Source organism: Enterococcus sp. HMSC072F02 (genome assembly GCF_001837725.1).
In the GTDB taxonomy this organism is placed as follows: Bacteria; Bacillota; Bacilli; order Lactobacillales; family Enterococcaceae; genus Enterococcus_B; species Enterococcus_B lactis.
Genome location: NZ_KV833949.1, coordinates 1 through 57507, shown reverse-complemented (window position 1 = coordinate 57507; position 57507 = coordinate 1). Strand labels below are relative to the sequence as shown.

50 protein-coding genes, 1 tRNA gene and 2 pseudogenes are annotated in these 57507 nt (G+C 38.5%); 14 read left to right on the top strand and 39 right to left on the bottom strand.

The genetic code is table 11. The annotated features are described in order from the left end of the window. Positions 1–36: 36 nt before the first annotated feature. The 3 genes from HMPREF2731_RS06415 to HMPREF2731_RS06405 form a co-directional block, all read right to left on the bottom strand. Entirely contained in the window at positions 37–2763 is a 2727-nt protein-coding gene (locus HMPREF2731_RS06415; RefSeq protein ID WP_083325478.1) for a Cna B-type domain-containing protein, read from the bottom strand. A 463-nt stretch (positions 2764–3226) separates the two neighbouring features. Then, positions 3227–3526: a bacteriocin immunity family protein gene (locus HMPREF2731_RS06410; protein ID WP_002291543.1), complete on the bottom strand. Its 300-nt coding sequence runs from the start codon at positions 3524–3526 to the stop codon at positions 3227–3229. A gap of 138 nt (positions 3527–3664) precedes the next feature. Further along, positions 3665–3737, bottom strand: a tRNA-Thr gene (locus HMPREF2731_RS06405). A 120-nt stretch (positions 3738–3857) separates the two neighbouring features. Here HMPREF2731_RS06405 and HMPREF2731_RS06400 point away from each other — a divergent pair. Continuing rightward, positions 3858–4100, top strand: a complete 243-nt coding sequence (locus HMPREF2731_RS06400) for a hypothetical protein (RefSeq protein WP_002291542.1) — start codon at positions 3858–3860, stop codon at positions 4098–4100. A gap of 137 nt (positions 4101–4237) precedes the next feature. Here the strand turns inward: HMPREF2731_RS06400 and upp are convergent, their stop codons facing one another. From upp to HMPREF2731_RS06365, 7 genes are all read right to left on the bottom strand, one after another. Further along, entirely contained in the window at positions 4238–4867 is a 630-nt protein-coding gene (gene upp / locus HMPREF2731_RS06395; protein WP_002291540.1) for a uracil phosphoribosyltransferase, read from the bottom strand. A 133-nt stretch (positions 4868–5000) separates the two neighbouring features. Next, positions 5001–5948, bottom strand: coding sequence for an alpha/beta hydrolase (locus HMPREF2731_RS06390; RefSeq protein WP_002328941.1), 948 nt, complete (start codon positions 5946–5948; stop codon positions 5001–5003). 154 nt (positions 5949–6102) lie between these two features. Next, the gene (gene glyA, locus HMPREF2731_RS06385; RefSeq protein ID WP_070872604.1) at positions 6103–7347 is read right to left on the bottom strand and encodes a serine hydroxymethyltransferase; all 1245 of its coding nucleotides are present in this window, start codon (positions 7345–7347) and stop codon (positions 6103–6105) included. Between the two features lie 165 nt (positions 7348–7512). Beyond that, positions 7513–8538, bottom strand: coding sequence for an L-threonylcarbamoyladenylate synthase (locus HMPREF2731_RS06380; protein WP_002291530.1), 1026 nt, complete (start codon positions 8536–8538; stop codon positions 7513–7515). 193 nt (positions 8539–8731) lie between these two features. After that, on the bottom strand, positions 8732–9571 hold the full coding sequence (prmC, locus tag HMPREF2731_RS06375; RefSeq protein WP_002291522.1) for a peptide chain release factor N(5)-glutamine methyltransferase: 840 nt from the start codon (positions 9569–9571) through the stop codon (positions 8732–8734). Next, on the bottom strand, positions 9564–10637 hold the full coding sequence (prfA, locus tag HMPREF2731_RS06370) for a peptide chain release factor 1 (RefSeq protein WP_002291519.1): 1074 nt from the start codon (positions 10635–10637) through the stop codon (positions 9564–9566). Before prfA ends, prmC begins: the two co-directional genes overlap by 8 nt. A 2-nt stretch (positions 10638–10639) precedes the next feature. Then, complete coding sequence (locus HMPREF2731_RS06365; protein WP_002291517.1) at positions 10640–11224, bottom strand: thymidine kinase; 585 nt, start codon at positions 11222–11224, stop codon at positions 10640–10642. 320 nt (positions 11225–11544) lie between these two features. Between HMPREF2731_RS06365 and HMPREF2731_RS14320 the strand changes: the two are divergent. Continuing rightward, positions 11545–12134, top strand: a pseudogene (locus HMPREF2731_RS14320) (class I SAM-dependent methyltransferase). A gap of 121 nt (positions 12135–12255) precedes the next feature. Here the strand turns inward: HMPREF2731_RS14320 and lepB are convergent. The 4 genes from lepB to HMPREF2731_RS06335 all read right to left on the bottom strand — a co-directional run bounded on the left by lepB (position 12256) and on the right by HMPREF2731_RS06335 (position 15104). Further along, positions 12256–12825, bottom strand: a complete 570-nt coding sequence (gene lepB / locus HMPREF2731_RS06350; protein WP_002291512.1) for a signal peptidase I — start codon at positions 12823–12825, stop codon at positions 12256–12258. Between the two features lie 173 nt (positions 12826–12998). Continuing rightward, positions 12999–13766, bottom strand: a complete 768-nt coding sequence (locus HMPREF2731_RS06345) for a DUF6681 family protein (protein ID WP_002291511.1) — start codon at positions 13764–13766, stop codon at positions 12999–13001. After that, positions 13763–14242: a hypothetical protein gene (locus HMPREF2731_RS06340; protein ID WP_002291510.1), complete on the bottom strand. Its 480-nt coding sequence runs from the start codon at positions 14240–14242 to the stop codon at positions 13763–13765. The genes HMPREF2731_RS06345 and HMPREF2731_RS06340 overlap by 4 nt, the downstream gene beginning before the upstream one ends. A gap of 124 nt (positions 14243–14366) precedes the next feature. Beyond that, positions 14367–15104: an epoxyqueuosine reductase QueH gene (locus HMPREF2731_RS06335; protein WP_002291509.1), complete on the bottom strand. Its 738-nt coding sequence runs from the start codon at positions 15102–15104 to the stop codon at positions 14367–14369. A gap of 160 nt (positions 15105–15264) precedes the next feature. Here HMPREF2731_RS06335 and HMPREF2731_RS06330 point away from each other — a divergent pair, with 160 nt between their 5' ends. The 3 genes from HMPREF2731_RS06330 to HMPREF2731_RS06320 all read left to right on the top strand — a co-directional run bounded on the left by HMPREF2731_RS06330 (position 15265) and on the right by HMPREF2731_RS06320 (position 18929). Then, positions 15265–16665: a TrkH family potassium uptake protein gene (locus HMPREF2731_RS06330; protein WP_002291505.1), complete on the top strand. Its 1401-nt coding sequence runs from the start codon at positions 15265–15267 to the stop codon at positions 16663–16665. A 220-nt stretch (positions 16666–16885) separates the two neighbouring features. Then, positions 16886–18238, top strand: a complete 1353-nt coding sequence (locus HMPREF2731_RS06325) for a Mur ligase family protein (protein WP_002287244.1) — start codon at positions 16886–16888, stop codon at positions 18236–18238. Further along, positions 18231–18929, top strand: coding sequence for a type 1 glutamine amidotransferase (locus tag HMPREF2731_RS06320; RefSeq protein ID WP_002291503.1), 699 nt, complete (start codon positions 18231–18233; stop codon positions 18927–18929). Before HMPREF2731_RS06325 ends, HMPREF2731_RS06320 begins: the two co-directional genes overlap by 8 nt. Positions 18930–18990: 61 nt before the next feature. Here HMPREF2731_RS06320 and HMPREF2731_RS06315 read toward each other — a convergent pair whose 3' ends face one another. Genes HMPREF2731_RS06315 through HMPREF2731_RS06305 form a run of 3 tightly spaced genes read right to left on the bottom strand, consistent with a single transcriptional unit; the run spans position 18991 to position 22373 of the window. Beyond that, positions 18991–20142, bottom strand: coding sequence for a mannitol-1-phosphate 5-dehydrogenase (locus HMPREF2731_RS06315; RefSeq protein ID WP_002291501.1), 1152 nt, complete (start codon positions 20140–20142; stop codon positions 18991–18993). Positions 20143–20154: 12 nt separating this feature from the next. Further along, positions 20155–20592 carry a PTS mannitol transporter subunit IIA gene (locus tag HMPREF2731_RS06310; protein WP_002291499.1) on the bottom strand — a complete coding sequence of 146 codons (438 nt, stop codon included), beginning with the start codon at positions 20590–20592 and terminating at the stop codon, positions 20155–20157. Between the two features lie 14 nt (positions 20593–20606). Then, the gene (locus HMPREF2731_RS06305; protein ID WP_002291496.1) at positions 20607–22373 is read right to left on the bottom strand and encodes a PTS mannitol transporter subunit IIBC; all 1767 of its coding nucleotides are present in this window, start codon (positions 22371–22373) and stop codon (positions 20607–20609) included. Positions 22374–22636: 263 nt separating this feature from the next. Between HMPREF2731_RS06305 and HMPREF2731_RS06300 the strand changes: the two genes are divergently transcribed. Both HMPREF2731_RS06300 and HMPREF2731_RS06295 read left to right on the top strand, forming a co-directional pair. Next, complete coding sequence (locus HMPREF2731_RS06300; RefSeq protein ID WP_002291495.1) at positions 22637–23314, top strand: ATP-binding cassette domain-containing protein; 678 nt, start codon at positions 22637–22639, stop codon at positions 23312–23314. Between the two features lie 2 nt (positions 23315–23316). Then, complete coding sequence (locus HMPREF2731_RS06295) at positions 23317–24444, top strand: hypothetical protein (protein ID WP_002291493.1); 1128 nt, start codon at positions 23317–23319, stop codon at positions 24442–24444. Positions 24445–24553: 109 nt separating this feature from the next. On the opposite strand, the gene HMPREF2731_RS06290 is transcribed toward HMPREF2731_RS06295, so the two are convergent. The 9 genes from HMPREF2731_RS06290 to HMPREF2731_RS06250 all read right to left on the bottom strand — a co-directional run bounded on the left by HMPREF2731_RS06290 (position 24554) and on the right by HMPREF2731_RS06250 (position 36415). Next, the gene (locus tag HMPREF2731_RS06290) at positions 24554–24994 is read right to left on the bottom strand and encodes a PTS mannitol transporter subunit IIA (protein WP_070872602.1); all 441 of its coding nucleotides are present in this window, start codon (positions 24992–24994) and stop codon (positions 24554–24556) included. Between the two features lie 10 nt (positions 24995–25004). Then, positions 25005–27038, bottom strand: coding sequence for a BglG family transcription antiterminator (locus tag HMPREF2731_RS06285; RefSeq protein ID WP_070872600.1), 2034 nt, complete (start codon positions 27036–27038; stop codon positions 25005–25007). 1 nt (position 27039) lies between these two features. Beyond that, complete coding sequence (locus HMPREF2731_RS06280) at positions 27040–28743, bottom strand: PTS transporter subunit EIIC (protein ID WP_070872598.1); 1704 nt, start codon at positions 28741–28743, stop codon at positions 27040–27042. A gap of 92 nt (positions 28744–28835) precedes the next feature. Continuing rightward, positions 28836–29786 carry a mannose-6-phosphate isomerase, class I gene (gene manA / locus HMPREF2731_RS06275; RefSeq protein WP_002291489.1) on the bottom strand — a complete coding sequence of 317 codons (951 nt, stop codon included), beginning with the start codon at positions 29784–29786 and terminating at the stop codon, positions 28836–28838. Between the two features lie 38 nt (positions 29787–29824). After that, positions 29825–30850, bottom strand: a complete 1026-nt coding sequence (locus tag HMPREF2731_RS06270; RefSeq protein ID WP_070872596.1) for a serine hydrolase domain-containing protein — start codon at positions 30848–30850, stop codon at positions 29825–29827. Between the two features lie 208 nt (positions 30851–31058). After that, positions 31059–31928, bottom strand: coding sequence for a VOC family protein (locus tag HMPREF2731_RS06265; protein ID WP_070872594.1), 870 nt, complete (start codon positions 31926–31928; stop codon positions 31059–31061). Positions 31929–32132: 204 nt separating this feature from the next. Further along, positions 32133–34025, bottom strand: coding sequence for an ABC transporter ATP-binding protein (locus HMPREF2731_RS06260; RefSeq protein ID WP_002291484.1), 1893 nt, complete (start codon positions 34023–34025; stop codon positions 32133–32135). After that, the gene (locus tag HMPREF2731_RS06255; RefSeq protein WP_002291482.1) at positions 34022–35749 is read right to left on the bottom strand and encodes an ABC transporter ATP-binding protein; all 1728 of its coding nucleotides are present in this window, start codon (positions 35747–35749) and stop codon (positions 34022–34024) included. The genes HMPREF2731_RS06260 and HMPREF2731_RS06255 overlap by 4 nt, the downstream gene beginning before the upstream one ends. 15 nt (positions 35750–35764) lie before the next feature. Next, positions 35765–36415 carry a TetR/AcrR family transcriptional regulator gene (locus tag HMPREF2731_RS06250; RefSeq protein ID WP_002291481.1) on the bottom strand — a complete coding sequence of 217 codons (651 nt, stop codon included), beginning with the start codon at positions 36413–36415 and terminating at the stop codon, positions 35765–35767. A gap of 203 nt (positions 36416–36618) precedes the next feature. Between HMPREF2731_RS06250 and HMPREF2731_RS06245 the strand changes: the two are divergent. Together HMPREF2731_RS06245 and HMPREF2731_RS06240 are read left to right on the top strand one after the other, a co-directional pair. Continuing rightward, positions 36619–36915 (top strand): annotated as a pseudogene (locus HMPREF2731_RS06245) (rhodanese-like domain-containing protein). 190 nt (positions 36916–37105) lie between these two features. After that, entirely contained in the window at positions 37106–37726 is a 621-nt protein-coding gene (locus HMPREF2731_RS06240) for an NAD(P)H-dependent oxidoreductase (protein WP_002291477.1), read from the top strand. An 88-nt stretch (positions 37727–37814) separates the two neighbouring features. Here HMPREF2731_RS06240 and HMPREF2731_RS06235 read toward each other — a convergent pair whose 3' ends face one another. Together HMPREF2731_RS06235 and HMPREF2731_RS06230 are read right to left on the bottom strand one after the other, a co-directional pair. Further along, positions 37815–38981: an AI-2E family transporter gene (locus tag HMPREF2731_RS06235; protein WP_002291475.1), complete on the bottom strand. Its 1167-nt coding sequence runs from the start codon at positions 38979–38981 to the stop codon at positions 37815–37817. A gap of 11 nt (positions 38982–38992) precedes the next feature. Next, positions 38993–39346 (bottom strand): PTS glucitol/sorbitol transporter subunit IIA, encoded by a 354-nt coding sequence (locus tag HMPREF2731_RS06230; RefSeq protein WP_002291472.1) that lies wholly within the window; start codon positions 39344–39346, stop codon positions 38993–38995. A gap of 127 nt (positions 39347–39473) precedes the next feature. On the opposite strand from HMPREF2731_RS06230, the gene HMPREF2731_RS06225 reads away from it, so the two are divergent. Both HMPREF2731_RS06225 and HMPREF2731_RS15070 read left to right on the top strand, forming a co-directional pair. Then, on the top strand, positions 39474–40496 hold the full coding sequence (locus tag HMPREF2731_RS06225) for a lactonase family protein (RefSeq protein ID WP_002335468.1): 1023 nt from the start codon (positions 39474–39476) through the stop codon (positions 40494–40496). Positions 40497–40514: 18 nt separating this feature from the next. Then, positions 40515–40676 (top strand): hypothetical protein, encoded by a 162-nt coding sequence (locus HMPREF2731_RS15070; protein ID WP_002310079.1) that lies wholly within the window; start codon positions 40515–40517, stop codon positions 40674–40676. Between the two features lie 256 nt (positions 40677–40932). Here the strand turns inward: HMPREF2731_RS15070 and HMPREF2731_RS06215 are convergent, their stop codons facing one another. Together HMPREF2731_RS06215 and HMPREF2731_RS06210 are read right to left on the bottom strand one after the other, a co-directional pair. Further along, positions 40933–41367, bottom strand: coding sequence for a hypothetical protein (locus HMPREF2731_RS06215; protein ID WP_002291466.1), 435 nt, complete (start codon positions 41365–41367; stop codon positions 40933–40935). Positions 41368–41476: 109 nt separating this feature from the next. After that, positions 41477–43336, bottom strand: a complete 1860-nt coding sequence (locus tag HMPREF2731_RS06210) for an LTA synthase family protein (RefSeq protein ID WP_002291465.1) — start codon at positions 43334–43336, stop codon at positions 41477–41479. Here HMPREF2731_RS06210 and HMPREF2731_RS15305 point away from each other — a divergent pair, their 5' ends adjacent. Continuing rightward, positions 43337–43459, top strand: coding sequence for a hypothetical protein (locus HMPREF2731_RS15305; protein ID WP_002291464.1), 123 nt, complete (start codon positions 43337–43339; stop codon positions 43457–43459). On the opposite strand, the gene HMPREF2731_RS06205 is transcribed toward HMPREF2731_RS15305, so the two are convergent. From HMPREF2731_RS06205 to HMPREF2731_RS06190, 4 genes are all read right to left on the bottom strand, one after another. Continuing rightward, positions 43454–44614, bottom strand: a complete 1161-nt coding sequence (locus HMPREF2731_RS06205) for an NAD(P)-dependent oxidoreductase (RefSeq protein WP_002291463.1) — start codon at positions 44612–44614, stop codon at positions 43454–43456. The two genes, HMPREF2731_RS15305 and HMPREF2731_RS06205, sit on opposite strands and share 6 nt — an antisense overlap. 307 nt (positions 44615–44921) lie before the next feature. After that, positions 44922–46346 carry an L-arabinose isomerase gene (gene araA / locus HMPREF2731_RS06200; protein WP_002291462.1) on the bottom strand — a complete coding sequence of 475 codons (1425 nt, stop codon included), beginning with the start codon at positions 46344–46346 and terminating at the stop codon, positions 44922–44924. 15 nt (positions 46347–46361) lie between these two features. After that, positions 46362–47060, bottom strand: coding sequence for an L-ribulose-5-phosphate 4-epimerase (locus HMPREF2731_RS06195; protein ID WP_002291461.1), 699 nt, complete (start codon positions 47058–47060; stop codon positions 46362–46364). Beyond that, positions 47017–48678, bottom strand: a complete 1662-nt coding sequence (locus HMPREF2731_RS06190; RefSeq protein ID WP_002291460.1) for a xylulokinase — start codon at positions 48676–48678, stop codon at positions 47017–47019. The genes HMPREF2731_RS06195 and HMPREF2731_RS06190 overlap by 44 nt, the downstream gene beginning before the upstream one ends. Before the next feature lie 218 nt (positions 48679–48896). On the opposite strand from HMPREF2731_RS06190, the gene HMPREF2731_RS06185 reads away from it, so the two are divergent. Then, a complete protein-coding gene (locus HMPREF2731_RS06185) occupies positions 48897–50297 on the top strand; it encodes a sugar porter family MFS transporter (RefSeq protein WP_002291459.1) in 1401 nt (466 codons plus the stop codon). Between the two features lie 157 nt (positions 50298–50454). Here the strand turns inward: HMPREF2731_RS06185 and HMPREF2731_RS06180 are convergent, their stop codons facing one another. The 3 genes from HMPREF2731_RS06180 to HMPREF2731_RS06170 all read right to left on the bottom strand — a co-directional run bounded on the left by HMPREF2731_RS06180 (position 50455) and on the right by HMPREF2731_RS06170 (position 53909). Further along, entirely contained in the window at positions 50455–51534 is a 1080-nt protein-coding gene (locus HMPREF2731_RS06180) for a GntR family transcriptional regulator (protein ID WP_070872592.1), read from the bottom strand. Between the two features lie 117 nt (positions 51535–51651). Then, complete coding sequence (locus HMPREF2731_RS06175; RefSeq protein ID WP_070872590.1) at positions 51652–52890, bottom strand: oligosaccharide MFS transporter; 1239 nt, start codon at positions 52888–52890, stop codon at positions 51652–51654. 17 nt (positions 52891–52907) lie between these two features. Beyond that, positions 52908–53909 carry a glycoside hydrolase family 43 protein gene (locus HMPREF2731_RS06170; protein WP_083325477.1) on the bottom strand — a complete coding sequence of 334 codons (1002 nt, stop codon included), beginning with the start codon at positions 53907–53909 and terminating at the stop codon, positions 52908–52910. Between the two features lie 201 nt (positions 53910–54110). Here HMPREF2731_RS06170 and HMPREF2731_RS06165 point away from each other — a divergent pair, with 201 nt between their 5' ends. After that, the gene (locus HMPREF2731_RS06165) at positions 54111–55001 is read left to right on the top strand and encodes an ArsR/SmtB family transcription factor (protein ID WP_070872588.1); all 891 of its coding nucleotides are present in this window, start codon (positions 54111–54113) and stop codon (positions 54999–55001) included. A 74-nt stretch (positions 55002–55075) separates the two neighbouring features. Here HMPREF2731_RS06165 and nadE read toward each other — a convergent pair whose 3' ends face one another. Continuing rightward, positions 55076–55900, bottom strand: coding sequence for an ammonia-dependent NAD(+) synthetase (nadE, locus tag HMPREF2731_RS06160; RefSeq protein WP_002291454.1), 825 nt, complete (start codon positions 55898–55900; stop codon positions 55076–55078). 11 nt (positions 55901–55911) lie between these two features. Beyond that, positions 55912–57384, bottom strand: a complete 1473-nt coding sequence (locus HMPREF2731_RS06155) for a nicotinate phosphoribosyltransferase (RefSeq protein ID WP_070872585.1) — start codon at positions 57382–57384, stop codon at positions 55912–55914. Positions 57385–57507 lie beyond the last annotated feature (123 nt).

The following is a 57507-nucleotide window of genomic DNA, read 5'->3' as shown; positions in this document are numbered from 1 at the left end:
CTAGGAAAAAATTAACTAGCACCACGGGTATTCTATCTAAACTTTTTTATATTTTTGTAAGAATATCCCTGTACAGATAGTTACTATCAATAAACCAATGATTACAGCAAAACTAGATTTTTTACTACTTGTTTTAGGAAGAATGCTTTTTGATTTATTTGTTATCTGTTTAGGTACAGCTCTCTTACTAATATAATTGGTTCTTTGTTCGCTAGATTCCCCTGTATGAGCAAATATTTGCAATTTTTGAGAGAATAGATTTCTAATTTTCTCTCTCTCTGTCTTCTCTGGAAAATTTTTCCACGGTTTTATGTGGTTACCTGGTATAGCTATATTTGTTTTGCCCGGTATATAACTGTTTTTGATGTTATACCCGTCAATTGTCGTACTGTATTCTGGCACGTTGTCTTCCGTTACTGTATAGATGATTTCTTGCCCGTCTTTGTATTTTGGCAGATTTGTGAAACGATAGCGCCAATCATCTTTTTCACTTACTTCTTTGTGTTGGATCGGTTGACCGTCGGCTAATAGATTCACTGTGATCGTTGTCGGTCGTTTGCCGTCTTGATTCTCATTGTCTTCCCATGTTTTTTGTCCTGAGACCTCTTTGGTTTCTGGCACATGGGTATTGGTAATAATGTTGTTTCCATCCTTTGTTTGTTTAACTTCACTGGTATAGCCAGCTACTTTGGTCAACTCTTCCACTCGATAAGTGACAGCTTGACCTTTCGCCTTTTCTGCCAATTCGTTCCATGTGGTCGTCCAGTGATTCTCCTCGCTCAGTTCTACTGCTTCGCCTATTTTTTGGTTATTAGCATACAGCTGGACTTGGATACTTTGAGGTCGTACCCCGTCTTGGTTATTTCCATCATCCCATACTTTAGTAGCACTTAGGCTAGTTTTGCCCGGTGTATAACTGTTTTTGATGTTATACCCTTCAATCGTCGTACTGTATTCTGGTACGTTGTCTTCCGTTACTGTATAAATGATTTCTTGGCCGTCTTTGTATTTTGGCAGATTTGTGAAACGATAGCGCCAATCATCTTTTTCACTTACTTCTTTGTGTTGGATCGGTTGACCGTCGGCTAATAGATTCACTGTGATCGTTGTCGGTCGTTTGCCGTCTTGATTCTCATTGTCTTCCCATGTTTTTTGTCCTGAGACTGAAATGACTTCTTTATTCTCATTGGTAACGACTAGCCCGTTTTCAATTTTTTGATAACCTGAAGGGACGTAATCATTTCCGTTTTGGTCTACTTCTTGCACTTTAAACGTATATTCGTTTCCGCTATCATCATACTGTTGGATATCTTCCCAAGTCACTGAAGTTATTCCATTATCTAATCGTTTTGTTTCTGCATCAGGAACTGGTTCCCAATTGTTTGTACTTGCTCTGAATAATTTGAAATAAATACTTGGTCTGGGAGTGGTTCCACCGTTCCAAATTTTAGTTGCTGTGATGTTCGTAACCTTTTTCTTGTTATAAATAGGTAAACTGACTCCCTCTGTATCATTTTCGTTTATGGAGAATTTGAGTTCATTTGAACTTAGTGGATCAAAATCAATCCAATTGGGTGCTTCTTTTTCTTTTACAACATAATCTCCTACTTGCAGACCTTTGATACTAACTTCTCCCTGTTCATTCGAAGTCAATAGGATACTAGACTGTCCTTGAATAGGCTGTTCATCTGCTCGTCTTAATTCGAAAGTCACATTTGGGATACCAATCTCTGTGCCATTGATATATTTGAAAATCTTCAATTCGCCTCTAACTGTACCGTTGACTCCACCAGAAGCTGAAATATTTTTAACTGTATGATTGAAACTTTCTCCATCAACAGCAGGTTTATTAACTTCTTTAAACCAAGCTTTCGAATGATTCTCAAAACTTGTTTGTTCTGGTTCTTCTATGATCGTCTTATAACTCACCATTATTATTCTAAGATTGACAAAGTTTTTTGGTATAGTTATTTCAATGTAATTATCATTTACTGAAAAATCAAATGTAGCACCGGGGAAATCTTGTAAAAATTGTTGGATTCCCTCTTCTCCTCTGTAAACTTTCTGTTCACCTAAGTGTATTTGATTAATTTCAAACGCACTTGGATCTAATCTTTGTCCACTTTGGATTTCATCGCTGATTTTAACTGGTTGTTCAACGTAAGTGCCGTTATTGTTAATATTCAAAAACCATCGAATGTGCTCAGTATCTTCAGGAAGCATGTCTCCTGTTTTATAATAAAAAACGCTAGAAGAAGAACCAGAAGCTGGCTTTGTCACATTTACAGTAGCCGTTTTGTCACCGCTCGTCACGGTGAATGGCCCCGTATTTTCTTCACCAGTATCGGTTACGTTTCTGGCCTGTATCTCAAATTGCCCCCAACCTTCTACTGAGTCTATGTTTTTAATATTTTCATTAAATACAACCTGTGCAGAATCTTTTCTGACCGTTAAAGTTCCAACATTTTTATTTTCAATCATTAATGGGATTTCTTTTTGAAATCCTTCACCGCGAATATTTCCTTCACTTGGCCAATTGATCCAAAGATAATCACCTGGCTGGATGTCTTTTTTTTTTTCGTCAAACGAGAATTTTACTTTTATGTTTCCTCCATCTGTAATATTCGTTGGATCCACGGTCAACGAAGTGACATTACTGCTGATATCTCTGCCTGAATCCGCATAGACATGAACAGGAATCAGTGATGTTATATTAGTAATAATAAATAACATTGATAAAATAATATTTCTACACTTTTTCATTTTTTCTATCTCCCCTATTTTAACTAAAAATAAAACCTACCATATCATCTCTCAAAAATCCTTTCTTCAATTCCTCCCCACTCATTTCCAATCTTTTAACTAAAAAATTGATAGTTATTTTACAAATATTTATAAAAAATAAATATGCCAAAAAACTGTTTTTACAAGGTTTTTCCTAATGCAAATTATTTTTTCGCATATATTCATTTTATTTTACTTATTGCTTTCATTTTTTCAATCTATATTTCCAATTTTTAACTTACAAAAATGCAACGTGCATAAATAACTATAGTTGCATAAAATATTCTTTTAATTAGCATTATTATTTTATAACAGCTGTTTTTATGTTAAATAAAGAATAAAACACAATATAAAAAATACAGACTTTGTTCAAATAAACGAACTTAGCCTGTATTCTGTGATTGACGCTACTTTTTAATTCATTGAGATGAATAATCCATTTTTATAAATGCCCAAAAGTAATCGGTGCCGAAGCCATTCCTCGACCTAATTCTTTTTCAAATTTTCCTATTGTTGATATCTCCATATAAAACGGTGAGACTGGTTTAGACAATTCTCCCTTGATTGCTAACGGACGTAAACTACGTTCCAAATTATTCATGACTTTAGGATAATACTGACCTTTTTCTAAGCCTGTTTTTGCTTCTATCAGAAGTATACGTTCCTTTTCATTGATCTCTGGATTTAAAACGAGATCATATAATTTTAGTACCATGTTTTCTATTTCTTCACTTTTAGACATCACGATTTCCTCCCAGAAATATTTTTCTCCCCACTACATTCTATACACAAATTATACGCCATTTTTAGTGGTTTTTAAATCACACAGACATAAAGAAAAAAGACAGATACCCAACCAGGGTATCTGTCTTTTGCTTTATGCCAGCTATAGGGATCGAACCTACGACCTACGCGTTACGAGTGCGTTGCTCTACCAACTGAGCTAAGCTGGCCTTATCCAAAAGAAATTATATACTCTATTTGGCTGATTGTAAAGAGTTCGATGGAAAATTAGTTTAATTTCATGATATTTTTCATAAAACGTGGTATAATTGATGTGAAAGGCAGGTTTTATGAAAATGGCAACTTTTGGAAAATTTGATACAACTATCGTACCATCGGAAATTGGTGAAAAATTCAAGATCAATACTCACGTAATGTTCACGATTCACGGCAAGCCGCAAACTGGAACGATTTCAAAACAATTGAAAAATTCCGCTGTTGTTGAGATTGATGAAACTGCAGAAAATGCGAACTTGATGACGCAAAGCAAGGGTGTAGTAATCGTTAACTACAAAGAACTTAAAAAGATTTGAATTTGACCATCTCTGCATTTTTGGGATGGTTTTTTTATATACAAACGAAAGCTGTGAAAAAGCTGCTCTGCCTCAAACATTAAAAATGACCAAAAAGGATGTGACAAAAGTTGTGTCACATCCTTTTTCATTTTCACTTATTTTGTACCAAACAAACGGTCACCCGCATCCCCTAGTCCAGGAACGATATAACCATGTTCATTCAATTTTTCATCTAGAGAAGCTGTATAGATATCAATATCAGGATGCGCTTCTTGCAAAGCTTTTACTCCCTCAGGTGCTGCTACCAAACAAACGAATTTGATGTTCGACGCGCCACGTTCTTTCAATGCATCGATTGCCATGATTGCTGATCCGCCTGTTGCCAACATTGGATCTACTACAAACAACTGACGTGCATCAATGTCTTCTGGAAGTTTGACGAAATATTCATGTGGCTCAAATGTTTCTTCATCTCGATAAAGACCGATATGGCCCACTTTAGCAGCTGGAATCAATTCCAAGATACCATCAACCATTCCGATACCTGCACGCAAGATTGGAATAATCGCTACTTTTTTACCGGACAACGTTTTTTGTGTTGTTTCAGTGATCGGTGTTTCGATCACGATGTCTTCCAACGGCATATCCCGTGATACTTCATATGCCATCAACATAGCGATTTCATCGACTACTTCACGAAAAACCTTTGTTCCGCAGTTTTTGTCCCGAATAATAGTTAGTTTGTGTTGAATCAATGGATGATCGATCACTTGAAATTTGCCCATTTTTTAAGCTCTCCTTTGTTCTGTCGTTTCTTTTTAATTGTAAAACAAAATCAAGTGATTGACTAGTCAAACTCGCCATTTTTCCTAAGAAAATCCTTTTTTGAAAAGAAGTTTTCCTGCTGACAAGCAAAGCTTATTCTTTTTCCATGATCCAAGAAGTAGATAATGCCATTGCTGCACGCGCTGCCTTTGTCTGATCCATAGCATTTACCATGACGAAATCATGGATGATTCCTTGGAAGCGTACTTGTGTAACAGGAACCCCTGCATCACGAAGTTTGCGTGCATAAGCCTCGCCTTCCTCTCTTAATACATCCGCTTCTCCTGTCAAAATCATTGCTGGAGGTAGATCTTTTAGTTCATTCAGGTCTGCTCTCAAAGGCGAAGCTGTGATTTCAGCACGTTCTTCTTCATTCGTCGTATATTGATCCCAAAACCATCTCATTCCATCTCTCGTCAAAAAATAGTTTTCTCCGAATTCATGATAGGTATCTGTATCAAAATCAGCGTTGGTAACTGGATAATACAGCAATTGTTTAGATATTGGGAGCCCTTTTCGTTCTTTTGTTAAGATCGTCATGACTGTAGCCATGTTACCACCTACTGAATCTCCTGCAACAATTAGATTCTCGAGATCCAGATTTTTTGACTTGGCTAATTTATTCAGCTGTTGCAACACAGCATAATTTTGTTCAATTGCTGTTGGATATTTCGCTTCAGGTGATCGACTATATTCTGGAAAGACAACGACAGAATTCGTGCGGACCGAAAGTTCTCTGATCAATTTATCATGGGTTTGAGCACTGCCAAAGACCCAACCAGCTCCATGGATATAAAAAATAACTGGTAATTTATCTATATTTCCTTCTGGTCGTACAAAACGAATATTGATTTTTCCCCATTCGCCAGTATCTACCATCAAGTCTTCAATATCAACGGAATATTTGTTCACAGGTGATCCTTGTACTTCTTCCAGTAATGCTCTTCCTTCTTCCGGTGCTAGTTCATAGATTCGCGGATGAGGTGCATTTGCATCACTGAATGCTATGGCTTCCTTTTCTAACGAGATACGATCAGTCATGACTTTTCCTCCCTGAGATTTAATGTGAAGACTAAAATTACACCTCATATACTAGAGAGCATCATCGATATTGTCAAAGAATCCGTTTTCTCCAAAAAAAATAAACAGAAAAGTCCAGCATTGAACTTTTCTGTTTTATATGGAATTTAAATTTTTATTTTTTGTGCAATGGAAATTTTTCAGTTAATTCGCGTACACCTGTTTTGACTTCGTCTAGTTGAGCATTGTCGCCTTTTGCTTGTAATGCTTTGACAACTAATTCAGCCACTTTTACAGCATCTTCTTCTTTGAATCCGCGAGTAGTGATTGCTGGTGTACCGATTCGGATGCCGCTTGTTTTGAATGGACTTAGTGTTTCAAAAGGAATCGAGTTTTTATTTACCGTGATATTCACACTGTCCAAAATACTCTCTGCTTCTTTTCCATTTATACCTAACTCACGAACATCGATCAGCATCAGATGATTATCTGTCGCTCCTGAAATGACTCTTGTTCCGATTGCTTGATTGAATACTTTGACCATTGCTTTTGCATTGGCAATGATTTGTTCACTATATTCTTTAAATGCAGGATCTAGTGCTTCTTTGAATGCCGCTGCCTTCCCAGCAATCACATGCTCTAGAGGTCCGCCTTGAATACCTGGGAAGACCGCACTATTGATTTTTTTCGCTAATGCTTCATCGTTTGTCAAAATCATGCCGCCTCGAGGTCCGCGCAATGTTTTGTGAGTGGTAGTCGTTGTGATATCTGCATAAGGAACTGGATTAGGATGAAGTCCTGCTGCTACTAATCCTGCGATATGTGCCATATCTACCATCAGTTTTGCGCCTACTTCATCTGCGATTTCTCTGAATTTCGCAAAATCGATCGTTCGTCCATAAGCACTGGCACCTGCTACAATCAATTTTGGTTGATGTTTTCTAGCTAAAATACGTACCACATTATAATCAATAACTTCTGTTGTCGGATCAACACCGTAAGCAACAAAGTGATAGGTTTTGCCACTGAAGTTGACTGGTGATCCATGTGTTAGATGTCCGCCTGCGTAAAGATCCATTCCTAAGATCGTGTCCCCTGGTTCTACCAAAGCGAGATAAGCAGCCGTGTTGGCTTGAGAGCCGGAGTGAGGTTGGACGTTCGCAAATTTTGCTCCGAATAATTCTTTTGCACGGTCAATCGCTAAATTTTCAACGATGTCGACAAATTCACATCCACCATAATAGCGATGCCCTGGATAACCTTCTGCGTATTTATTTGTCAAAATACTTCCTTGCGCAGCCATCACTGCTTCGGAGACAAAGTTTTCAGAGGCAATCAGCTCCAAATTATGTTCTTGTCTTTCTTCTTCTTTGGCGATCGCAGCCCAAAGATCAGGGTCAAACGTTTTGTAATCTACCACAAACAACAGCTCCTTTTTATTTTCCTACAATTTTATTTTTCCCATCAAAAACAAATTGCCAAATATTCGTATCTCTTCTATTTACACTTCGTTTTTCGTTCACTGATAGAAGATTTACTTGATAGCATTGTATCATACTAAAAGAATGCGGCAATAACCAATTGATCATTTTTCAAAATAATTTTGCCCAGCTGCTTTTTTCAAGCGATTCATATAAGCATTCCCCAATCCAGTTTCTGGATATACTTGTACAAAAATCAAATCTAATCCAAGTGTTGGTTCATCTAATCCTCTTAGACCTGCAAACAATCCTTTAGCCGCCGCTTCTACTGAGTTGTCGTTATACATATAAACAGCTGCAGTATCTGTCCGCACTTGATCCGCAATTTCGGGGCTTGCTATGACACCTGCACGGATCTTCTTATTTTTTGCCCATTGAACTGCAATTGACCAATCGCTATCTCTGACCATCAGAACACGTGTATCGGGTGAGTAGTGTTTGTATTTCATCCCAGGCGCTTTTGGTGTTTCATTTTCTTTTACAAGATGCTGATCAACAGCAACAGGAGATCCGATGACTGCTTCGATTTGTTCTTTCGTTACTGCACCTGGTCGTAAGATCATAGGCATGGCTGTTGGATTACTTAAATCAAGAACAGTGGATTCTACACCAATTCGCGTAGCTCCATCCTCAATGATCCCGGTAATTTTTCCTTGTAGATCATGGAATACATGATCTGCAGTTGTCGGACTTGGTTTTCCCGACGTATTTGCACTTGGACCGACAAGCGGAACCCCTGAAAGTTCGATTACTTCTAGTGTTTTTTTGTTATCCGGCATACGAAATGCAGCTGTGGATAATCCTCCTGTTACAACTGAGGGCAAGGTGTCTTTTTTGATTTTAAATATCAAAGTTAGTGGTCCAGGCCAGAAGTTCTTCACAATCTTCTCTGTTTCTGGATGAAAGTTGTCCACATACTCTTTTACTTGTTCAAAAGAGGCGACATGGACGATCAATGGATTGTCTTGAGGTCTTCCTTTTACAGAAAACACTTTCTTGACAGTATTGGGCAATAGAGCATTGGCGCCCAATCCATACACTGTTTCAGTAGGAAAAGCAACAAGTTCTCCTGCTTTCAGTGCTTTGGCTGCCTCTTTTAATTCAGTTTCATCATAACGTTTCGTTTCCACAGTTTATCCACAACCCCTTTTTCATACATTCTTGTTTTATCCAACTTTATCCTCAAGTTTTCCACTGTCTGTGGATAATCCATTTGTCAATAGTGGACAAACTTGTTGATAAGCCAAAAAGTCGTTTACATCCTTGTCAAATTAGTGTTTTTTTATAATAAAAAAACAAATAAAAATTTTTTCATCCACAACTTCAACTGTAGACTTGGATCATTCGTTCATTACCAAAAAGATCCTTTTTTATCGCTACTTTTTTATCTGGAAATGCTTGCTGGAATATTTTTTTTACTGCTTCACCTTGGCGAAATCCGATTTCTAAAAAAATCGTTCCATTTGGTTTTAGTACGCTTGGTGCTTCAACTGCTATTTTTTCATAAACAGCTAATCCATCGTTCTCCGCAAAAAGGGCCATCTTAGGTTCGAATGACCGGACACTTTCATCCATCAGTTCCCATTCATTCCGACTGATGTACGGCGGATTAGAAATAATCACATCAAATCGCCGATCCTGTACTGGTTCCAATGTATTCCCATGGTAAAAACTGATTTTCGTTCCTTCGTGCTGAGCATTTTCTTTCGCGACTTCTAACGCTTCTTCAGAAAGATCTACGGCAGATACATGCCAATTTTTTCTTGCTGCTTTCAAACTAATAGCAATCGCCCCAGTACCTGTCCCAATATCTATCACTTCCAATGGTACATCAGGCGTCTCGTCTAAACACCACTCCACTAACTCTTCTGTTTCTGGTCGAGGAATCAGTGTTGCTTCGGTTACCTTCAACCGATGATCATAAAAATCTGCATATCCTAGCAAATACTGAGGCGGATGATCTGCAAGCAGAAGTCGCAGATCTGTTTCGATCAACTGTTGTTCTTCTTCTGAAATCTCTTCGTTCATATGAAGGAGCCAATCAAGTTTTTTCCATTGTTTCCGTTCCAAAAATAAAAATTGGATACTGTATGCTTCTTTTCCATGATCCTCTAAAAAAGAAGAAGCCCGTGACAGGACTTCTCGATAGGTCATTTTACCCATTTTGCATAGCTTCCAGTTTTGATGTTTGATCATACATGATCAATGCATCAACGATTTCATCTAATTTCCCTGCTAAAATCTGATCTAATTTTTGGATAGTTAATCCGATACGGTGATCAGTCACGCGATTTTGCGGGAAATTATATGTCCGAATCCGTTCTGAACGATCCCCAGTTCCGACTGCTGATTTTCGATTGGCATCATATTCACTTTGTGCTTCTTGTTGGATCTTATCATACACACGAGCACGCAAGATTTTCATTGCTTTTTCACGGTTCTTGATCTGAGAACGTTCATCCTGCATAGCAACGACGATCCCTGTTGGTAAGTGAGTCAAACGTACAGCAGATGCTGTTTTATTGACGTGCTGTCCGCCAGCACCTGAAGCATGATAGATATCTGTGCGGATATCTTTGTCTTCAATATCGATCTCTACTTCTTCAGCTTCTGGCATCACGACAACTGTTGCTGTGGAAGTATGGATACGCCCTTGCGATTCAGTTGAAGGAACACGTTGGACACGGTGTGCACCACTTTCATATTTTAATTTCGAATAAACATTCTCTCCGGTAATCATCATGATCACTTCTTTGTATCCACCGATTCCGGTAACGTTCGCTTCCATCACTTCTGTTTTCCAACCTTGCGCTTCAGCATACTTTTGGTACATATTGAAAAGATCACCCGCGAATAAGGCTGCTTCGTCTCCACCTGCTGCTCCACGGATTTCCATGATGATATTTTTATCGTCATTTGGATCTTTTGGTAAAAGCAGGATCTTGATTTTTTCTTCTAAGACTTCTTTTTCTTTTTTTAACTCAGATAATTCTTCTTTTGCTAATTCAGCCATTTCATCATCCAGTTTTTCACCAAGCAGTTCTTCTGTATCGGTGATTCCTTGTACTACTTCTTTATAACGACGATAAACTTCGACTGTTTCGCGCGTGTTTGCTTCTTCTTTTGAAAGCTGCATAAAGCGCTTTGTATCAGAAATCACTTCTGGGTCGCTTAAAAGTTCTCCAAGCTCTTCATAACGGTCTTCAATTGATTGTAATTGATCGTACATGCTTATTCTCCTTCTGTAATCATTGATGGATGAAAGTAATGTTTTCGACAAACGGGGTAATAAGCTTCATTTCCGCCAATTTGCACTTGATCGCCTTCATAAACAGGTTTCCCATCAATATAATGTAAATTCATGATTGCTTTTTTGTGGCAGAACCAACAGATCGTTTTCATTTCTTCAATCTTGTCTGCGTAAAGCAATAAATATTTTGATCCTTCAAATAACTCGTTTCGAAAATCATTTTTCAAACCAAACGCCATAACCGGAATATCCAATTCATCCACGATTCTCGTAAAAGCAATGACATGTTTCTTTTTTAAGAACTGCGCTTCATCGATCAGCACACAATAGGGTTTGCTTTCCATGTTCTGAATCACGTCAAATACGTCTGTTTCTTCAAATATCGGCATTGCTTCACGTTTCAGTCCGATTCGGCTTGAAACAACGCCTAAACCATCTCTCGTATCAATACCGCTTGTCATCAAGACAACTGGTTTGTTTTGTTCTTCATAATTATGAGCGACTTTTAGGATCTCGATCGTCTTGCCGCTATTCATTGCGCCATACTTAAAAAATAGTTGTGCCATGCTCTTTTTCACCTTCCAGTTTGTTCCTATGGTATTATACTTGATTTTCAACATTTTTTACAGTGAGAATTTTCATCAAGCACAGATTATCGTTCAAATCCCTTGCTTACTTTTGTTCCAACTTTTTGACAGGAACTAAATAAGGCGATCCATTTCTCTCATCTTTCTGGAAAAATTACTGTCCTTGAAAATTCTTAGGAGTTATAAAAATAAGTACATCCGCTAAATACTTTCTTTTTGAATTGAGTATAGCATGTTTTCTTTCTTTTCACGTGCTATAATAAGTTAAAATTCCAAAGTTTTATGTAAGGAGCTATTTGATGACAAAAAATATTTTTGATTCCATCGCTAACCATTATGATTCCCCTGACCGTCAAGCATTAGCCAAAATTATTCGCGAAGAACTAACTACTTATCTACCGCGCGACAGCCACCAAAAAGTCCTGCTGGATTATGGAGGCGGAACTGGGCTTGTGAGTTTACCGCTTGCGGAAAGATTCAAAGAACTGATCATTGCCGATGCTTCAGAAACTATGTTGAAAATGGCAGAAGAAAAGATCCAAGCAGCAGATCTGAAAAATGTCCGCACGATCCACGCTGATGCCTCTGTCGAATTTCCTGCTGTCCCCTTCTATCACTCGTACTTTTGCACATTCCCGATACAGAGACTATTCTCATGAAACTTTACGAACTTTTAGCTCCTGGCGGTCAACTGATTATTGTAGATTTTGACAAGAATGAACAAATCAGTCATCCGAAAGTCCATAATGGTTTTACCCAAGAAGAATTGAACGATCGATTGAAAAAAACTGGCTTTGTCTCTACTGCTAGTCATACTTTTCATCGTGGAGAAAAGCTATTCATGAATAAACATGCGTCGCTTTTCTTATCCATCAGCCAAAAAGATTAAAAAGAAGCTGTGACAAAAATATGTCACAGCTTCTTTTTTCGTTTAAACGGTGTTCCAAAAGCAGCTTCTTATTTCTTGAAGCTGACCACTTCTGTCACAACCTCTTCTTTTTATTTTTTCATCAAATGATTTTGATTTCTGAAAGAGGCCAGTAGCGGAAAACAACTTTGCCTTGGATCATATCTTTGTCGACTAACCCAAACATTCGGCTGTCTTTTGAAATCAAACGGTTATCCCCCAGAACAAGATACTTTCCTTTCGGCACAGTATATTCAAAATCGCTCGTAAAGGTAGAGGCACTTTCTGCTTGTGCTTGGAACCCTGAACTATAAGCATACTCTCCTTGTAACTTATCTTTTGAAAATTCTTTTTTGAACTTATCTAGATAAGGCTCATCATACTTTTTGCCATTAATGGTCAACTGGTCATTTTCCATCTTGACTGTGTCCCCAGGCATACCAATGATTCGTTTAACGATCATTCGTTCTTCATCCCCTGGTTCCTTCGTAGTAATAATGTCCATTCGTTCATAGTTCGAGATTTTAGATGAAATCAGTCGTTGTCCATCACTTAATGTAGGGTCCATCGAATGTCCGTTTACAGTGACTGGTGTAAACACGTACACTCTAGCTAATAAAATAGCCGCTAATACAAGGATCAGAATCCCCCAATTTTTCAAAAATTCTTTCACAGCTTACCTCCTACTTATATTTCCTCGTTATTTATTACATTTTTTTACGATATTTCGTTGTACTCTCTTTATTCTACAATGTTTATAAATGAAAGGAAAGAATAAGTGACGTGTTCGTTCTATTTTTCTCGTTATATAAAAAAGGGGCATGACAAAAGTCATGTCACATCCCCTTATGAATGTCTTCTTCTTTGGCTCCGACTATAAACAACTTGTTCTTCTTGTGATTGTGCTTTTTTTGCAATTAATTTCAGGCGATAAGGCTCATGATAACGCAACCCGTCTTTGACAAAATCACCGCCAACGATGAACAATCCGACAGGTTCCAATGTGTCTTCTGTTGAGCTCAGTCGAATGGTCCCTACTTTTTCCATGTCCGAGTAGCTTCGTCCAATATTTAGAACATACTCTTTCTCACCTGTTTTCTTGACATAGTAATAAGGATACAATGTATTTCTGTCGACCAAAAATCCATCCATGCGACCGAGTTCATTTGTTTTGATCTCACCATTTCCAATCAAATACCGCATATTCTCGGCTAATTTCAATTGGTAATCTTCGTCATACGAAACCATGACCTCTTGTGTATTCACTTTATCGATCGAATTTCCATTATTGATCGTTTCTTCTGTCTGGATGTTGAACGCTTCATCAGGCAAATACTTCACAAAAAGCTGCGTGACATCGGCTTTCGTGTTTTTATCTAAAAAGTAATAAAATACATTTAAAACAGTAAAATAAACAAGCACTAGAAATGCAAGTCCATATAAGAAAAATTGAAGATAGTTTTGGTTTTGCCAAAGTCCATAAACAATTCTCAATAAATAAAGCGTGGGAATCACACTTAAAATCGTATATCCACGGTTAAGATATTTAGGACTGATGTCTAAATAGCCAAGGAATTTATGCACCCCGTTGATAAGGTCTAGTAAAAATGTCATTGAGAATCACCTGCTTGCTGGTTATACGCTTGGGTATTTCCTGAATCTTGGTTTTGCTGTGCTGTACGTGCTGCATCATCATTTTGCGTGTTATCATCTACAGTCGTACTGCTTGGTATCGTTTCGGAGCTAGCACTTGTATCCGGACTTGTACTTGGATTGGTTGAATCCGATGGAGTGCCATCTGGTACCGTATTACTTGTTTCGCTTGAGCTGTCAGTTGTATATGTCTCATCATACGACGAACTAGTTGTTGTATCGTCCCATGTACTTGTCGTAGTGGTTTCATTCAAACTTTCCGTTGTTGTTGGTTCAGATGTCGAGACTGAAGTAGTTGGTGTTGTTTCTTCTACAGTACTAGAACTTGAACTTGGTGCACGGTAGCTGGAACTATTCACAATACCTGTAGTAGTCGCGACAATCGTCGAGATTGTTAATACAGCGATTGGCTTCAAAATAGGTGCTACTTTTCGCATCTTATCTCTTCCTTCATTGAAATTTATTCTTGTTTCCTTACTTTACTACGGACAAATTATACAGTCTACCTTATTTCTATCATAAATTCTTTATTTTTTTCTTACGTTTTTCCGAAAGATTTCTTTAATTTTCATCCAAAACTACGGTCGATGTTTTTAAGTAAGCTTTTGCTTCCCGATTGATTTTTTTCAGATCACATCCTTGCTGCTTGGCAGCGAACACGCAACCACAATAACATTGGCGATAGATATCATACTCTTTGCACATTTGCAAAGAGCGTTCATAGCCTTTGTTTTTCTTGAAATCACTTGGCAAATATCGTGTCCCGTAAATCTTTTGGATATCCATTCCGATTTGATTGATCAAGGCTGCATTTTTCTTTGGTGAGATCGTCAGGGCACTTCCAAAATAATCGTATCCTAGTTCTTGCGCTTTTTGCGCAACAAGATCTAATCGCGTATTGAAGCATGCACTACAGCGAGCACCACCTTCTTTTTCGTCTTCAAGATGGTTGGTTAAAACCATTTTGGTGAATTCACTTGGACGGTATTCATCAACAATCAGCGCTACATGATGGTCAGTTTTCTCATTAAATTGGTCTACAAATCGTTTTTGTTCATGTAATCTCCGCAAATACTCACTTTTAGGATGGATATTCGAATTTGAAAAAAATAACGTGATATCTGCATACTGAGACATGAATTCCAATGTGTGCGTACTGCAAGGAGCACAGCATGTATGTATTAATATCTTAGGCTTTACTTCTTCTTTCTCCCATTGCATGATCATTTTTTTCAGAACTGTATCATAATTTATTTTTTGATTTTTCATTTTTTCTACGATTTGTTGGGCATTGATCAATTTGTTATTCCTCCTCCTTCTTTTTTCTAGGATTTGCTTTATTATAAGCCATTTCTATTTTAATCGAAAGCTGTATTGTTATCTGTTCAATAATTTCTTTGAGTATTCCTGATTCCCCTTGTATACTGGTAGAAACGACTATTGTCAGGAGGATAGTACTGTGCATGTTGATTTATTCTTTCAAAGGCTGCAGCGGCGAGGACAAAAGTTTGCTGCCAATCATTTCTCATCGATCCAAATCATCGTTTTTTATTATATATTGATGACGGTCTTATCACTCGTTCTATTTTATCTGCCGATTTTTCGCGAACCAGATAGCCATGTTTCTTTTGTGGACATGCTGTTCATGGCAATCAGTACAGTGAGTGTGACTGGACTATCGACTTTTGATATCAATTCTGTGTTCAATGATAACGGCATTATACTGCTGGAAATATTATTTCAAGTTGGTGGTTTGGGGATCATGATGATTTCTACTGCTTTTGTCATTTTTTCTAAACGACGAATCACATTGAAACAGCGGCAGCTGATCATGACGGATATGAATCAACCGCGTTTGTCTGGTATCGTCCGACTGATTCGGATCACTTTTGCTATTTTAATCTGGTTTCAATTACTTTTTGGGACATTCTTTTCTATTTATTTTTATTACAGAGGCTATTTTGATCGTTGGCGTGATGCCGTTTTTTATGGTTTTTATCAGGCGGTATCGGCTGTCACGAACTCTGGATTTGACGTCACTGGGGATTCCATCAAGCCCTTTGCACATGACTATTTTTTCTTGATTCTGATCATGTTTTTGATTTTTGTCGGCGGAATTGGTTTTCCTGTATTGATGGAGTGCCGGGAGTGGCTGTTATATAAACGTTCCAGTGCAAAGCTTCCATTTCGTTTTTCCTTGTTTACCAAATTAGCTGTGTTGGCTTTTGTCATCTTGTTCGTTTCGGGAACTATCTTAATTTATCTATTGGAAAAGGACCATTTATTCCAAGATTCCAGTATGAGTGTCAAATGGATCAATTCGATGTTTTATTCGATCACGACTCGTAATGCCGGTCTCCAGATTCACGATTTGAGTGATTTTCAGATTACGACACTGATTATTTTTTCTTTACTGATGTTTATCGGATGCAGTCCTAGTTCTGTAGGAGGCGGGATTCGAACAACTACTGTAGCGATCATCGGTTTGTATCTATACTCCTTCCTCAAGAGTGAGGATAATATCAATATTTTTGGACGAAGAATCGAACAAGATGATGTGCGAAAGTCAGTCGTTGTCTTTATGCTTTCTCTTGGTATGTGTTTCTTTTGTATCGTTTTTTTATCTGCTACAGAGGAACAAACACTGATCTCGATCATCGTCGAAGTAACTTCTGCTTTTGGAACAACTGGTTTGTCCTTAGGAATTACCGGCGACTTGTCTGTTGTAGGGAAAATTACGATTGCTGCCCTGATGTTTATTGGGCGGATTGGAATGCTGTATACATTGATGCTGTTCGTACCAAAAGAAACCCGAGATCTGGGCTATGAATATCCAAGTGAGAAAATCATTATTGGTTAATAATGAAAAGACCGATGAGGAGTAATAAAATCACAGCAGCTTGAAACAATCATTTTGTTTCAAGCTGTTTTTTTGTTAAATCATGCGGTTTTGTCCGATTTCATGCACTTTCAGCCGTAACCTTTTCTTAAGAATAAGAAAAGCAATTTAACCTTTTTTTCAACATATGGTATGATTAGTTGAATTTATTCGTCAGCAAATCGTTTTTGGAGGTTACATAATGGGAATACGCAGTCATTTTGCGATTGCAGTTGGGAAAACGTCGCAATGGGCATTAAAAACTTTTTTTAAAGGCGGATCAAGTTTACCAGGTAAACTAGCGCTGAAAGTCGATCCACATATACTAGATAGCTTGGCAAAAGACTACCAAGTCGTCGTTGTTACCGGAACAAACGGTAAAACATTGACTACCGCTTTAACAGTCAATATTTTGCGCCAGCAATTCGATGAAGTTCTAACCAACCCTACTGGTGCGAATATGGTACAGGGAATTGTATCGACTTTCTTGCAGGCAAAACCAAAAAAAGGACAGAAAAAATTTGCTGTCCTAGAAATAGATGAAGCAAGTTTGAGCAAAGTCACAGAATATATGAAACCAGAACTATTTTTATTTACAAATATTTTCCGTGATCAAATGGATCGGTATGGAGAAATTTATACGACCTATAAAATGATTGTAGACGGTGCTGCAAAGTCACCAAATGCAACGATTATCAGTAACGGTGATTCACCGATCTTCAATTCGATCGAAACAGTTAATCCTAGAAAATATTATGGCTTTGACCATGAAGAAGATCGTGAACAAATGGCGCATTACAATACAGACGGTGTCTTGTGTCCAAATTGTCATCACATCCTGCATTATAAAATGATCACTTATGCAAACTTAGGAAAATATTACTGTCCAAATTGTGACTTCAAACGACCTGAACTGGATTACCGATTGACTGATATGGTACGGATGGACAATGTTTCAGCAGATTTTGTGATCGATGGTCATGAATATGGAATCGAAGTTGGTGGTATGTATAACGTCTACAACGCTTTAGCAGCTACTGCAGTGGCGGAGTACTTCAATGTCGATCCTGATAAAATCAAACAAGGGTTAGGATATGACGAGAAAGTGTTCGGCCGACAAGAAGTCATCAATATCAATGGAAAAAAATGTACATTAGTACTTGTCAAAAATCCTGTAGGTATCAATCAAGTAATCGATATGATTGGTCTAGCTCCTTATCCATTTTCTTTAGTGGCTTTATTGAATGCCAATTACGCAGACGGAATCGATGTCAGCTGGATTTGGGATGGTAATTTTGAAAACTTTGCCGATATGGATATCCCAGCCGTTATTTCTGGAGGAGACCGTCATACAGATATGACTTTACGTCTGAAAGTTGCCGGGATTCCAGAAAATAAATTGACAGAAACAAAAGAATTACCAGAAGTAATCGAAAAAATCAAAGAATTGCCAACTGAACATGTCTATATCTTAGCTACTTACACTGCTGTATTGCAGCTGCGTAAAGAACTAGCGGCTCAAGGATTTATCAAAGGAGGAATGAATCGTGGCTAATTATGAACTCAATATCGCCCACCTTTATGGAAATTTGATGAACACATATGGCGATAACGGAAACCTTTTGATGTTGAAATATGTAGCAGAAAAAATGGAGGTTTCTTGCCATACGGAGATCGTTAGTATACATGAACCTTTTGATGCTGATAAATATGACCTGGTTTTCTTTGGCGGTGGTCAAGACTTTGAGCAACTGATCATTTCAAAAGACATCCAGAAAAAGAAAGATTCTTTGATCAACTATATCGAAAATGATGGTGTCATGTTAGCCATTTGCGGTGGTTATCAATTGCTAGGTCACTACTACATGGGAGCCAACGGAGAAAAGATCCAAGGTATCAGTGCACTGGATCACTACACATTAAGTCAGGAAAATAACCGGTTTATCGGTGACATTGTCATCCATAATGAAGAATTCAATGAAACTTATTATGGATTTGAAAACCACAATGGTCGGACTTTCTTAGGTGAAGGTGAACGGCCTTTGGGTAAAGTGGTACAAGGTCAAGGAAACAATGGGGAAGATCAATCCGAAGGTGTCATTTACCGAAATGTCTTCGGTTCTTATTTCCACGGACCTATCCTTGCAAGAAATGAGAAATTAGCAGCTCGCTTGATCCGCCTAGCTTTAGAACAACGTTACGGTAAAGAGTTGGACCTGCCCTATCTTGAAGGACAAACAGCCTAGTTATTCGAAAAAGGGGAATGTGACAAAAGTTGCGTCACATTTCCCTTTTTCGTATCCTATTTTAAGCGACTTGCTTGGCATAACGGTTCACGTTTTGCTTGATATTCCCAATTGTTTTCGGATCATTGATTCCTGTGACTTCTTGGATCAATTGTTCCAAGTTTTCATGGATCTTCATTTCATGCAGTTGACGGCTTTGTTCATCTTCAGGATCATAGTAATTAAAAATAATACCCATTGTTGCCGTCAAATGTGGACAAGTCAAGTTATGTTCTTGCAGTTCTCTCACTGGCCGTGTAAACCGTTCTTGATAACCTAGCTTACGTAATGGTGTCCGAGCGACACGTGTGATCGCATCAGAGATATATTTGTTTTGGAAGCGATGGATGATTTTTTCAATATACGCATGATGCTGCTCTGCATCAAACCCCCATTTGGCAATCAGCAAACTTCCTGTTTCCTGCAGAACTGATTTTAATTGTGCCACAACTAACGCATCTTGCATTGCTTCATCAATGGTCTGGTAACCTAACAAGGCACCTGTATAAGCGACAGTCGCATGACCAGTATTGACACTAAATAATTTGCGTTCGATATATGGTTCTAGATCATCTACATATAAAACCCCTTTTAATTGGATTTCTTTATTTTTTCTTTGGCTATCGTCAATGACCCATTCCTTGAAAGGTTCTACTTGGACGAATAAAGGATCTTCATGGTGTTGTAATGGGACGATTCGATCGACTGCTGCATTTGGAAAGCCGATATATTTGTCAGTAAATGATGTTTCTGGAAGATATTTATACACTTCTTTTTCTAGAAATGCTGAACCGCCAATCATGTTTTCACAGGCAATGATATCTAAAGGTGTTGTGTTTCCTTCCATTTCTCTTTCTTGGATCCCTTTTGCAATCAACTCGGCAATAAAAGGTAAGATATTCGGGCCAATGGCGGTAGTAACTAAATCTGCTTCAGCGATTTCTTGGATTACTTTTTCTGGATTTGTTTGATTGTTGATTCCTTTGACATTTTTTACAGTGATTCTTTCTTTTGATTCATCTGCTAATTCGATTTCGTATTCTTTTCTTTCATTTAAAGCATCAACGATCGTGTGATTCACATCTACGAAAGTAATCTCAAATCCATTAGCTGCCAAAATTTCTCCAATAAATCCTCGACCGATATTTCCTGCACCAAAATGTACTGCTCTCATTTTTCTCTCTCCTTAAGCAATTGCTAGATTTTCCGTTACTTCTTCTTTGCTGAGCGCGTCTGCTAGTTGGACAACATTGTCCATATCACTGCAATAAAGTGCGATTTGCTGTACAAGTTGCAGATGCTCATCGCCGACTCCTGCTATACCGAACAAAACAGTCGCAATCTTTTCTTCTTCTTCCGTACCAAAATTGACACCGTCTGGCACCTGTACGACACAAATGCCGGATTTTTTCACATATTTTTTTGCTTCATCTGTTCCATGAGGAATCGCGATAAAATTCCCCATGTAAACAGATAACATGTTGTCTCTTTCTACCATGGCATCGATATATTCCTCATCAACGCATCCTGCTTCTACAAGCTTTTGACCGCAATAGCGGATCGCTTCTTCTTTGGTTTTAAATGATCGATTGAGTTCGATCATGTCGAATGGCAAACTTTGCATGCTGTTTTCCTCCCTTAAGCTGTCTGTTTCAAATATTGTGCAATTGATTCAAATTTTTGTGGGTTGACCATGCTATTAACCGATAAATGAATGGATTGCGGTGCAGCCATCCGTGCTTTTTCTGCTAAACTCTCTTTGGCTACGATCAGTGAATCAGGTTCCCCTTTTAACTCCTGGATGTTGACTTTTCGTAACGGGATAGTTAAATGGTTCTTGTCTAATATATCTTTGAGCACGGTCATCCCCATTGTTGCTGATCCCGAACGATCATCGTGAACAAGTAGGATCTCTTTGATTTGTTTGATGTTTGCTGAAAGAAACTCTTCTGTTGGCTCGTTCTTAGTTTCAGAAGCTGATGGTTCCTGTTTGCTGCTCAATTCTTGAATGATTTCATCATATCGAGGTGAATTCAAAAAGTTTTCTACTGAGACAAAACGCGCGTTCGGTGCTTTTTGTTTTGCTCTTTCTTGTAGTTCGACCTGAGTAACGATCAATGTATTCGAGTCATCTGTCAGTTGGCTGATTGCTTGGTTAGTCACCGTTTGAGGCAAGTCTGCTTCCTGTACTTTTTTTCTCAAGATCGAAGCGCCCATCGCACTTGATCCCATCCCTGCATCACAAGCAAAAATGATTTTTTGTACGCCAGATAGCGCAGTTCCTTGAGGAATACCTTGGGCACCTTTAGATGCTTGTTTAGCTGCTTTTGTCTCTTGCACAGACTTTTCAAAGTCTTCATTTGTATCTTTCGCGTCCGCTTTCAAAATCACTGCAGAAATACCGAATGAAACAGCTGCGGCAACAATCACGCCCAAAATAACAGGAAGGTAAGAATTGAACGGTGTCATTGCTAGAATCGCAATGATCGACCCTGGAGAAGCTGGCGCTCTTAGTCCAGCATCCATCAATTGGAAAATGAAACTTCCTGACATTCCTCCGCCTATAACTGATAAGAATAATAACGGTTTCATCATGACGTAAGGAAAATAGATTTCATGAATCCCACCTAAAAAGTGGATAATCATGGCACCTGGTGCTGAAGATTTTGCTGCTCCTTTGCCAAACAAAGTAAAAGCAAGTAATACGCCAAGTCCTGGACCAGGATTTGCTTCAAGCAAGAATAGAATAGATTTTCCTGCATCTGCTACTTGTTCAGTTCCCAATGGTGTCAAAATCCCATGGTTGATTGCATTATTCAAAAATAAGATTTTTGCTGGTTCAATAAAAATACTTGTCAATGGAATCAAATGGGCAGATAAAATGATCTCTACACCTTTTGCCATTGCTTGAGTCAATGCATCGACAACTGGACCAATCGCAGAAAAACCTAATAACGCTAATCCAAAACCGATAAGACCTGCTGAAAAATTATTGACCAACATTTCAAAACCGGATTTGATCCGTTTTTGGAACAGCTGATCAAATTTCTTGATGGCATATCCACCAAGAGGTCCCATGATCATCGCACCTAGCATCATTGGAATATCTGTTCCGACAATCACACCCATCGTTGCAATTGCTCCCACAACTGATCCGCGGTCACCAGCAATTACTTTTCCGCCAGTATAGCCGATCAATAAAGGAATCAGATAAGTTAGCATCGGGCTTACCATGGTAGCGAAAGCTTCATTTGGCAAATAACCATCTGGGATAAATAAAGCCGTTAACACACCCCAAGCAATCAGTGCTCCAATGTTTGGCATGACCATGCTTGATAAGGTACTGCCTAATTTTTGTACCCTCGCTTTTAGCGAAATGTTGTTTTTGGGAATCGTCCGTTCCATTTTGTCTCTTCCTCTCTCCTTTTGATACTCTAATTGTATCCGCTTACTAAAAAGAGAAATAGTCGTACTTTGGCACGAAATTTTGTGCCCAAGGTTTGAGGATATCAGCAAAATAAAAAAATTTCGGGATCAGCAAACTTTACTTTTAAATAAACATGTTATTTTAGCTTTTTTATAATATGTAAATAATAACTTTTGTCAGCATTTTATTTGGATATTTTTTGTTTTATTATGATATTAAAATTTATATTGGAGGCCTATCTATGACATTACTGATCAAAAACATGAACATGAAACGTGGTAAAAAACGTGTGATTCGACAATTGGATCTTTTAGTAGAATCAGGAGAAGTAGCTGCTTTGATTGCCCCGAACGGATTTGGCAAAACAACTTTGCTGAATGGCATTGCCCAACTGCTGCCAACAACTTATGATCAATTGTCCCTTCACAACATCTCTCCTACTGCTTATACAGATTATCGCCGGTCTTTCTTTTTTCTAGAATCAACGAATCAGTTATCCGACTATCTAACGGCTGTTGATTATTTGACTTTGATCAAATACTATTGGCAGAGCAAAGTAGAATACCAAACTGTTTTCCAACGATTGAAGATGACTGAGTACCTTACTTTGCCGATTGGAAAAATGTCTCTAGGAATGAAACAACATGTCTTGCTTGCTGCTTACTTGATCAGTGATTCATCTGTCATGTTATTCGATGAACCGTTGAACGGGTTAGACCCAGGAAGTATTGATATCTTGAATAGGCTGATCAGACAATGGCAGAAAGAGGGGAAGACGATTCTTCTTTCTTCCCACGCTATCGCGAATATCCAATCGATTTGTTCTAAAGCATGTTTTCTAAAAAATGGAGAAATCGTCACAGAATCCTCAAATATGGAAGAGATTTTAGCTATTTATCGTAAATTGTATGAGGTGTAACTATGACTTTATTTACATTTGAACGCAATCTCTTACTAAAAAACAAAGTAAACTTTTTATTTCCTCTATTGTTGATCGTGCTCTTTGCATTCCCACTTTTTTTTGATTATGAACTTGCTTATACAGAATTCGATGAACTAAATCATAACTATGAAGAGACGCAAACTTTGATTGAAACGTTGAAAGAAGATGAGAATGAGAAAGAATTTGTGGAAAGTTTAGAGAAAAGCAACAAACTGATCGAAGCAATCTTACATGCAAAAAACACAGGGAACGTCCAGGAAATGGTCGAAGCAACTTATCATTATGAAAAAGATATACTGGATCGACTGATTTCTGGTCAAAGACAAGGAATTCCAATCATTGAACAACAAAAACGTGTCGAGTTGCTCCGTTATATGAAAGAACATCAGATCCAAAGATATTCTATTTTTGACTTGCCAGCGCATCTCCCTTTAGCGAATTACTACGAAAATATTTTTTCAGGAATAATTTCTAGTTTTTTGATTTTATGTATAACCGCCTTGTTTCTTTCCTCGATCATCTCTTATGAAAAAAGAAAGCAGGTAATCTCTCTAGTCAATCTATTACCGGATAGTATGGTAAAGAAACATAGCATCCGTTTCACCGTTTATTATGGTGCAGCTATGCTAAGTCTCGTGATTCCATTTTTGTTCGTCTCTATACTAGTAGTAATCAAAAATGGTTTGGGCGACTTCCGTTATCCTGTAGGAACGATCATTGGTCAGGAGATACGAATCCTTCCGATGTATGCGTATCTTTTCCAGAGTTTTCTGTTCCTGTTGTTGTGGGTACTCTTTTTAAGTACAATCAGTTTTCTTCTATCTGCTTTATTTGAACATTCTCTAGTCAATCTTTTAGGTACACTTCTTTGTCTTTTCTTAGCAGAGTATCGCTTGTTTTCTTCGATTGAATGGATAGAATCAATCAGTCATTACTTGCCAACTTCTTATGTTGATTTTCAAAATGTGATCGTAGGAGGAGATATGTTCTCGCCACTAGCTTCAGAACAGGTTACTTTCATGAATGGTATCTTGACACTTGGTACATGGAGTATCGTTCTATTATTCATAGGTATGGGCGCTATCTATATAAAAAAGAGCTATTAAAACACAAAAATAATAGGAGCGGTGACAAAAATCTTGTCACCGTCTCCTATTTTTCACTTGGTTGAAGTTATTACTTGATGCAAGGCATCTTTTTTACTGAGAACATTGGTTATATATGTCCATGTTCAAAAATCATTTGGACTTCTTCAATGGTTTCCGCATCACTGAGTGCCATTACTTGGTCGATGTCTGAACAAAAAAAGGCTAAATCTTGGAGCACAGCTAACTGATGTTCTCTTTTTAAAGCCACTACAAATAAGAGTGTAGCGATTTTTGGTTCCTCTTTTGTTCCAAAGTCCACACCATCAGGCACTTGGACTAAATAGATCCCTTCTTCTATTACTTCTTCATCTTTGTCAGTCCCATGTGGCAAGGCTACGAAATTCCCGATATAGACACTCGATTTTTCTTGTCTTTCGATCATTGATTGGATATATGCCGCTTTGATTCCCCCTTGTTGGGTCATCCACTGGCCGATCTCGGTCAACGCTTCTTTCCAATTTTGATAGGATTGATCGAGCAATATTTTTTCTGCTGGTAGCTGGATCATCTTTTCACCCTCATTTCTTTATTTCTTCAATCAGGATTTTCGCTAACAATTGATAAACGATTTCTCTATTTCCTGAACGGAAGATCTCGGTGTTCAAATCGTTCATGATGATTGCTCCACTGATCTTTCCTAAAAGAATCCCGTCTTTTTCTTGGATTGGCGAAGGCGCCAGCATAACTAACATACGGGACAAATCGACTGGCTGTCTATCCATCCCGTCAATTGTCAACGGTTGTTTCAAATTGAAAATACAAAAGATCGGTTTAGAAACCAATGAGCTGGATGTATGGAATAACCCCATATTTGTATGAGGAATTCCGATAGGTGCTTGTTCATATCGCTTAAGCAGTCGGCGATGAACCACCTCTTCATCCGTTACTAGTCCTTCAGGAAAATAAGGAAATAAACTGCGAATCGTTTCAGAGACCGTATTAGGATTATCTAGTTCTTGAATAAAGAAACGATCAAGTAATTGATTGATTTGCTCCATGAAATGCATCGTTTCCTCATAAGTATCTTCTAGCATCCACTCGTTATTGCTGTTATACGTATTTTTTTGCCTTTTTTTCTTCTCAATATGCGAAAAAGCTTCTTTTAGCTGCTTGACTTCCTCTTCTAGCAGTAGCGGGGAGACTAAAATATATGTTCCATCATATCCTGGTAGAATAGATGTAGAAATAACAATATCATATTCTTCTTGTAAATCAATTTTTTTCAAATCAGCGATCCGATAGAAATGAATCTGTTGAATGAAAGGAAAATACCGTTTCAAACGCAGTTCCAACATGCTAGTAGAAGCTAAGCCGCTTGGTGAAAATCCTGCAATACTGATATTGCTTTCTTTCGGACTTTTTTCCAATGAATTTGCAAAATGAAGGACCATATATGCGATCTCTTCTTCTGATAATTTCTTTTCTTGAAAAATCCGCTCTACTGCTTGGCGGATTGCATTGGCAATTTCTTCATATTGAACCATGATTTTTTCTAAAATCGGATTAGTCAGTGTCTCTTCTTGTAAAACGGCTCTTGAAAACACACCAGACAAATGGGTCAAAAGCATTTTGTACAAGGTTTCATCTTCATAAAAATGGACATTCGTCTCTTCACTTACTTCTTGAATCAGTTGTTTTACTAAATAAGCAAGCTGTGTATCGAACGTTTCTTCAAAGAAATTCTGATCAAATGAGTTCGTGAAGTCATTTAATAATCCTGCAAAAAAGACGATCTCATTTACTGGGTAAAGTTGTTTTGTCTCAGAAGCAATCCGTGAGAATAATCGTTTAGCGGTCTGAAGCAATTCTTTGTTTGCCAGACCATTATACGTCTCATTTGTCAGTAAATGATTTTTCGTTACACGATCCATCGTCAATGTCAGCATCAAAACCAAATGTTCAAGTTTTCTATCACTTAGATTGGTCTTTTTTTGGATCAATTCTTCCCCGACTACTTGGCGTGCAAGAGACAGATGTTGCGGATCAACGAATCGAAAAAAGTAATTCAGCGATGAATCAAAAGAAATACTATGAAAAAGTTCATATTCATTGATTTCTAATTCTAATACATTCGCTGTTAGAAGCCAACGGTATTTTTCCGGTCCTACGATCTCATATCCTTGGTTCCGAATGATTTCCAAAGGCAGTTGGCGGGTACTTTCTTCCAACTGTTTGATATCTGCATAAAAAGTAGTATTACTGATGCGGTATAATTCCATAAAATGGGCAAGACTCAACGGTTCTGTCGTTAGTAACAGCTCGGCTAAAATTGCGTGCTGTCGTTTAGCAGTAGGCAAATCCTCGCTTTTCCCATCTGTATTTTCTTTTAATTGCTCCATTACTTCTTCCGATGCCTCAATGACAAACGAACCTCTTGCTACTTTTTTCAAAGAAGCATTTACCGATTTCAATGAGACTTCAAGATTATCTAATTCGCGGTAAACGGTCCGCTTGCTGACTTTCAATAAATTCATCATTTTTTGGATAGTCACAGGTGAGGGACTGCTGAGAAATTCTGCTAATAATTGTTTTTCTCTGGGCGATAAGTACATCTTATTTTTCTCCCTTCACGAGTTTTTCGTATTCATTCGTAGCTACCCAATGTTCCACTAGGACTAGCTGAGGGATCGTTTCTTTTAGCTGTTCATTTACAGCTAGTTCTCTTTGCGCGATATAAATCGTTTCTTCTTGGATTTTGAGCTGTTCGATTGGTTCCTTTAAGATAACAAACTGTTTTTTCTCTTTTTTTGCTAATTGACTTAAAATCGCCATGCCCATGGTTTGTGAACCACGTCTATTATTTTTATACAAAAACACAACGTTGACGGGCGATTTTTTCTGTTCTACTACTTCTACTCCCTCTTTTTTTTCTTTCCAATTTGGTTCGTGGATCGCTTCTTTTATTCGTGACAGCAAGATATCTGTTTCCAAAAAGTGATCCAGTACGAAAATTTGACTTTGAGGTACTTTTTCTCTTGCAAGATCCGCTAATTCATGTTGGACGATAACAAGCTGATTTACTTGATTGTTCAATTCATAGACAGAGCTGTATCCAACAGCGAGATCAATTTTTTCCGCTGCTAATTTTTTCTTCAGCAAGGCGGCTCCCATAGCGCTTGATCCCATGCCTGAGTCACACGCAAAAACGACAGAATGAATGGTAGATAGTTCCAAGATTTCTCCCCTTTCTTTGACCGTGTTGTCTCCTTTTTCTTTTTTCGGTAATTTCAATAGCAGCGTTGCACAAATGAAGGTTACAAATGTACTGATTGCTATCCCTATACTTACCCCAGCTAGTTGCGGATAAGGCGTATTGGCAAAAATCACGAGTAGTGACCCGGGCGATACAGGAGTAGCTAATCCCGCATCTAACCATTGGAATATCAACGTGCCGCTTGCTCCACCAACCATTACAGCTAAAAACAGAGATGGACGCAACAAGACAAACGGAAAATAAATTTCGTGAATCCCACCAATCGCATGGATCATCAACGCTCCACTTGCGTTTACTTTTTCCTGTTTTTTTGCAAAACAAAGGATAGCAAGTAAGATCCCTAAACCAGGTCCCGGATTTGCCTCCATCAAAAACAGGTAAGAGTGTCCGACTGCTTGTGAGAATTCGATTCCTAAAGGTGTCAACACACCATGGTTGATTGCATTATTAAAAAATAATACTTTTAGAGGTTCTAGGATCAAACTGACAAGCGGCAACAGATTCATTTTGACTAGCCAAGACACGACGGAGACAAGCAACAGGTGGAAACTATTTAAAGCTGGCTCAATAAAAACGATTCCAATTATACAAATAATACTACCAATCAGCCCTACTAGTAAGTTGCTGACAAGCATTTCATACCCAGCTTTGAATTTCTCATGAAATCTAGAAACAAATTGTTCATACAAGATGCCGGCAAGCGGCCCTATAATCATCGCTCCTACGATTTGCGGGGCATCGGAACGAGCAATCAACCCTAAAGAAGCGATTGCGCCCGCGACTGCCCCTTTTTGTCCCCCTACCGATTTTCCGCCTGAATAGCTGATCAAGATTGGTAAAAGCAGTTGAATCATCCAGTGGCATACCTCTTCCAACGTGGCGTGCAAATCGCCAGACACACCTTTTATTACTAATGATAAGATTCCCCAAGCAATAAACAGACTTAGGTTGGGCATGATCATCTCATTCAAGTGGTGTCCGGCTTTTCTCAGTTGTTTCGTAAACACTCGACTGCTGCCGTTTGCTTTCCATTTGTATTCCATCTTTTTCACCATACTTCTATTTATTGATAGACGGATTTTATGTAGAAAAAGCAGCAAACGAAAACCGTCTGCCGCTTTCAGCTATCTGGGAACTATTTGCCTGGTTCAGACGCAATGATTGCTAGTTCACCTTGGACCGTCCACTCAGAAACGCCACTTGGAATGATACAGCTTGTTCCTTTTTCTAATGGATATGTTTTTCCGTCAACAACAAGGTCTCCTGCTCCTTCAATCACTGTCATCAACGTATAAGGGGCTTGTTTTTTGAAAGATGTGATTCCTTTAATATCCCACTCATATACATTGAAAAACTCAGTTTCTAAATAAGTGACGATCGATGAATTCCCTTTTCGGACTTCTTTGATTTGTAATTCTGGTGTTTTGGCAGGGACAGTTGTTACATCAATCGATTGTTGGATATGCAGCTCTCTTGTTTGTCCTTGCGCATCTTTTCTGTCATAGTCATACACGCGATAAGTCGTATCGGAGCTTTGTTGTGTTTCTAAAATCATGATCCCTTTACCAATAGCATGGATCGTTCCGCTTGGTACATAAAAGAAATCACCTTTTTTAACTGGTACTTTCTTCAAAAGGTCATCCCAGCGCCCCTCTTTGATCATCTCAGCTAGTTCTTCTCTTGTCTTTGCATGATGACCGTAGATAATTTCTGCACCAGGTTCAGCATCGATGATATACCAGCATTCAGTTTTTCCTAATTCACCTTCATGTTTCATCCCATAGGCATCATCTGGATGTACTTGTACAGATAGATCATCTTCTGCATCTAAGATCTTGATCAACAATGGAAACACTGGTTCTGAAGGATGGCCAAACAATTCCTTGTGTTCTGACCATAGTTCATCTAATCTTTTCCCTTTGAATTCGCCATTTTCTACTACACTGACACCATGAGGATGCGCACTGATCGCCCAATCTTCTCCGATTTTATCGTTAGGGATATCAAAACCGAAGACTGAACGTAAGCGGCTTCCTCCCCAAATTTTTTCTTGAAAAACTGGTTTTAAAAACATAGGTTCTTGCATAATTCAAACTCCTCTCATTTTTCATAGCTATTATAGCATTATTTCTGTAATACCGCTTTCTCTTTCAAAAAATTTTCAACAATTTCATCTCGACATATGAGATACTCCGCACGATGATCGACAGGATGTACGCGATTAGACAAAAATATCAACGCTTCTTGTGTTTTTATATCAATCAAGAAAAACGTACCTGTATAACCAGTATGAAAAAGAATCGCATGACCGTCTCCTACATCTTTTTTTAAATCCCACCCTAGAGAACGATAGCCATTTCTTTCTGGAGTTTGATCTTGTAGCAAAGAATCAATCGTTTCTTCTTCTAAAAACCGACCATTACTGATTTTTCCCTTGTTCAAATACATTTGGACAAAAGTAATGCTGTCGTTCAAATCGATAAAGAGCCCAGCATTTCCTGCATGTTCAGCTAAAACTCTTGCTTTCGGATCATGAGTTTGTCCACGCAAAACCTCACCCGAAGGCAGTTGTTCTGTGGGAACGATTTTTTTGGAAGGAAAAGGAAGAAATAAGCTGTTCATCATTTCTAATGGTTCCAATACTTGTTCTTGAAAGACTTCCACTGCAGTTTCTTGGTAAATTTTTTCCAGCATCAATCCAAGAAGAATCGTTCCGGCATCTGTATATTTTACTTCTTTTCCTAGTTGCTCACCTGGTTCTAGCTTCAAATAAGCGGCAATCAATTCTTCCTGAGATAGCTCATCTCTGTTTGGTATCCATGTTTTGATATCAGAAGTATGTGTCAGTAAATGACGCAAAGTGATTGTCTGATTTTCGAATTCAGAAAGATATTTATGCAGTGGTTGATCGAGTTCTATTTTTCCATCTTCTAATAGACGCAAAACTAATGAAGTGGTTGCAACGACTTTCGTCAGTGATGCTGCATCAAACAACAGATCTTCTGTCATCGGCTGTTTTTCAGGAACGACTTGGGCAAAGCCAGCTGTAAATGATTCTACTTGATTTTCTTTGATGAAGGCGGCTGCTACACCTGGATAAAATCCTTCTTCCATTTTTTTCAAAATAAGCTGTTTCGTTTGTGGGTACATCTTCTTCTCCTGCTTTTCTGTCAAATTCTTACAGTCCAAGCTTAAAGCTTAATCTATGAGGAATCAACCTTTTTACACAAAAAAAACTGCGCGGAAAACCACGCAGTTTCATTCGGTATACCGTTTGCTCTTTCTATCTCTAGAACAAGTAATAGTATGACCGTTCATAAAATGACGAGACATGCGACAATCGTTAAGAAAGAAAAAGTTAAGCGTCGCATCGAATGTCAGTTTTATTCTTTTCTTTTGGCTCACTGACGAACCACCATTCGATTCCTATGGCATCATAGATTGTGAGTACTGTATGCTTTTTGTCCAAGAAGAAATTGACTGATAATTGCTGCAAGTGAGCAATCAGTCCTTCCATGCTTTCAGTATCAATCATGAATTTCAGAAAATCAAGGCCAATCACTTCATCTGTAGGCAAATCGATGGCACCACCACTTGCTTCTGTCAATCCAACATGGAAGTCTCCTTCATTCAATACATGGATGCCCTCTTCTTCATTATGTATCTTCAAACCAAGGACACGATTAAGAAATTGGCGTTCTTTTGCTAAATCAGTAACATTTAAATGGATTTTCTCAAAAAAAGATCCTGCTGATAGTTTACTGAATTTTTCTTCAGATTTTCTTAACAACGCTTCTTGATCCATCGTCTCTGGAACTTCTCTTTGGTCACTCTTATTCTCTTCATGGTAAATTTCTAATTCATTCTCTTCTGGGTCTACGAGTAAAATCCCCATACGACCATGATCTTCTAAAGCTTCTTTGATTGGATAATTCATTTTACGAATACGGCAAAGAATATCTGCCATTTCTTCTGTGCTAGGGATAATCAATGAGAAACGGTTCAGCTTTTTGATCTCCCCCATGTGATCATTCGCTCTAGGACTTTCTTCCAGCAGCAACATTTCACTTCCAGCTTCTTCTGTTCCTAAAATGGCTAATTCGTTTTCTTCTCTTTTCAAATCAAAGCCAACAACGTTCTTGTAAAAATCAATCATTTTATCTCGGTCTTTCACCCGAATGGCTACACTTTTTAAATAGGTGGCAGCCCCCAATTGAAAATCTCTCATATTTCTTGCTCCCCTCTACGTCAAGCTTTATTTTAACGATGGATTCTTCTTCTTTCAAGCAATAACTTTGATTTTGTTAAAAAAAGTGTGAGAAACTTCGCATTTTACTTGTTTTTTATAAATAAATGAGTAAAAAACCACATGAAACTCATTTTCTTGAAATGTGCTTCATGCGGTAAAGAAAAATAATAAATTTGTACGTTTCTATGAAGCTTCTTCTTCAGAAAACTGACTGTTATAAAGATCTGCATAGAATCCGTCTTTTTCCATCAATGTATCGTGGTTTCCAGTTTCTACGATCGAACCATGATTCATCACAATAATGTTGTCTGCATCGCGTATTGTAGACAAGCGGTGAGCGACAACAAAACTTGTTCGGTTTTCCAATAGGCGATTCATCGCTTTTTGAATCAGTATTTCTGTTCGTGTATCTACACTAGATGTTGCTTCATCAAGGATCAGGACATCCGGATTTGCTAAGAATGCCCGCGCAATAGTGATCAGCTGACGTTGCCCTTGCGAAATATTGCTTGCATCCTCGTTTAATACAGTGTTATATCCTTCTGGCAATTTACGAACAAAATCATCTACGTGAGCGGCTTTAGCAGCTTCAATGACTTGTTCATCTGTTGCATCGTCGTTCCCATATTTGATATTGTCATAGATACTTCCTGTAAACAGCCAAGTATCTTGCAGTACCATTGAAAACTGTGCGCGCAATTCATCACGTGAAAGGTCACGGGTATCTACACCATCGTAACGAATACTGCCTCCAGAAACATCGTAAAACCGTTCAAGAAGGTTGATCAGTGTCGTCTTTCCTGCACCGGTTGGCCCTACAATAGCGACCATCTCACCAGGTTTGACATCCAAGTTGAAATCAGTCATTAGCAAGTTATCTGGTGTGTAGCCGAATTGAACATTTTCAAAACGAACTTTGTATGGTGTATCTTTTTCTTCTGGAAGGCCAGATTTTTCATTGGACATCTCTTCTTCATCCAACACTTCAAATACCCGTTCGGCTGAAGCAACTGTTGATTGGATAGTGTTCATCAAACTTGCAAGTTGAGTGATTGGTTGAGAGAACTGTGTCGTATATTGTAAGAATGCTTGAACATCCCCTAATGTCATGTTCCCATTTGCAACTTTTACTCCGCCTAGTACAGCGACGAACACATAGCCTAGATTTTTAACGAAATTCATCAACGGCATGATGATTGCCGAAATAAATTGAGCTTTCCAACCAGCGGCATACAGATTCTGATTTTCTTTTTCAAATACTTCCTGATCTTTTTCAGTATGATTGAATGTTTTAACAATCGTATGACCACCATATGTTTCTTCTACTTGGTTATTCAATAAACCTAAACTTTTTTGCTGATCTGCGAAAAACACTTGTGATTTTGGCGCAACGACCATAACGATGATCAAGCTTAAAGGAATCATCAATAACGCGACTAACGTTAATTGCCAGCTGATTGAAAGCATCATCACGATGACCCCGATCAATGTGACTGCACTAGTTACAAATTGAGTCAAATTTTGTTGCAGCGTGCTTGCGATGTTATCCATATCATTGATTGCTCGAGACATGATATCGCCATTTGTATGTGTATCATAATAGGAAATCGGTACACGATTCATTTTGGCTTCCAAGTCATGACGCAACTCATAAACTGTCCGCTGTGAAACACGTGTCATAATAAACTGCTGTAAAAAGTTGAATACAGCTGAGATCAAATACATCACGATTACTGTTGCAATGATTTGCGCAATTTTATCAAAATCTATCGGAAATTTTGTTACTTGTTGCCCTTGTTGCATCTGTTGCGCGCCAGCCATTACACCTTTGAATATTTCTGTAGTTGCTTTCCCCAAAACTTTTGGTGTTTGGATTTGGAAAATCACGGCTGCTATTGCTAGTACAAATACAGCGATGATTGCAACCATACGTTTAGACATATAGCCAAACAATCGGCGTACTGTTCCCCAGAAATTTTTAGGCTTTTCCCCTTTTACACCGAGATTCCTGCCAGGTCCGCCGTGTCCTGGACCGCCTGCTGGTCCGTGAGAGGGACGTGTGTTTGTTTTACTCATGCTAAGTCCTCCTCTCTTAGTTGTGAATGAACGATTTCTTGATAAGTTTCATTTGTTGCCAATAGTTCTTCATGTGTTCCTTTGCCAACTAGTTTTCCTTCATCTAGTACAAGGATCATATCTGCATCCATTACTGTACTTACTCGTTGAGCAACTAAAACCGTGATACTTTCTTTCATATTCGTTTTCAACGCTTGGCGAAGATTGGCATCCGTTTTGAAATCCAATGCTGAGAAGGAATCATCAAACACATAAATGTCTGCTGTTTTGACTAATGCCCGTGCAATTGCTAGACGCTGTCTTTGTCCGCCGGAGAAGTTTCCTCCTCCTTGTTCCACATGGCTGTCTAAGCCATCTTCCATCTCTGAAACAAAATCTTTAGCTTGTGCGATTTCTAATGCTTCCCAAATCATTTCATCTGTTGCATCCGGCTTACCATACTGCATATTGTCTCGGATCGTTCCAGAGAAAAGAACTGCTTTTTGAGGAACAAAGCCCATTAGCTCCCGCAAATTATATTGAGTCATTTCACTGACGTCCGTTCCGTTTATTTGGATCGAACCAGATTCGATGTCATATAATCGGGGGATCAAATTGACTAAGGTCGTTTTACCTGAACCAGTTCCTCCTATGATTGCGACAATCTCGCCCGACTTAGCTTGAAAATCAATATCTTCCAATGCAAGTTTTTCTGCTCCATGATATCGATAATTGACATGATTGAAGGCCAATGTTGCTTCTTTTCCAGCAAAAGAAACGGTTTTAGGATTTTCAGGGTCATGGATACCGATTTTTTCATCCAACACCTCATTGATACGGTCAGCTGAAGCTTGTGCACGAGGTACCATGATGAAAATAGCGGAAAGCATCATAAAGCTGATCAAGATCTGCATCGCATAAGTCATAAATGCAATCAGATTACCGACTTCTAAGGTCATATCTGCTATGTAGTGTCCACCAAACCAAGTGATTGCTACGTTTGTACCGCTCATGATCAATGTCATCATCGGCATCATCAATGCGACGATCGTATTCACTTTGATTGCCGTATTTGTATAGTCTTTATTCACTAAATCAAAACGATTTTCTTCAAAGCGCGTCTTATCGAATGCGCGGATGACTCTGACACCTGTCAACCCTTCTCGAAATACCAGGTTCAAACGGTCAGTTTTCTTTTGCATGCTTTTGAATAATGGAACAGCAAAATACATGATTCCGCCAATCAAAATAATCATTACTGGGATGACGACTAAGAAGATTTTTGTCAACTGATGATCTTTTTGATAAGCAAGTATACTCGCGCCAATCAACGTGATTGGTGCATTGATCATCATACGTAAAAACATTTGTGTGACCATTTGGATTTGAGTCACATCATTGGTTGTTCTTGTGATCAAAGAGGCCGTTCCGTATTTGTCAAACGCATCTTTTGTCAGGCTCTCTGATTTTTTATAGACATCCGTACGCAATTGCTTACCCAGTTTCTGTGATTCTCGAGTAGCAAAAAATGTATTTGCAATAGCGGCTAAGATACTGATCAAAGAAAAACCGATCATCACAAAACCTGTATGCCAAATATAATCGACATCTCCTTGCGCTACCCCTTTATCAATGATATTGGAGGTAAGTGTCGGCAAATATAAATCTGCCAGTACTTGGATCACCATGAAAACTGCAGCTGCAATTGCTGAAGTCAAGGAGATCCGTTTTACGATTTTTAGCATCTAGTTCCCTTCTTTCTATTTATATACTCCGTTTTTCAGCCAAGAAAGTTTCAAATTGAATTCACTGATTGCTTGCTCTGCTGAGTAATCTTCGGATGTTGAAAATAAGCGATACGAATGCGCAATTGTTGTAAATACAGTATTCATGACTAATTGGATCAGTAACTCCAATTCATGATCATTTTTTACTTTCAACTTCGTCCGATCAATCAATTCAAGCAACTCTTTTGCATCTTGTTTGTGTTCTTTATGTGGATCATGAGGCGTTTTTTGGCGACTCGTATGAGGAGCGACTTTTCTTGAGGCACGGTAATCCATGTTCATAAACAAGTTACGATAAAAAGAAGCATTCTCACCTTCCAAAATCTCATAAATCATTTTAGAAAAATAGGATTCGAATCCTTTGAATAGATCACCATCGGATTCTTTTATTAGTTGCAACATATCTTTAGAGCTGTCACGTCTCATTGTCTCAAAGTAATAAAAATAAAGATCCTCTTTATCTTCAAAATACTGATAGAAACTGCCTCTAGGGATATCCGCTAATTTGACGATATTAGCAATCGAGGCTTCTTTCAAAGGTACTCTAGAAAACTCGATTCTCGCCGCTTCAATTAACCTTTTTTGTTTTTCTTTCGGCAAATGGAAAAATGTCTGTGTCGGCATATGGTTCCTCCTTTCTTCTAAGATGACACATTGTCATATGACGCTATGTCATTATAACACCTCCCACCTGTTTTGCAAGACATTTGCATAGTTTTTTTCATTATTATCCGATACATAAAAAAAATGATAAGAGGAATCCTTCCATTTGAATTAATGAGAGCTGCCCATTAAAATAGCCACATACTAAACAAAGGATGAGATAAATGGCCCAATCAATTAGTGTCCAAGACTTCAATAAATTGCCTCTCGATGCTGACAGCATCGTTTTAGATACAAGAAATACTTTAGATTACACAAAAAAACACTTAAGCCACTCGCTTTCTATCCCCGCTGCTATCTTGCCAAGACAATTAAAAAATCTAGATCCAAAAAAACTTTATTATATTCTAAGCTACACAGGCAGATGATCAGAAGCATTAGCCGATCAACTTACTGCTAGCGGATTTCGTGCTGTTTATATCATTGGTGGGATGGAAGCTCTTCAGTCAAGCGTTGCTTGAACATTGCTTGTTAGATTCAAAGGGGGCTGTGACAAAAATCGTGTCACAGCTTCTTTTATATCCTGTCTTTTTTTAGTTATTTATTTTTCAACCTTATCAATATGACTTGATAGCCTTTTCTTTTTCGAGTAAACTGATTTTGTTAGTCATAGTTATAACAATCATAGCAAAAAAAGGAGAAGGTAAGCATATGGCATCTGTTTTAGTAGTCAAAGGTCATCCCCTAACTGCAGAAGAATCACGTACAGTTAAGGCATTGACGTCTTTTTTAACAAGTTATAAAGAAAATCATCCAGATGATGAAGTGACTGTTTTGGAACTTTATCGCGATGATATTCCAGAAATCGATGAAGAATTATTATCAGGTTGGGAGGCATTACGTGCTGGTGCAGAATTCACTTCCTTATCAGAAAGTCAACAACAAAAAATCGCTCGTTTCAATGAATTGACTGAGCAGTTCCTTGCTGCTGATAAAATCGTTATCGCAAACGCCTTATGGAATCTAAATATCCCAACAAAATTAAAAGCTTGGTTCGATACTGTCAATGTAGCTGGAAAAACGTTCCGCTATACAGAAAACGGGCCAGAAGGATTAGTGACAGGTAAAAAAGCACTGCACATCCAATCTAATGGCGGTGTATACAACGGACAAGACTTTGCCTCTCAATATGTAAAAGGTATTTTGAACTTTGTAGGCATCGATCAAGTAGAACAGCTATTCATCGAAGGAATCGATTATGACCCTGACCGTGCAGATGAGTTGATGCAAAATGCATTAGATAAAGCTACTGCTTTAGGTAAATCATTTTAAAATTGAGGTAAATGTATATAAAAGAGACAGAGGGAAAAATCTTCAAAGTAACATTTGTGCTTTGGATATTTTCCTCTGTCTCTTTTTGTTATTCTTTCTGCTTTTTCAACGGATTTTCTTCATAAAGAGAAGAAATCGTTGTATACCATTCAAAAACATGAGTGATCACTACTTTAGCTGCTGCATAAACAGGAATCCCCAAGATCACACCAACGATCCCGAACAATTTCCCTGACGTCAGCAGCACTAATAAGATCGTTACTGGATGAATTGCTAACTGATTTCCCAATACTAACGGAGAGATCAAGCGTCCTTCTATTGTCTGTTCTACTGCAAAAACGATCAGTACCTTGATGATCATGAATGGACCTGCCACAATAGCTAAAAAGATGGCTGGAATCATTGCTAAAAATGAGCCTAAGTATGGGATCAGATTCAAGAACCCTGCAATGATTCCCAACGTGACAGCATATTCTAAACCAATGATTGCAAAACCAATCATAAACATGATTGCCACAGCAAAAGCCACAGTTAATTGCCCTCTTATATATGAGGAAACTTGACTATTCATTTCACTCAGCACATTCAACGTCGGTTTTTGCATGCGTGTTGGTAAAAACTTGACGAAATAAGGGGCTAATCGCTTACCATCTTTCAATAAATAAAATAAGATAAACGGCATCGTCAGCAAAGCTACTAAAATAGTCGCTACCGCACCAACAAAACTCCCAAGACTCTGAACTGTACTCTTAGATATGTCTTGGATCATATCACCTGCTGAATTCATGAACTTATCACCTGCTGTTTCCAACTGTTCTCGAAATTGGTTGAACAGCGGGTCTCTCAAGATCTCGGTCAATTTATTATCGATCGTATCAACGTATTGAGGAAAGTTACTGATAAAGCTGACTGTTTGTTCCTGGATCTTAGGTATGATCACTACGCTTCCCCATACGATTAATGCAACGACCAAAACAAACAGCCCAATGATACTATAGAGCCTTGGTACTTTTCGCTTCTCAAAGTAATCAACTACTGGATTCATCAAGTAATACAAGATGCCTGCTAGAATGATAGGTAGTCCTACGATTGCTAAAAATTGCCAGATCGGTGCAAACAAATAAGAAACTTTTGTAAATAAAAAGACGATCAGCAATATTAACAATACAACAAGTAAAGCTGTGACCACTTGATTATTTAAAAACCAGCGCCAAAACCAAGACACCGGTCTGTTCTTCTTATTTTTCCCTTCCATAAGTCCTCCCGTTAGTTATAAATAATTTGGCTTCCCAAACCAATAGCAGGCAGTTCATGCGGATGGAGATAGATTCCGTTTGCAATTTGTCCTTCTTCTGGACAGGTATCAAAAATCAATGATACGTGAGCTACCGTCTCTAAATTTCCATTGGCCATCGGACCGACATAATCGATCGTATACGACTGATCATCAAAAGTAATCGTTCCGCCTGCTTTCAAAGAAAAAGGTTCATCTTTCGACACCTCTTGAATCACCGAATATTTTCGCAAGGCAGCTGTTGCTGTTTTATCGAACAAAATCAGCATCGGTTCTTCCTTGTTTATTGCTTCTGTTCCAATTTCTGTAATCGTTGCCTGAATCATCGCACTCTCTCCTTTACTTGCTTTCAAAAACAGTATAACACATTCTCATTCTTTAGACGTGGGGAATAATTATGTGATAGAATAAAAACGAAAACTATTTCATTACCATTAGGAGGAATCAGCTCATATGATCGAAAAGATAATTTTAGGAACCTATACGCGTCGCGAAAGCAAAGGAATCTATACGATCGATCTTGATACAGAAAAAGAAGAATTATCCAGTCTTTCATTGGCTGTTGAAGAGAACAGCCCTACCTACCTAGCAAAAAGCAAAGCTGGCAATCTTTACACGGTTACCAGTGTAGACGGATTAGGTGGTGCCGGTGCGTACGATAAGGATTTTCATTTTTTGAATGCGGTAACAGAGTCTGGGGCTCCTTTATGTTATGTAGCGGTTGATGAAACACGGCAATTGCTCTATGGGGCCAACTACCATAAAGGCGAAGTAAATGTCTATCACATATTAGGAGATGGCGAGCTGAAAGCAGCGGATTCAGTATTCCATCAAGAAGCGACAGGCCCTCATAAAAACCAAGATCATGCGCATGTCCATTATACGGATCTGACTCCTGACCAACGATTAGTCGTATGTGATCTTGGTACAGATCGTGTGTATACTTATGATGTGTCCGAAAACGGCAAATTGAATCTTGTAACTACCTTCACTGCAGAGCCAGGAACAGGCCCTCGCCATCTCGTCTTTCATCCGAATGGACAATTCGCCTATTTATTTGGTGAATTAGACAGCACAGTCCGAGTGCTTTCTTATGATAAAGAAACAGGTGATTTTGAAGAATTACAGAAAATATCGACCTTGCCAGAAGAATTCGACGGTGAAAATGGAGGGGCTGCTATTCGCATTTCCAATGATGGCAAGTTCCTTTACGCTTCTAATCGGGGACACAACTCGATTGCCGTATTCGCAGTTTCCGAAGATGGTTCTCACATCCAAAATAAACAAATCATCTCAACAGAAGGCGATTTTCCTCGCGATTTCGCACTAGATCCAAGCAATGATTTTGTCGTATGTGCTAATCAGAATACCGATAATCTGACATTATACCGCCGTCATCCTGAAACAGGATTACTGGAATTATTGCAAAAAGATGTCTATGCACCAGAATGTGTCTGTGTTTATTTTGATCGTTAGCAAGAAAAGGAGAATAAAATGAATCAGCAAGACGTATTAGACAGGCTGCGGGAAGAACTGAATATTCCTTTCTTTGATGGAAAAATCGAAGATAAAGAGTATAGCGAAGAGGAATATCAGAAACTCAAAGCCGATTTACAGAACTACTTTGAACAATATGTACGGAATGTAGAAAACTAATCAACCTTCCATACTATCTGAAAAGGACATCAGCGCAAGACTTTTTCATCTGTTCTGATGTCCTTTTCTATAAATAAAAAAACCGCCGAGTTGGTTAGACTCTGCGGAAAAGGAGTATTTACTCAATTTTGAGTAAGTACAAGGTTGTTGGTTATAGGTATGTTCTTATCATAAAGGATTTTGTTCACTCTATCATAAAGACAATATTACATTTATATTAGATAACTCTAGTTTTTATTATCATCAAATTTTTCTTTTATTTTTTCAATAACAAATTAGTCATTTTTTGGATGGCAGCTGTCAATTGGTCAGTCGCTTGGTCTTGTTTTGCTTCAGATGTATTGAATAAATCTTTATCTACTCCTGACTCAAGATCAATACTTTGAATCATTTCTTCACAGCCTGCTACATATGAAAGATAAGCTTTTTCAAAATTTTTATGAATGCCCATTGCTTTTGCTGGTGGGCGCAATGTACTGACTTTCTTAAGCATTGCCCGATATTTTTTTGTTCCTTCTTCAAATAACTGGACGGTCTCTTCAAGGATCGATCTGTCCAGTTCACTTGTTTTTCCTTCATCGATTGCGTTTCTGATCACTTCATATTTCGGATGCATTCCTTCTCCGATTGCTTCGGTTTCCTTGACGATTTGATCGATGGACTGCACATAATAGCCAATATTCGGTAACATGTTTGTTTTCCTACTTTCTCCATTATTGTTATTATTTATTCTACTTGTTTTTATCCTCAAATGACAAGTACTTGAAAAAATTTAATGGTTTCTATACAGCTCGCCATTTTTATTCGTGCTCAAAGAAACCATCTGCTAAACTATATTGTTTCCCTGCGACAATGTCATATTGAATCAATTGATATTCGTCGTAAATCTCTTGTTGCGAGCGATTGAATTGCGCTTCTTTATACCACTGTCCGTTTTGATAGTACAGTTCTCGTTCAAACGCCGGAAGTTCTTGTTCTAATGATAAAAGCAGCTGATAAAAACCATTCGTTGTCTGATTCGTCTGTTCCATTAGATTCGCTGCAAAATAAAAAGGACTGGTGATTGCATCTTGAGTCGTTTGCTTTTCTAATTTCCCTTTACTGTCGAACATCAAGAATTGTGTTTCATGTAATGTTTGTTTATCATTTTTGGCTTGGATGGTATCTGAATAGATTCCTGGCAGATGATCCCCCCAAAAAACAACTAGAGTCCTTCTAGAAAGATTCTTCAATTCTTCCGTGAACTGCTTCAGTGCCGCGCTGCTATAGGAAATATCTTGCAGATAATTCTCTAAGTCAAGCGTCCCACTTCCATCTGAAATTTCTGCAGAATAGCCCAGTCTATCATACTTTCCATTGTAAGGCATATGTGTCTGCATCGTGACTAAATGAATGAACTGAGGTGCTTTTTCTTCCTTGAGAAGTGTCATTACTTCTTTGTAAGCTGACTCATCAGAAATATATGGATTATTCTCTATCGTATCCGTATAGGTCATCGTACGCTCGCTGATGAACTGGTCAAATCCTAATGTCTGATAAACATCCTCTCTTTTATACATCGAAGTATTGTATGGATGGATCGCTGTCGTCTGGTATGATTGTGCGTTTAACGCTGAAACGATAGAAGGAAGCTGATCCATTTTTGGTACAAGCATCGTGTAAGGGGTGGTGAGTTGCGCATTAAATAACGCCATAGAAAAACCAGTCAATGCTTCGAATTCGATATTTGCTGTTCCACCGCCATAGTTTTGAGAAAGCATATTGCCACTATATGTTTGATCAGCTACTTCATAATAATCTGCCAATGGCTCACCAGATACTTCTACGCCGTTTAATCGACTAGGATCTGAGAAACTTTCACTCATCACGAACACGATGTTCGGCGACTCTTCCTCTACAGCTTTATTTTTTTCATCTGCTAGCTTCTGGTATTTTTCAGTGATTTCTTTGATCTTTGCTTTCGAATATCCTTCAGGTTCATCCATTGGTTCTACCTTCAGATTGTACAAAAACCCACCGATAAAACCAGTGTTATAGTAGTTCATTTTCTGACTGTAAGGTATCCATAGTGCCGTTTTATTATATGCTTTTCGCAACAAATTATCGGGATTGTTGAAATTACTGATATATCCTAGTAGTCCAATTGCCACAAGCAGTGTCGTTAATCGGATCAATTGGAATCGCCTTCCTTTTTTCAGGCTTCGAAACATGTACCAGCAAAACAATCCTAGCACTGTTCCTGCGGCAGCTAAGATCACTGTAAACAGCATAGTGCCGGTCATATCTTTCAGCAATCCGATTTCAGTGATCATCTTCAAATCGTCTGGATAAATCGGTTCTTGCCGATAACTCATTTTCATATAATTTGCAAAACCTAACACACCGATGGTTACGACATACGTAAGGGAACCTAAAGGGACAGATCCTGCTAGTGCAATCAGAAAAATAAGAATGATCAGCAAGACGAGACAGGCTAAGAAGAATTTTTCCGTATGCCAAGAAAAAGCAAATTTCAACGCAAGGTCTACGGATAGATCATTTTGACACCATTGCAAAAACAAATTACTAAAAACAACAAGAAAAAAGATACTGATGATCGTTGCTGTTCCTTTTAAAATCTTTTTCTGTTTGGTTGAAAGTCTGCTTATATATCTTTTCAAATGCTTGCTCCTTCATTTCTATCAACAAAAGAATGTTGTTTCTCTTATTTTAGTTGTACGAAATTCGAAAGTAAAGAACGGAAAGAAGAATTAATGAAATCCAAATATTCTCTTGCTTTATGACCTTTCTGGTTTCTTTAATAAGCGGACTTTTCGTACTCCAGAAATTTTTTCTAGCTGTTGTTTCACTTGATTGAGCTGTTCAAAATCAGTACTGTCTATGTCAATCAATATGTAGACATGCTCATTCTTATGGTTACGCGATATATCTGCGATCGCTAGCTCGTTCTCATTCAGCAGAGAAAATATCTCTGCTAATATATTGGTTTTCTTTTGATAAAATATAGTGAATCGAAACGGCGCTTGGAAAAACATTCGTGCGGATGGATAATTGACCGCTTCTCTAACCGTACCGAACAAAAGATAATCTTTTAAGGCTTCAACTGCCAAACGTCCGCTGTCTGCCAAAGCTTCCTGAGTCGATCCCCCTAGATGAGGCAACATAAGTATACGGTCATTTTCTAAGAACTCTTCTTCTGGGAAATCAGTCACGTATTTGGCCAGATGTTGTTTTTCCAATGCTTGCATAACAGCATATTTATCAACGATTTCACTTCTTCCTACATTGATAAGTACAGCATCTTTTTTCATTTTTTCTATATTCACCTGATCGATCAATCCTTTTGTATCTTCTGTCAATGGCAGCATGACTACGATGTAATCCGAGGCAGAAAGAACTGTTTCTAAATCTGCTTGCCGAACATAATCCAACTGGGCATCGCGGATAGAATAACCCAAGACATCCATCCCTAAGCCATAGCAACTTAGCGCTACTTTTGTACCTACCGCGCCAAGACCAAGAAGGCCAATGGTTTTGCCTTGCAACTCTCGTCCCACATAAGCACTTCTTTTGTTTTCTGCCTGTTCTAAAATATTAGGACCTGTTAGTGTTTGTACCATACGACTTGCTTCGATTATCGGACGGGAAGATAAGAGCAAACAGCACAAAACAAGCTCTTTTACTGCATTAGCATTTACACCTGGTGTATTCATGACGATCGTTCCGTTTTCAGAAGCTTTTTCAACGTTGATCGTGTTCACCCCAACACCAGCTCTTGAAATTGCTAGCAAATCTGGTGTAAGCCATTCGTCTTTCACTTTCGTACTACGAATGACTATTCCTTCGGCTGGCAAATCATCTATTATTTTGAAATATTCCCCTTGTAACTTTTCTATCTCTTGTTCTGGAATAGCATCAATCAAATGAACGTGATACATAAAACCCCCTCCTTACTAACAAGTATCTCGAAATTTTTGCAATTAGACAACTGTTTACCATTTGACTTCCTAGAAGCAAAAATAGCAGTTAGAGCAGAGTAGGCTTAGTGATAAAAATAAGGCCATGACAAGTTACTGCCATAAGCCTTATTTTTGAGAGCAAAATATTGTGGGTGAGATTTCTTGATAAATGGTGTTCAGTTAGCTGACATTGATGATAAGCCAAAATTTCAAAAATAGTTGAAAAGCAAATTTCGTCAATCTCTACTTATTTCTTAAAACTAAGTGGCTTTTTCACAACCTCTTTTTATCTAATAACAACTGTTTCCAACTCAACTAATTTTGCCCATGTTTCAATTTGATCTGTTGTTAGATTTAGCGAGACAACGGTATGATGACCGCCACCTGCCTGAATCCATGAATGGACACCTTCATGGAAATTCGGTTTAGTTTTCCATAACACACGTGCAACAGGCAAATTAGGTGCTTCAGTCGTTGGTTCAAAGGCTTCTACTTCATTGATCAGCAGTTTATAATGCGTACCGAAATCTGCCATTGATACGACTACCCCTTCTCCTGCTTTCCCATCAAATACAAGACGCGCCGGATCTTCTCTATCTCCCATTGATAAAGGAGAAACAACGATTCTTGGTTTCGTCGCAGCAAGCGTCGGATCTACTTCCATCATATGGGATTCCAAGATTGCTTCTTGGCCACTAGCTAGCTCGTAAGTATAATCTTCCATGAATCCTGTATCTTTTCCTCGAGCCATGATTTTCAGCAACCGATCAATCGCTGCAGTTTTCCAGTCGCCTTCCCCAGCAAAACCGTATCCTTCTGCCATCAAACGTTGTACAGCTAGTCCAGGCAGTTGTTTCATTCCATAAAGGTCTTCAAAATTAGTCGTAAAAGCGTTATAGCCTCCTTCTTCTAAGAAACGGCGAATACCGATTTCCTGCTGAGCTTGTACTTTTACATGTTCTTCCCATGTCTTTTCTTCATAATCACCATAGTCGAAGGTATACAATTCCTTGTACTCTTCAAATAATTGTTCGACTTCTTCGTCTGACACGCGATCGATTACTTGTACAAGATCTCCGATACCAAAATAATCAACAGTCCAACCAAATTGAATCTGTGCTTCCACTTTGTCTCCTTCTGTGACACCCACGTTTCTCATGTTGTCACCAAAACGAGCCACTTTTATTCCAAAACTTTCATTATAGGCTACTGCAACATCCATCCAATCAGCAATCTCTTTTTGGATCTCAGGTCGTTTCCAGTAGCCAACGACGATTTTATTTTGTTTATTTAATCGAGCATTGATGAACCCATATTCGCGGTCGCCATGAGCGGATTGATTTAAATTCATGAAATCCATATCGATCGTTTTCCAAGGAATGCTTTCGTTATATTGCGTAGCTAAATGAAGCAATGGTTTTTGTAGAAGCTTTGTCCCACGGATCCACATTTTTGCTGGTGAGAAAGTATGCATCCAAGTGATCACACCTGCTACTTCTTCTCGATAATTGACCTCTTTCATGATTTTTGTGATCGTATCAGCAGTAACTGCTAATTCTTGAAGGCGGATAGGATAAGGCAATTGGCCATTTTCATTCAGTTCATCGACCATTTCTTGTGCATGTTTCTTTACTTCTCGCAGTGCTTCTTCCCCATATAAATGCTGTGATCCTACAACAAACCAAAATTCTTTTTCTCCAATATTCAACATAATTAGCCACTCCTTTTATTTGTTTTGTCCGTAATACGCATTTTTTCCGTGTTTTCGTAAATAATGTTTATCTAAAATCCGTTGAGGCAGCTCTTCTGAAAATGAATTGAGCTGTCTGGTAAATAAATTCATCTTGCATACTTCATCTAGTACGACTGCGTTCATTACCGCACTTTGCGCATCTTTCCCCCAAGTAAATGGACCGTGTCCGTGTAAAAGTACCCCTGGAATTGCTAAGGGATCAATTTTGCGTTCTTTGAATGTTTCTATGATAACTTTTCCTGTTTCATATTCGTATCCGCTGTCGATTTCCTGTTGTGTCAAAAATCGAGCACAAGGTACCGATCCATAAAAAGTATCTGCATGCGTCGTCCCCATCGCAGGAACATCCAATCCTGCTTGTGCCCAGATCGTCGCCCATGTCGAGTGAGTATGGACGATTCCTCCGATTTGAGGAAATGAACGATATAAAACAGCATGAGTAGGCGTATCCGAAGAGGGATTGAGTTTGCCTTCAATGATATGATTGTCCAAGTCCACAACGACCATGTCGTCTGCTGTCATCTCTTCATAGCTGACCCCGCTAGGTTTGATAACGAAATATTGTGTATCAGGATCAAAAGCGCTCACATTTCCCCATGTATATTTGACAAGTCCGTGTTTAGGCAAGTCAAGATTTGCTTGATACACTTCTTCTTTCAGTTGTTCCAGCATTTTCTATCACTCCTTTTTCTTGCAATTGATGAATCGCTGTTTTTTCAATGTCGATCCCCTCACGGTAACGACTCATAAATATCTGATAGCCTGCTATTTCTTCTGCTGAAGGTGTGATGGTGATTCCTTGGTCTTGTCCAAACACGTCTTCTGCCAAGAAGTTTTCTAAAGATTTCCCATGTCGATCCATCATATAGGCTGCTAATAACGCGATCCCCCACGCTCCACCTTCTCCGGCTGTGTCCATCACTGTAACTGGCGCCTCCATAGCAGATGCTAGAATCCGCTGGCCAACTTCTGGTGTTTTAAAAATCCCCCCATGCCCCACTAAACGATCAATTTGGACATCCTCAGATTTCAATATATCCATTCCGATTCTCATTGCGCCAAAAGCACTGGCTAAATGGATCCGCATGAAATTCGCTAAATCAAAACGGCTACCTGGTGTACGTACAAATAATGGCCTTCCTTCATTTACTCCTGTAATGTTTTCACCGGAAAAATAACCATAAGAAAGTAATCCCCCGCAATCCGTATCGCCTTCTAGCGCTTTGTTGAATAATACCGTGAATAATTTATCTCTGCTTATCTCCATACCCAAAGAATTGGTAAATTCTTCAAAAATATTGACCCAAGCATTGATATCCGAAGAGCAGTTATTCGTATGAACCATACCTACTAGTTCTCCTGAAGGTGTAGTGACCATGTCGATTTCCGGATGGACATTTTCTAGTTCTTTTTCTAATACGATCATAGCGAAGGCGGAAGTACCAGCCGAAATGTTCCCTGTCCGTTTGGCTACACTGTTCGTAGCGACCATACCGGTTCCTGCATCTCCTTCTGGCGGACAAATCGGGATTCCTGGCTTCAGGTTTCCCGTAGGGTCGATCAGATAAGCCCCTGATTCGCTCAACTTGCCAGCTTCTTCTCCTGCTACTAGAACTTTAGGCAAAATGTGATCCAAATCAATCGCTATACGCTCTTTTTCGATTAATTGACCAAAAATATTTTTCATTTCTTGATGGTAGGTTTTCGTTGAAGGATCGATAGGAAACATGCCTGATGCATCTCCTACGCCTAGTACTTTCTCACCAGTAAGCTGCCAATGAACATACCCTGCAAGCGTTGTCAAAAAATCAATTTCTCTCACATGTTCTTCTTTATTCAAGATAGCTTGATACAAATGAGCGATACTCCATCTCTGCGGAATATTGTATTGAAATTTTTCCGTTAATATTCGTTCTGCTTCTTCAGTGATTGTATTTCGCCAAGTACGAAATGGTACTAGTAACTGTTCCTTGCTATCAAATGCTAGATAACCGTGCATCATTGCACTGAACCCAATCGACCCGATCGTTGTAAGATTCTCGCCATAGATTTCGAATACTTCTGCTGCCATTTTTCGGTAACTGACGCGCAGTCCTTTCCAAATATCTTCTAATGAATAGGTCCAGATACCATTTTCTAGTTTGTTTTCCCACTCATAACTACCAGCGGCAATAGGAGTAAAAGATGAATCAATCAATACAGCTTTGATCCTAGTTGATCCAAACTCAATTCCTAAAGATGTACGACCATCTATGACATCTAACATACTTTGCGCATTTACTTCCTTCATAATGATCTAACTCCCTCCTTCTCGTCAAACCTGATCAAACCGTCTTTTTTAGTAGCGCTTACAATGATTATTGTATGCTTTTGTACGTACATGTCAAGTGGTTATTTTCAAGAATATAATAAAAAACACTTGTTTTGTACGTACATAAGTTATAGAATGAAATTGCTTACAAAATCTGATCAACCGCCTTCTCGAAATTCTAGAAGGAGAGAATACTTATGAAAAAAGAAAAAAAAGTTTCCTCATCGTTTATTTATTTTTTTGGCGCATTTGGCGGCATTCTATTTGGATATGATATTGGTGTTATGACCGGCGCTTTACCTTTTTTACAACATGATTGGGGTTTGGCAGGTAAGGCTTCTTTGATAGGATGGATCACGTCTTCGGTCATGTTAGGTGCGATCCTTGGTGGCTCTTTATCTGGTCTTCTTTCTGATAAGCTTGGACGACGAAAAATGATTCTTCTTTCTGCACTTATTTTTATGGCTGGTTCTGTCCTTTCTGCATCTGCCCCTCACAATGGTTCTTATTTTCTGATTGCAGCAAGGATTCTTCTAGGTTTAGCTGTTGGCGCTGCATCTGCCCTAGTTCCTGCTTATATGTCTGAAATGGCTCCTGCTAGACTAAGGGGAAGATTGTCAGGGATCAATCAAGTGATGATTGCTTCTGGCATGCTCCTTTCCTATGTTGCAGATTATTTGCTAAAAGGGTTACCTGAAACGATGGCTTGGCGCGTGATGTTAGGACTCGCTGCTGTCCCTGCACTGATTTTATTTTTCGGCGTTTTAGCTCTACCAGAGTCACCGCGTTTTCTTGTGCAATCTGGTCGCTTGGAAGAGGCAAAAAGAGTATTGAACTATATTCGGACACCAAACGAAGCTGAACAGGAATTTGAACAAATCCAGCTGAATGTCAAACAAGAAAAGACAACCGTAACTTCTTGGCATACTTTATTTTTAGAAAAGTATCGTTCGTTAGTTATTGCTGGTATTGGTGTAGCAGTATTCCAGCAATTTCAAGGAGCTAATGCTATTTTTTACTATATTCCACTGATCGTAGAAAAAGCGACTGGGCATGCAGCGAGCGATGCATTGATGTGGCCGATCATCCAAGGAATCATTTTAGTTGCTGGTTCTTTGCTCTTTTTGGTTATTGCAGACAAGTTCAATCGGCGAACTTTATTGAAAATAGGCGGTAGCGTGATGGGACTTTCTTTCATCCTACCAGCTGTTTTAGGAACTGTACTGGATGCTCATACAAATTCGTTGTTGATTCTCTTGTTTTTATGTATTTATGTCGCATTTTATTCTTGCACATGGGCTCCACTGACATGGGTAATCGTAGGCGAAATATTCCCACTAGCTGTCCGCGGGCGAGCATCTGGCCTGGCCTCTTCTTTCAATTGGATTGGTTCTTTCCTAGTCGGCTTGCTTTTTCCTGTGATGACTGCTTCTATGTCTCAAGAAATCGTTTTCGGTATTTTTGGGATCATCTGCTTTTTAGGGGTTTTATTTATTCAAGAGATCGTACCAGAGACTCGTGGGAAATCTTTAGAGGAAATCGAACAAAGTGCATCTAAAAAAACTTATCCTAAACGTATTTCTATCCATCATTCTTAAAGAGGTTGTGACAGAAGTAGGCAACTTCAAGAAACAAGAGGAGCCGCTTAGTTCCGAGTCACAAGGAACAAGTTCAAAACACAGTTTCTCATGTTTGATGATTTTTGCCACAGTCTCAAATTGATATAAAAAATAAGAGGCGGTAAAAACCCGTCTCTTATTTTTCGTTTTCTTTTACTGTTTCCCGTTCAACTAGTACAGGCTCATAAAGAATATTCGGCTGTGCCTGTCCTTTTTCAATCGTTGTGACGATCCACCGTGCGGCATCTTGTCCCAACTTTTCTTTTGGATGCGTCAATGTTGTCAATTTTTTATTTCCTAAATGGCTTAAAGAAGAATCGTCTGTTCCTACGATCGATAGGTCATCTGGAATTTGATAGCCATTTTCTGTCAGCTTATCTAGCAATAAACTAGCTATTTGATCGTTATAGCAAATGATGCCATCTAAAGCTTGTTCTTCTTTCAACCGTTGTACTGTTTTTTCAGCAATCGTTTCTCGTGTTTCCGTGGTGAAAGTAATGATATCTTCTGTCAAAAATCGCACATTATACTGTTCACACGCGCTGATAAAACCTTTCATCCTGTATTTTCCTTGAAGATCGTCGATTTTTGTAATGAACAACAGACGCTGATGTCCTTTTTTTATCAAATATTCTGCTGCCACAAAACCGACTTTCACATCATCTAAACAAATATAAGAGGCATTTAACTCTTCATAAGCAGCATTGATCATCACCATCGGAATACCTTGTTCTCTTAAAGCAACATAAAGTGCTAAGTTTGGATTATACTGATTACTTTTCGTAGGCTCAACGATCAAACCATCTACCCCATAAGCAATCATTTTCTTCAAACACTCTTTCTCCAATTCGTGATCGTTATTCGTACTGGCTAAAAGCAATGAATACCCAGATTTTCGTAATTCATTTTCGATTCCTCGGATAATCGACGGAAAAATATAATCAGAGAGATATGTGGTGATGACACCGATCGTTTTTGTTCTGTTCAATGGTGCTTTTTCTGTCTTATAGCTGTCATCTACATATGTGCCCGATCCTTTTTCTTTACGCAGATAGCCCTCATTTACCAACACAGCGATTGCTTGCCGAATCGTATGTCTGCTGACGTCATATATTTCTTGCAGCTTGAATTCTGAGGGAATGGTTGTATTTACTTCGTATTCCTCATGAAGGATCTTTTGTTTTATCTCTTCTGCAATATCTTGATATTTTGCCATTTACCTTGCCCCTTTTTATTTGTACGTACATATGTATCCATTATACACAAGAAAGAGACAACTTGGAAATATCCAGTTGTCTCTTTCTAATTATTTCTTTCTCCTGTTTTTAGGAAACTATATTCCTTTTTCTAAACCAACTGGTGTTATTCTTTTATCTGGATTCTTTAGTCCAATCGCACCAACAACCGTCACTACGAGCACCAATACTGCTAGAAAAATATATGTTTCTTTAAATTCTATGCTATCATACATTTTTCCAGCAATAGTAGAGAATGCAAAAACTGAGATTTGCTTGGAGAAATTAAACCCTAGAAGATAAACAGTTGCTGACAATCGCCAATCGAATGCGCCAGAAATATATTTCATAACGGAAACAAGAAGCAGTGGCATTTCTACGGCTGCAATCAATCGGGCACCTGACAATACGATCCAGTTGGGAGCCAATGCACTAAGCATCACTCTTATAAAAATCAAACAGCCAAACAGGATCATCCCTTTTTTCGCACCGATTTTATTGATAAGGCTCGGCATTGGGATCATGATCATCGCCTCCAATGCTACTTGGATTGAAAGCAATCGACTGTAGATGATTGTTCCCTGAGATACCTCATGGAAAAAAGTCCGATAGTAGATAGCAAATTGCTGATCTACTACATCATAGATAGCGGCTGTCCCAACAAAGAATAGACACAAGAGCCAAAAGTTTTTATTTTTAAACAAAGTGAAAATCTCTTTTCTGGTCACTTCATTTTTTTCCTCTACTGGTACTTCACTGCTTTTAAGATTTACTTTATCTCCAAAAATCACTAATCCAGTTAAGATCGTCGCCATAAATGAGCAAAGCCAAAAAATAGAATTAGGATTTTGCGTAAAGATAATTCCGCCTACGAATGCCGCAACAGCGCCAGCAATCGAACCGCCTAAACGCGAATGTCCGTATTCGAATTTATTCACTAAACTTGCCCGTTCAACGTAAGTCTCAACTACTCCTACGCCACCATTTAAAACAAAAGCTAGATAAATACTGCCGATGATCGCTCCAAAAAAAGTATTGATTGATAAAAGAGGAATAAAGAGCCATTGGAAAAATGGGCCAATGAACATTCCAGCTATCGTGATAGTTATCAATAGATTCTTTTTGAATGCTAATTTATCCGACAATATCCCAAATATCGGCTGGTAAAACAAAGAAACGAATGCCATGAACGAAAAGATGATACCTGCTTGCGTTCCGTCAAGATCTGCTACTTGCTGCAGCCATAACGACAAAAATCCGAAAACTGTTGCCCAGATAAAGAAATACGTAAAATGGGTTCCCGCAAAGCTCCAAAAATGATTCGATTCGTTTTTCATGATTCTCCCTCTTTCTCTTAGTCATTCAAATATGGAAGCGGCTTGCCAAAAATTGGGAAACCATCGTTACCCCAACCAAAAGCTTGTACTTTTGTGTGTCTGTTCGGGTCGTATAGCGGATCACCTTTGATTTCCGTATAGTCCCGACAGTGATAAACCAGGATATCTGTTTCTCCATCTTCTGCAATAGTAAAAGAATTATGTCCAGGTCCGTATTGTTGTGTAGAAAGGTCGCTCTGGAAAACAGGTTCTGTCACCTTTGTCCAATTTTCTCTTTTCAATAAGTCAGATTCCAAATCAGCATAAATCATTCCCATACAATAATTTTCGTCGGTAGCGCTTGCAGAATAAGTGATGAAAATTTTTCCATTCCGCATCAATACTGCAGGCCCCTCATTCACTTTAAAGCCCTTATATTCCCACGCAAATTCTGGTTTTGTCAGCATAACTGGTTCTGTTTTCAATGTCCACGGATTAGTCATTTCTGCTATATATAAATTAGAATTTCCTTCAATAGCATTGTCTTTTTGTGCCCAAATATAATATAAATGATTATTATGTTCAAACACTGTGGCATCTAAACAAAAAGTATCTAAGTGCGACACCACTTGACCCTTTTCGTGCCAATTTTCGTCTACCATCGGATCTTGCGCTTCACACTCTAAACAATACATTCGATGAGTGAACAATCCATCAATAATCTCTTCTGTATGCGTTGCAGCAAAATAGATATACCATTTTCCAGCAATATAATGGATCTCTGGAGCCCAGATTAGTTTGCTCATCTCGCCCGTCTCATGTTTTCGCCAGATTGTACGGGGTGTTGCATAAGCTAGACCAGCAATCGTTCTTGAACGGCGTAATTCAATACGATCGTATGAAGGTACAGAAGCAATGAAATAATAATATCCGTCCTCATGTTTATAGATAAATGGATCTGCCCTTTGAATAATCAGCGGTTTTCGATAATTCTCATTCATCTCTTTGATTTTTACTTCTTCTTGTACTTCAACTGTCATTGTGTCTCCTCCTTAATTAATTTATAAATGAACGTTAACTCTTTGAGAAATCGTTGTCAATAATATTTTTGTTAATTAAAAAATATAAATTAGATATAATTAATATAAAAGTTAATAATAAAAGCTTTAATTTATAAAACGATTGACTATATTAATGTTAGTGTTAATATATAGTTAACAGAAAAATAAGCGAGGAAAATTATGCAACTACAAATAAACGAGGAATCCTTACCGGTATATGAAGCATTAGCTAGCAAGACAAGAATCAGGATCATTCAGCTGCTTTCCAAAAAGAAGATGAATGTCAAAGATTTGGCAAAAGAACTTGGAGTAAGCAGCGCGATCACGACGATGCACGTGAAAAAGTTAGAAGAAGCGAACATCATCAAAACAGAGAAAATAGGACAACAAAAAATTTCGAGCCTTCGTGTCGATAAAATAGATATCAGTTTCCCAGAAAAAATATTCAATGCTTTTGACACGAAAGAAACATCGATACCTATTGGTCACTATACGAATTATGCAATTGAACCGACATGTGGTTTAGCGACGATCCATGACTTTATTGGAAAAGTGGATGAACCACGCTATTTTGTGGATCCTCGAAGGATGGATGCTCGTATCCTCTGGTTTACCAGCGGGTTTGTCGAGTATCAGTCACCTAATTTTTTGAATGCAGAGGATACATTAGAAATGTTGGAAGTTTCTGTGGAAATTTCTTCTGAATTTCCTTTTTCAAATGACAATTGGCCTTCCGATATCACTTTCAGCCTAAATGGCGTAGAGCTAGGAACATGGACGAGCCCTGGAGATTTTGCTGATATCCGCGGGAAATATACGTCTGATTGGTATCCAGATAATCTTAATCAATACGGCTTGCTGAAGACGATCCGAATCACCAAACATTTGACAAATATGAATGGGGAACCTTTGTCAAACATCACGATCAACGACATTCCTAAAGATCAAGACACTTGGCATTTGCGAATTGAAGTAAAAGAAGATGCCGAACATGTAGGTGGCTGTACTTTATTTGGTAAAGGATTCGGTAATTACGACCAGGATATCAAATTAAAAGTTTACTACAGCTGATAGTTTTCTTTTCTATTTTATAAAGAAAAAACAGCCAATCCCTATGAAGGGACGGCTGTTTTTTTATTTTATTGTTATTTCCAAAAATCATCCAAAACAGAAATTGGCAAATGACGTTTATGCTGCGTCTTGTTCCACCACGCTTCGATTTTTTCTTGTGCTTGAGCGGGAACTTCTTTTCCTTCTAGATAATCATCGATTTCGTTATACGTAACACCTAGTGCGACTTCATCCGCAATCATTGGTTTTCCATCTTCAAGATCTGCAGTCGGAATTTTTGTGTATAGCTTTTCCGGTGCATTCAATGCTTGAAGCAATTGTTTCCCTTGCCGTTTGTTCAAACGGAACAATGGTAAGATATCGGCTCCTCCATCACCAAATTTCGTGAAAAAACCAGTGATGTTTTCTGCAGCATGATCTGTCCCTAATACAGCTCCTGCTCTTTCTCCGGCTACGGCATATTGTGTAATCATTCGTTGTCGTGCTTTGATATTACCTTTGTTAAAATCGCTGATTACCACACCTGCTTCACTTAATACTTGTACTTGTGCATCAACAGCAGGTTTGATATTTACTCGCAGACTGACATCAGGCTGGATAAAGTCAAGGGCAGCTTTTGCATCTTCTTCATCTGCTTGTTCACCATAAGGAAGACGAACAGCGATAAATTGATAGCTTTCATCTTTCGTTTCTTCACGCATTTCTTCCATCGTTAGTTGCGCCAAACGACCGGCTAAAGTAGAATCTTGACCTCCGCTAATACCTAATACGAAGGTTTTAAGAAACGGATATTTTTTCAAATAAGCTTTCATAAAATCAATACTTTTACGAATTTCTTCTGTTGGATCAATTGTTGGTTTGACACCTAATTCATGGATGATTTCTGTTTGCAGGCTCATTTATTCTCCTCCTATGCTTCTGTATGAAGTTCTGCTACGCTTTTTTTCATTCGTTCCATCGTAGCCATTTTATGGTTCCAGCATTCAGTAGATAGATCGACCGGATATTTTTGCGGATTCAAGTCTCGTTTGTACTCTTCCCATAGTGAATCTAGATTTTCTTTTGTATATTCTTTGATTTCGTTTAGCACGGGTAGTTCGTATACTCTTTTTCCTTCGATAAAGATATCTTGTAAAACGGGACGAGCGGTAAAATCCCGAACAGTTTTATTGATAAACGTATGCACTGGATGAAACATAAAGATAGCTTCTTCTTCTCGAGGATCTTCATCCCATAATGTGACATAATCTCCTTCAGATTTCCCATCAGAGTTTCGAGTAATACGCCATACTTGTTTTTTTCCTGGAGTTGTCACTTTTTCCGCATTGCTTGATAACTTGATCGTATCCACCATATTTCCTTCGCTATCTTCAATTGATACTAGTTTGAATACTGCACCAAGGGCTGGCTGATCATAAGCAGTGATCAGTTTTGTTCCGACACCCCATACATCAATTTTAGCTTTTTGCATCTTTAAATTCAAAATCGTTGCTTCATCTAAGTCATTTGAAGCATAGATTTTTGCTTCCGTAAATCCAGCTGCATCTAATTGTTCCCGAACACGCTTAGATATATAGGCCATATCTCCACTGTCGATACGTACGCCTTGGAAGTTGATTTTATCACCTAATTCTTTTGCTACGCGGATTGCACTTGGCACACCTGATTTCAACGTATCATAAGTATCGACTAAGAACACACAGTCTTTATGGGTTTTAGCGTACGCCATAAATGCTTTATAATCATTTCCATAAGATTGGACTAACGAATGCGCATGAGTCCCGCTAGCTGGTATCCCAAATATCTTTCCAGCACGTACATTGCTTGTAGCATCTGCTCCGCCGATATATGCCGCTCTAGTTCCCCAGACTGCCGCATCCAATTCTTGTGCTCGTCTAGTCCCAAATTCCAAGAGCGGATCTTCTCCGATCACAGATTTGATGCGAGCTGCTTTTGTCGCGATCAACGTTTGGAAATTGACCATATTCAACAGTGCTGTTTCTACTAATTGACAATGTGCCAAAGGACCTTCCACTTGGATCAATGGTTCATTTGCAAAAACTAATTCACCTTCACGAGCAGAACGAACCGTTGCTTTAAATTCAAAATTTTGTAAATACTCCAAAAACCCTTCAGGATAGACTTCTAAGCCACGTAAGTAAGCAATATCAGAATCACTAAACGTCAGATTCTCTAAATAATTGACTAACCGTTCCAATCCTGCAAAAACCGCGTACCCGTGGTTAAAAGGCATTTCTCGAAAATAACATTCAAAAACAGCATGTAAATCAGCTCGACCTAATTCCCAGTATGTCTGCATCATATTGATTTGATATAGATCCGTATGCAGCGTCAAACTGTCGTCTGGGTAAGTATTATTCATCTTGTATTACTCCTCTTGGCAAGTTTTCATTTCCTACCTATTATAACAAAAAAAATTGATAGGAAAAGAAATCTTCATTATTTTCTGAAAAAGAGGTTGTGAAAAAGCCGCTTAGTTTCGAGT

What these genes read in the sequence shown, in the direction of transcription:
- HMPREF2731_RS06415 (WP_083325478.1), bottom strand. Translation starts at nt 2,763, where the DNA reads ATGAAAAAGTGTAGAAATATTATTTTATCAATGTTATTTATTATTACT.
- HMPREF2731_RS06410 (WP_002291543.1), bottom strand. Translation starts at nt 3,526, where the DNA reads ATGTCTAAAAGTGAAGAAATAGAAAACATGGTACTAAAATTATATGAT.
- HMPREF2731_RS06400 (WP_002291542.1), top strand. Translation starts at nt 3,858, where the DNA reads ATGAAAATGGCAACTTTTGGAAAATTTGATACAACTATCGTACCATCG.
- upp (WP_002291540.1), bottom strand. Translation starts at nt 4,867, where the DNA reads ATGGGCAAATTTCAAGTGATCGATCATCCATTGATTCAACACAAACTA.
- HMPREF2731_RS06390 (WP_002328941.1), bottom strand. Translation starts at nt 5,948, where the DNA reads ATGACTGATCGTATCTCGTTAGAAAAGGAAGCCATAGCATTCAGTGAT.
- prmC (WP_002291522.1), bottom strand. Translation starts at nt 9,571, where the DNA reads ATGGGTAAAATGACCTATCGAGAAGTCCTGTCACGGGCTTCTTCTTTT.
- prfA (WP_002291519.1), bottom strand. Translation starts at nt 10,637, where the DNA reads ATGTACGATCAATTACAATCAATTGAAGACCGTTATGAAGAGCTTGGA.
- HMPREF2731_RS06365 (WP_002291517.1), bottom strand. Translation starts at nt 11,224, where the DNA reads ATGGCACAACTATTTTTTAAGTATGGCGCAATGAATAGCGGCAAGACG.
- HMPREF2731_RS06345 (WP_002291511.1), bottom strand. Translation starts at nt 13,766, where the DNA reads ATGACATTTTTACTAGACCTTATCAACGGGGTGCATAAATTCCTTGGC.
- HMPREF2731_RS06340 (WP_002291510.1), bottom strand. Translation starts at nt 14,242, where the DNA reads ATGCGAAAAGTAGCACCTATTTTGAAGCCAATCGCTGTATTAACAATC.
- HMPREF2731_RS06325 (WP_002287244.1), top strand. Translation starts at nt 16,886, where the DNA reads ATGGGAATACGCAGTCATTTTGCGATTGCAGTTGGGAAAACGTCGCAA.
- HMPREF2731_RS06315 (WP_002291501.1), bottom strand. Translation starts at nt 20,142, where the DNA reads ATGAGAGCAGTACATTTTGGTGCAGGAAATATCGGTCGAGGATTTATT.
- HMPREF2731_RS06310 (WP_002291499.1), bottom strand. Translation starts at nt 20,592, where the DNA reads ATGCAAAGTTTGCCATTCGACATGATCGAACTCAATCGATCATTTAAA.
- HMPREF2731_RS06305 (WP_002291496.1), bottom strand. Translation starts at nt 22,373, where the DNA reads ATGGAACGGACGATTCCCAAAAACAACATTTCGCTAAAAGCGAGGGTA.
- HMPREF2731_RS06300 (WP_002291495.1), top strand. Translation starts at nt 22,637, where the DNA reads ATGACATTACTGATCAAAAACATGAACATGAAACGTGGTAAAAAACGT.
- HMPREF2731_RS06295 (WP_002291493.1), top strand. Translation starts at nt 23,317, where the DNA reads ATGACTTTATTTACATTTGAACGCAATCTCTTACTAAAAAACAAAGTA.
- HMPREF2731_RS06290 (WP_070872602.1), bottom strand. Translation starts at nt 24,994, where the DNA reads ATGATCCAGCTACCAGCAGAAAAAATATTGCTCGATCAATCCTATCAA.
- HMPREF2731_RS06285 (WP_070872600.1), bottom strand. Translation starts at nt 27,038, where the DNA reads ATGTACTTATCGCCCAGAGAAAAACAATTATTAGCAGAATTTCTCAGC.
- HMPREF2731_RS06280 (WP_070872598.1), bottom strand. Translation starts at nt 28,743, where the DNA reads ATGGAATACAAATGGAAAGCAAACGGCAGCAGTCGAGTGTTTACGAAA.
- manA (WP_002291489.1), bottom strand. Translation starts at nt 29,786, where the DNA reads ATGCAAGAACCTATGTTTTTAAAACCAGTTTTTCAAGAAAAAATTTGG.
- HMPREF2731_RS06270 (WP_070872596.1), bottom strand. Translation starts at nt 30,850, where the DNA reads ATGTACCCACAAACGAAACAGCTTATTTTGAAAAAAATGGAAGAAGGA.
- HMPREF2731_RS06265 (WP_070872594.1), bottom strand. Translation starts at nt 31,928, where the DNA reads ATGAGAGATTTTCAATTGGGGGCTGCCACCTATTTAAAAAGTGTAGCC.
- HMPREF2731_RS06260 (WP_002291484.1), bottom strand. Translation starts at nt 34,025, where the DNA reads ATGAGTAAAACAAACACACGTCCCTCTCACGGACCAGCAGGCGGTCCA.
- HMPREF2731_RS06255 (WP_002291482.1), bottom strand. Translation starts at nt 35,749, where the DNA reads ATGCTAAAAATCGTAAAACGGATCTCCTTGACTTCAGCAATTGCAGCT.
- HMPREF2731_RS06250 (WP_002291481.1), bottom strand. Translation starts at nt 36,415, where the DNA reads ATGCCGACACAGACATTTTTCCATTTGCCGAAAGAAAAACAAAAAAGG.
- HMPREF2731_RS06240 (WP_002291477.1), top strand. Translation starts at nt 37,106, where the DNA reads ATGGCATCTGTTTTAGTAGTCAAAGGTCATCCCCTAACTGCAGAAGAA.
- HMPREF2731_RS06235 (WP_002291475.1), bottom strand. Translation starts at nt 38,981, where the DNA reads ATGGAAGGGAAAAATAAGAAGAACAGACCGGTGTCTTGGTTTTGGCGC.
- HMPREF2731_RS06230 (WP_002291472.1), bottom strand. Translation starts at nt 39,346, where the DNA reads ATGATTCAGGCAACGATTACAGAAATTGGAACAGAAGCAATAAACAAG.
- HMPREF2731_RS06225 (WP_002335468.1), top strand. Translation starts at nt 39,474, where the DNA reads ATGATCGAAAAGATAATTTTAGGAACCTATACGCGTCGCGAAAGCAAA.
- HMPREF2731_RS15070 (WP_002310079.1), top strand. Translation starts at nt 40,515, where the DNA reads ATGAATCAGCAAGACGTATTAGACAGGCTGCGGGAAGAACTGAATATT.
- HMPREF2731_RS06215 (WP_002291466.1), bottom strand. Translation starts at nt 41,367, where the DNA reads ATGTTACCGAATATTGGCTATTATGTGCAGTCCATCGATCAAATCGTC.
- HMPREF2731_RS15305 (WP_002291464.1), top strand. Translation starts at nt 43,337, where the DNA reads ATGCTTGCTCCTTCATTTCTATCAACAAAAGAATGTTGTTTCTCTTAT.
- HMPREF2731_RS06205 (WP_002291463.1), bottom strand. Translation starts at nt 44,614, where the DNA reads ATGTATCACGTTCATTTGATTGATGCTATTCCAGAACAAGAGATAGAA.
- araA (WP_002291462.1), bottom strand. Translation starts at nt 46,346, where the DNA reads ATGTTGAATATTGGAGAAAAAGAATTTTGGTTTGTTGTAGGATCACAG.
- HMPREF2731_RS06195 (WP_002291461.1), bottom strand. Translation starts at nt 47,060, where the DNA reads ATGCTGGAACAACTGAAAGAAGAAGTGTATCAAGCAAATCTTGACTTG.
- HMPREF2731_RS06190 (WP_002291460.1), bottom strand. Translation starts at nt 48,678, where the DNA reads ATGAAGGAAGTAAATGCGCAAAGTATGTTAGATGTCATAGATGGTCGT.
- HMPREF2731_RS06185 (WP_002291459.1), top strand. Translation starts at nt 48,897, where the DNA reads ATGAAAAAAGAAAAAAAAGTTTCCTCATCGTTTATTTATTTTTTTGGC.
- HMPREF2731_RS06180 (WP_070872592.1), bottom strand. Translation starts at nt 51,534, where the DNA reads ATGGCAAAATATCAAGATATTGCAGAAGAGATAAAACAAAAGATCCTT.
- HMPREF2731_RS06175 (WP_070872590.1), bottom strand. Translation starts at nt 52,890, where the DNA reads ATGAAAAACGAATCGAATCATTTTTGGAGCTTTGCGGGAACCCATTTT.
- HMPREF2731_RS06170 (WP_083325477.1), bottom strand. Translation starts at nt 53,909, where the DNA reads ATGACAGTTGAAGTACAAGAAGAAGTAAAAATCAAAGAGATGAATGAG.
- HMPREF2731_RS06165 (WP_070872588.1), top strand. Translation starts at nt 54,111, where the DNA reads ATGCAACTACAAATAAACGAGGAATCCTTACCGGTATATGAAGCATTA.
- nadE (WP_002291454.1), bottom strand. Translation starts at nt 55,900, where the DNA reads ATGAGCCTGCAAACAGAAATCATCCATGAATTAGGTGTCAAACCAACA.
- HMPREF2731_RS06155 (WP_070872585.1), bottom strand. Translation starts at nt 57,384, where the DNA reads ATGAATAATACTTACCCAGACGACAGTTTGACGCTGCATACGGATCTA.